Genomic DNA, 57,671 nt, shown 5'->3' on the forward strand with positions numbered 1-57,671 from the left:
ACAAAGGCAAGCGCATGGCTTGCCTTTGTCTCGTTCACTTCCCGAATTGACTCAATCGGCTCGAAGCGCAAATTGGCATACTGCTTCGTGCGCCCTCGCCCTTTCGAAAAAGGGTTTTTCTACAGCTTCAACGCTTGAGTTCACCCAGGCCGGAGGCATGGGTGTGCAACGACGTGTTAAAAGTCTTCATACCGCCTCCGGATTGAAGACAACAAAATGAGGCGAACCTTCAAACTCCTTTACTCTGTCTGATAGGTGCTCGTGCTCCCAATCCTTGCCTCGGGTTTCTATTCCGTCTGCACAAGCATTCAAGAAGGCAGCAATTTTTCTAAGTTCGGCCGGACTTGCCTGAAGCGTGATTTCATCCAGTGCAGCTGGTCGAATCTCAGCTCCATCTCCACCTCCGGCTTCGTAGCCAAATATCTTCATTGGTCTTGTACTTTTAACGTGTTAAATGACCGGCCGCAAAGCGGTCAGTGTCGATTGTCATGTTATGCAGCGTCTCAGCGTGCAAGGAAGGTGCTAGCTGCATCACCACGCAGACCCCATGCGCTCAATTGACCATCATCACTTCTGTACGCCAAAACGAAATCCTCCGCATCATGGTCGAAAAGAAGCACATAAGGATCGTCCTCGGCCACAACAAAGGCAGAGCGCCGGCCGACAAGGCGCTGCTCAGAAGGCACCATTTCATCCCCGGACTCATAGTGTACGGGGTACGGATCAACAAGCAGCGCTGCCATACGATCCACTTCAATCTTCACTTTTTCTTTTGTCCATGGCGTGCCAACCGTTGTGCTGGTTGGTGGCGCCTCATAGCACTGCGCGTAGCCGTGAAACTCTGCCTCGACTCTTTGCCTCAGTGCCATGGGATCGACTTTAGTTAGCTGCATAACGCTGAGCTGACCCACGCATTGCGTGGGTGTCGAGCGACGTGTTAAAAATCTGGTTAATCACTGTGATGCCCTCCACCGAAGTAGTCGATGTTCGCATTTTCGACACCGACGTTTCCATCATCATATAAAGACGTATCTTCGGAATATTTTCCGCTGTGCGGGCCATCATTCTGTCGCGCCAATCCATAGCAGAGAATTGCGCCCAGTACCGGCACCAGCCAAATCAGGATGTACTGTATCGACTTCTGCTTTTTCTCGTAAAAGCTGCTGGCATGCACCTTAAGTGTCGCGGCTATGTTCATGCCGACCAATCCGGCAATTAGACCCGCAACAAGTACATAACCAGCGTCCATGATTTTTAACGTCCAAGTTCAGCCGCCGCCGAGGAGCGTAGCGACGAGGGGACCCAAAAGCGCAGCTTTTGGGCGGTCGGCTGCAACGACCGGTTAGCCGACATTTCGTGCCATAAGGGAAAGTAGTTGAGGACCACGTGGAAGGCCTTGTACTGAAGTGGAGTAGCCGGCATTTGCGATTGACCACCCGCATTCAATAGCATCGTTAATACTCCACTTCGAGAGATGTGGCTTGACGCAATTCGGGTCTAGGGCGATGCGGCCAATTAGCTCCAACTGCATCGTCTTTGCGTCGGACCGTTTTGGGACACATCTTGCCGCGCCGTCGGTTTGAAGGTGAAAGATTAGATTCGCGTGAATTGCATCGTCTATCGTCGGCTTTCTGGAAGGTTCAACGGTCAGCGAGGCCAGCGCGCACCATGGAAGCCAATCAAAGGCACGGCCGCAATCGAGGACGACAAAAGCTCCCCATCCGTTCGTCGCAAAGGGGCCGTCGCGGGGAAGGCGCCACGGACTACATGCAAAACCATTCATGGTTGGAAAGGCGAAAACCGATCCAACTTCTAGCACAAGATCGGGCGGCTTTCGGGGCATAGATCTGGGGCGGAATGGGCGCGGAGCCCGGAGCCGGGTGGCGAGTGCTTCGAGTACGACGGCGCGCTTTTTCAGAAAGCGCTCATCCGCATCTTGGTCCTTCAAGCGACTCAGGTCCGCCCCACTTTCGATGATGGATAGTGCAGTGGTAAATACGCCAGGGCATTCGATCCCTCTGCGCTCAAACTGATCGGCAAGCACGAGCCAAAATGTAGTTTCGTCCTCGCTTTCCGATGTGATTCCGTGCAGTTGCAACAGTATTTCCGTGAGGCGATCGCCGCCGGAAGGAACCTTACATACGATGGCTACAGAATTTCTAAGGTCCGCGGCGAAGTCGTCATCGTAGATTCCAGATCCCCAAGTACCCATTCTTGTTCCAATCTGAAAATAGGCAGCGAATAGTTTTGGCGGCTAACGCCTTGTTAAACGGCGCGCTTGCGCGTCAGCGTTGAATAACTCGTTATGCATCTTTGCACCACATTTTTAGCCCTTTGTACCCCACAACGATACCCAGCCCAATGAAAAACCAAACCATGGCCAGCGACGCATACTGCGGTCCGAAAATCATCATGAGTATTATGTCGATCGTTCGCTCTCTACCGCCAAGTGGCCAATTAAATCCGTCGACAAATAGGTAGATCCCGAAAGCGATCATTGAAAGGCCAAAGACAAAACACCCCTGACCGAGAATCCTGCGGCTCCCAGGTGACGGCGGTGCGTTGTAGAGCTGCTTATTCATGATGCATAACTAGATTTCAAAGGCTTGGTCTGACTGATAAAACAGGGTAGTGCCCGATAAACCATTTCGCTTGATCCTTCGCAAGCCGCATGCCCTCTAGCATACCGCACAATACTGTATCTTCATACAGTGTTAATTAACGTGAAAATCGCCCCTGATTCCGCTTCTGTCGGGCAACCACCGAAACTGCTCGACCAGCTACGACGTTGCCTTAGAGATAAGCACTATAGCCTACGGACCGAACGCGTCTACGTGTATTGGGCCAGATGGTAAATCCGCTTTCACCAGCTCCGCCATCCCGCCGATATGGGAGGACCGGAAATCCACGCCTTCCTGTCCTACTTGTCCAACGAACGAAGCGTCTCAACCTCGACTCACCATCAGGCACTGTGTGCCCTGCTGTTCCTCTACAAGCACGTGCTGAAAGTGGAGTTGCCGTGGATCGATGACTTGCCCAAGCCGTCGAAGCCGCCGCGCCAGCCCACCGTGCTGACCCGCCAGGAGATCGATCGGATTTTTGCGCAGATGGACGGTGTTTACCTGTTGATTGCCAGACTTCTGTACGGCACCGGCATGCGATTGATGGAATGTGCCCAGCTGCGGATCAAGGATATTGATTTCCAGCGAAGGGAGATCACCATCCGGCGAGGCAAAGGCGGCAAGGACCGCTTGACCATGCTGCCGTTGTCCCTGGTTCAGCCGTTGCGGGAACAGCTGGCATATGCAAAGTCGCTGTATGAGGTGGATCGCCTGAACCGCCGCAACGGTGTCATGCTGCCGGATGCGTTGGAGCGAAAATATCCGTCTGCCGGCACGCAATGGAGCTGGTATTGGGCATTTCCTTCGGATCATGAATCGACCGATCCCCGCACCGGTATCGTTCGTCGGCACCATTTGTACGAGCAAACCATCCAGCGGGCAGTCAAACGTGCGGTATTGGCGGCGAAGCTGACCAAGCGTGCATCCAGCCATACCTTTCGGCATAGCTTTGCGACTCATTTGATTGAGGCCGGCTACGACATCCGGACAGTTCAGGAGCTACTTGGCCATGCGGATGTGTCGACCACCATCGTGTATGCGCATGTTTTGAACAAGGGTGGCCGGGGTGTTTCCTCACCCATCGATCTGCCAAGTTCGTGCTGAACGGCCGCTATGGAGCAAGAACACCATGCCTCGTATGACGGCTCCTGGCCGATTTCTGTCCGTCATTATTTTCTTGTGACAGCCGGCTTCGCCCCCTTAGCGGACCGTCCCCAGCTTGATGCACTTGCTTAAAGTGACGGAGACGTTGATGACAAGTTACTGTAATGGCTGCAGACGAAGAACCGGACTGGATGACCACAAGCGACTGTTACATGCGTCCTTGGACTGTCTGCATTTTGCGAGACACGCCGAGTGTCTTCCATGCTTTTGTTAAAAGCAGTTTCTGCTCTATGGAAGGGAAATCATGACGGTCCACAAAAGGCACAAAAAGTATTGCATCTTTCCGTGTCTTCCGTGCTTTCCGTGGACATCCATAGCGTTCCGCCGCGCCGCTTAAATTCATCTGCATGAACTACTATCGTCCACGAAAAACACGAAAAAATGCAAAGCAAGATTTCTTCGTGTCTTTCATGGATCGAGTAGTGACTACACGCCATCACCCTGGCAAACCGGCGGCGCTCCTAGACTGCGATTACGCCGCAGCCCCCACCACCGCCGGCTGCCGCCTGAGCTTGCGATACAGGCGCGGCCCGAACACCATCGCCACTGCCGACAACCACAGTCCGATCGAGATCGGGCTTTGCCACAGGATCGAGACCTCGCCATTCGTGATGGACAGCGCGCGGCGCAGGTTCTGCTCCATGATGTCGCCAAGCACGAATCCGAGGATCAGCGGCGCCATCGGCACCTGGCATTTGCGCAGCAGATAGCCGAGGATGCCGAAGGCCGCCATCAGCACCAGGTCGAAGGTGGTCGCGTGCACGCCGTACACGCCGACCGCGCTCACCGCCATGATGCCCGGCACCAGGGCCCAGTTGGGCACCTTCAGCATGCGCGTGAAGATGCCCGCCAGCGGAATGTTCATGATCAGCAAGATGACGTTCCCGACGAACATCGATGCGATCAGGCCCCACACCAGCTTCGGCTCCTGCTGGAACAGCGCGGGGCCGGGCGTAATGTTGTACAGGGTGAGCGCGCCCATCATCACCGCGGTCGTGCCCGAACCGGGAATGCCGAGCGTGAGCATCGGTACGAAGGAGCCGTTGGCGGCCGAATTGTTCGCCGCCTCGGGCGCCGCGACACCGCGGATGTCGCCGGTGCCGAAGGTGCCTTCCTTGTCGGTCAGGCGCTTTTCCATCGAGTAGGTAATCGCGCTGGCCACGGTGGCGCCAGCGCCGGGCAGCACGCCGACCACGAAGCCCACTACGGAGGACCGCAGGGTTCCCCACCAAGTGTAGGCCATCTCCTGCAGGTTGAACATGTTGCGCCCTGTGTCGGGGATGGTGGCCGGTCCGTGGAAGGCGTGCTCCAGCATCAGCAGGATTTCACTGACCGAGAACAGGCCGATCACCACCACGATGAACTGGATGCCGTCGCCCAGGTGCACCGAGTCGAAGGTGAAGCGATACACGCCCGAGTTGGCATCCACGCCGATGGTCGACAGCGACAGGCCGATGATGGTGGCCAGCACGGCCTTCACCGGCTGGTCCGCGATCAGTCCCGCGATGCAGGCAAAGGAGAAGATCATCAGTCCGAAGTATTCCGCCGGGCCGAAAGCCAGTGCCCACTGCGCCAGCAGCGGCGCCGCGATCGCAATGCCGATGGTCGCCACGATCGAGCCGACGAAGGAGCTCCAGGCCGAGATCGACAGCGCCACGCCGCCCAATCCCTTCTTGGCCATCGGATAACCGTCGAGCGCGGTCATGATCGCGCCGGCGTCGCCGGGGACGTTGATCAGGATGGACGAGATGCGCCCGCCGTATTCGCAGCCGATGTAGACGGCGGCAAGCAGGATCAGCGATGCTTCCGGCGGCAGCTTCAGCGCGAAGGCCAGCGGCATCAGGATGGCGACGCCGTTGATCGGCCCGAGGCCGGGCAGCAGGCCGACCACGGTGCCCAGGAATGCGCCGAGGGTCGCCAGCAGCAGGTTCATCGGCTGCATCGCGACGCCGAAGCCGGTGGCCAGGTGTGACAAAGTTTCCATATTCCCCTCAACCAATCCAGTGAAGAATGCCCAGCGGCAGCACGACGTCGAGCAAGCGATCGAACAGCACGTACAGCAGGATGCCCAGACCGATGCCGCCCAGCGCGCACTGTCGCCAGCTGCCGCCGAACACGCGTCCGACCGGCAGTGCCATCAGCGCGGTCGCGATCACGAAACCCAGCGTCTGGAACAGTGCGACGTAGGCGAGGACGGCGCCGGCGCAGATCGCAATGTGCAGCAATTGCGCGCCGCGCGGCCAGTCGACCGGCAGCCCCGGTCGTAGCGCGAGCCAGCCGCCGCAGACGGCCATGGCGAAAGCAAGCAGCAGAGGAAAGGCGCGCGGGCCGACCGGTTCATACTCCACCGGTGCGACATAGCCCCAGGCGCCCACCGCCATGCTGCCGGCCACCAGGATGGCCAGCAAGCCGAGGATGCGGTCGCTCATCATTTCGCTCCGACCAGCCCGAACTCTTCCGCCAGCTTGCGGTATTGCTGCACGTAGCGCTTGATGTAGGTGTCGAGCATAGGGCCGGTCATCGAGAACGGATACATGCCGCGTTCTTCACGCACCTTGGCGAACTCCGGCGTGCGCATCATCTTGTTGAAAGCTTCGGTCCATGCATTGAAATCCGCATCGCTGACCTTCGGCCCCATGTAGAAGCCGCGAACGATCGGCCATTCCACGTCATAGCCCTGCTCCTTGGCGGTCGGCACCTCGGCCAGCTCGCCCGGCAGGCGCTTGTCGGCGAACACCGCGAGCAAACGCACGTTGGCGCCGGCCTTCATCTGCGAAGAAAGTTCGGACGCGTCGCCGGAATACACCTGCACATGTCCGCCCTGCAGTGCGGACATCGCTTCGCCGCCGCCTTCAAAGGCAACGAAGCGCATCGTCTTGTGGCTGACGCCGGCGATCTTGGCCGTCAGGGCGGCTTTCATCCAGTCCTGGCTGCCCACCGTGCCGCCTGCGCCGAACACGATCTTGCTCGGGTCGGCCTTGAGCGCCGCGGCCAGATCCTTCAGCGACTTGTAGGGCGAATCCTTGCGCACCGCGACCACGCCGTAATCGGCGCCGACGATCGACAGCCAGCGCACGTCGTTCTCGGTGTACTTGCCGAACTTGCCCTGCGCGATATTGAGCAGTGAACCGCCGGAGTAGGCCACGATGGTATTCGGCTCCGCCGAACGCTGGCCGACAATCGCGTTGTAGGCCACGGCGCCGATGCCGCCCGGCATGTAGGTGATGCGCATCGGGTCCTTGATCAGGTGCGCGTCGAACAGGCCGCTCTGCGCGAGACGGCAGGTCAGGTCGAAGCCGCCGCCGGGTTTGGCGCCGGCGATGCATTCGGTCTTGTCGAACGGGCCGGCCACGGCCGCTCCAACGCAGAGGCTCAGCGCAAGTGCGCAATACAGTTTTTTCATTTTGTCTTCTCCTTTGTCATCTTCCCGGATACGCAGACCGCTCCGGGTGTATGTGGACTTTAGCAATCTGAAGCTGTCAACAGGCTGTCAGAAAGAAGCATTTATTTCAAATTGCAGGACATGCAAGAACCGGGACACTGAATATGCCGAGACCCTATCTCAACTCCAGCAGATAACCGATGCCTCGCAGCGTCACCACATGCACGCTGCTGCCGATCAGCCGCTTGCGTACGCGATGAATCAGCACCTCCACTGCCTCCGGCAGCACATCCACCTCGTCGGCGAACACGCGGTCGTGGATTTCCTGTTTCGACAGCGGCTCGCCGGGATTCTGGATGAGCGCGCGCAGCAAGGTGTATTCGCGCTTCGAGAGACTCAGCACATTGCCGCTCAACAGGAACTGCCGCGTCTTCGTATCGAACACCAGCGGACCGCACGCCATGCGCGGATGTTCGGAGCCGCGCGAACGCCGGATCAGCGCCATCAGCCGCGCTTCCAGTTCATCGATGGAAAAAGGCTTGGCGACAAAATCATCCGCGCCTTCACGCAAGGTGCTGACACGCTCCATCAGCGAATCGCGCGCCGTCAGGATCAATACCGGAATCCGCGCATCGGCCTCGCGCAGGCGGCACAGCACCGCATGCCCATCCCTGCCCGGCAAGCCGAGATCCAGGATCAGTGCATCGTACTTCTCCTGCCGGATGCGATGCTCCACCAGGCGGCCGTCATCCACCCAGTCGACGACATAGCCGTTCTGCTGGAGTGCGAGGCACAGCCAGTTCGCCAGTTCCTGCTCGTCTTCCGCCAGAAGTAGTCGCATAGCGTCTCGCAAATTCGTGCATGGCCTGCGCAGGCGCAAACACCGGCCCGCGCAGTTGCTTCTCAACAGCCTGTCAGAACTTGTGCCGTATCCCCGCGTAGAAGGTCGATACATCTGCCGAACCGGCAGGCTTCAGATTCAGGCGGCCATACGAGGTGTACAGATTGGTACGCTTGGACAGCGAATGCAGATAACCGATCGCCCACTGATCGCGGTCCACGCCACCGACTGCGCCGCTGCGCTGATCATGACGAATCCAGGAAGCGAGCACGGTGCCGACGCTGCCCGCAGGCGCGCTCACGCCCAGCATGACATCGCGGCTGCGGCTTTTCGATGCGGCGCCGGTGGTATCGTCGCCATTCGTCGCGAAGGCCGCATGCAGCTTGACCACGCGGAAGTCGTACATGCCCGCCAGCAGCGCCGTGTTGGTGCTGCCGGTGTCCGTCGCATTGTTGGCGTCGTGGTAAGCGAACTGCACATTCAGCGGTCCGTTGGCGTAACCGACCGATGCGCCGAGATGGCGACTGGCGGAAGTGTTGCCCGCGACTTCGCCGAAACCATAGGCCAGTTGCCCGGAGAAGCCGTTCAGCTGCGGCGTGAGGTATTTCACCGTATTGTTCATGCGCACGCCATAGGTGCTGAACACGTTATTGATCGCGCCGGAAAGGCCGGTGCCGAAGGGATCGATATCGTCGAGCACCTGGAAGATCGGCGTGAACTGGCGCCCGAGACGCACCGTGCCGTAGCCGCCATTCAACGCGACCCACGCCTGCCGGCCGAACAGCAGGCCGCCGCTCATCGCGCCGGTATCGACGGCATAACCGTTTTCCAGATTGAAGCTGGCCGACATGCCGCCACCGAGATCCTCCGTGCCCTTGAAGCCGAGCCGGCTGCCCGACTGCACGCCGCTGTCCATGCCCCAGGTCGCCGAGCCGTTGCTGACATCGGTGCGGCTGATGCCGACGTCGACCACGCCATAGATCGCCACATTCGTTTGCGCTGCGGCCGTGCCTGCCAATGCGCCCAGGATCGCCAGCGCTATCAGTGATTTTTTCATTGTTTCCTCTCCTTTGTTTGGATATGCATATTTGGTGGCGCCCGGCCTTGTTCGTCATGAACAGCGTCCCACTGCCGCGGCAATGTCATTGAATGACGCGGCAAGAGTAGCTTTGCGAACCTGTCAGTTTGCTTTCGGGAATTGAAAGCTTGTGGTCGTTTGGATACAGAGCGATATCGCGTCAATGGACGCTCATATCGACAGCCAATTGAAAGGATTGAAATGAGACACTAGCAAGGGAGTTGCGCCATGTCGTGCGCGACTACCGCCTCGATGTCTCCAGAGGATGTTCTTCTCCCGCGATCGTCTCGGTCGCGGGAGTTCTTTATGTTGCGCGATGAAGTGCCGATGGGTGCGATCCGTACAAGCGAATTAAATCTGAACCCATGCACCTTTATACAAGATCGGCCCGCTCGGCCCGTTCGGGTTGGGCGAGCCGCCTTTCGGTTCGAGACTGATTGCCAGTAGCGGTGCGGATTGCGGCGTGATGTTTTCCGGCAGCCGCAATATGACCGTGCCGCTGCCGGCCACCAGACCCAGCGAACGCGGCGCGCCCTGGGATGGCACGGCCCACAGTTCGAGGCTCTTGTCCGCTGCCACGTTCTGTTGCGCGACCACGTGGACGGTCAGCGTGCGTTGCCTGGCGTCGCCGGTGACGACCACCACCGGTTGCGCGCTGTCGCCGCTCAGCATGGCGAGATAGACGGGCGATGGTGCAATCTCCGGCTGGCGCAGCATCAGGACCGCAATCAGCAAGGTCGCCAATGCCGTCGCGCCGATACCGAGCCCGCGCCAGAAGGCGAGATCATTGAAGACGCGCTGCCGGAACGGCGGCCGCGCGCGCGCCGGTGCAGCCGTCAGCCGCAAGGACTGCTCGATCGATTGCCATACCCGCGCCGGCGGCTGTACGTTCGGCGCGAATTCCGCCATTGGACTCAGGCGATTCTGCCACTGCCTTACCGTGTGCAGCAGCGTCGCATCGACCGCCAGCCACTGCTCGAAACGCCGGCGCGCGCCTCCCTTGAGCGTGCCGAGTACGTATTCGGAGGTCAATTGCTCCCGCAATCGTTCATTGCGTTGCAAGTGCCGGTGGTTCATGCGTTCTCCCATTTCGACAGACAGGTCCGCAGACGTTCAAGGCCGCGGCGTATCCATGTTTTAATCGTCCCGATCGGCAACTTCAATTGCTCTGCCACTTCGCTGTGCGACAGATCGTGGTAGAACGCCAATGCGATTGCCTGACGGTGCAGGCCCTCCAGCCGCTTCATGCATTCCGCCAGCGCGGCGGCGTCGCTCGTCAGCTGCAATGCCGCCAGCGGCGTCGGCGCCGGGCTTTCCAATGCATCCACGACTTCCTGACTGAAGGTCTCGTCATCGATCTCGACGCAGTCATCGACACGGCGCAGCGCGTCGAATGCCTTGTTGCGCACGATGGTCGTCATCCACGTCATCGGCGCGGCCAGCGCCGGCTGATAGTTCGCCGCGTTGTGCCAGATGCTGACAAAACTTTCCTGCAGTACCTCCTCTGCCCACTCGCCCTTCATCAATATACGCAAGGCAAAGCCAAACAGTTTCGGCGACGTTGCTTCATAGAGCGCGCGAAACGCGGCAGCATCCTGCCGCGCAACGGCGGCAAGCCATTCTCTGAATTGTTGTTGCTGGGGATCGGTCGCCGGCATGGTCGGGAGTCTCGGTGTGGCGGCCACATGCGGCCGGCATTTCTCGTTACGGAAAATTATAGATGCAATCTCAAGCCGAAAAGTTGACCGAAGACTGGCCGCACATGGATTCGCTTGCTGTTCGGTATTTATGCGGCGATCAAAAATTTTTTGAATCCGTTCGCTCGGCAGATGCGTATCAAGCAAGGAAGGCCGTCGCGCCTCGATCAACCCTTTTAGGAGAGAGCCATGTTCACTTGCAAGAGAAAGATTTCGATCGCTATCAGCCTGATGCTGGGAACGGCTGCCGGCATCACGCTGCCCCCCGCTTCCGCCTCCAGCCATCGTGAAGCGCCATTCCTGACCCGCATGCCGGCGGTCGACAGCACGGACTTTTACATGTTCCGCAGCTATGAGACAGGTCGATCCAATTACGTGACGCTGATTGCCAACTATATTCCATTGGAGGAACAGGGCGCCGCTCCGCACTACTACGCGATGGATCCGAACGCCTTGTACGAGATCCACATCGACAACAACGGCGATGCAAAGGAAGACCTCACCTTCCAGTTCCGCTTCAATGACATCAATAACGACAACAAACTGACGATCGCTGGCAAGCAGGTTTCCATTCCGCTCGTCATCAACGGCTCGACCGATATCAACAGTCCCGGCTCGTCCGCATTGAACCGCCGCGAAACCTATTCAGTCTCGCTGGTTCGCGGCGATCGTCGTACCGGCACCCGGCAGGCGGTGGCCAATGCCGACGGCGGCAGCGCGACGTTTGAAAAGCCGATCGACAATATCGGCAACAAATCGATTACCGACTATGCAGCCTACGCCGCAAAGCATGTCTACAACATCAACATACCCGGCTGTAACGCGCCCGGACGCATGTTTGTCGGACAGCGCAAAGACCCGTTTGTGGTGAATCTGGGCGAGATCTTCGACCTCATCAACATCAAGGCGCCGGCCACTGCATTTGATCCGAACGCGGAAAAGGCTGCGCAGGATGTACTGGCCAACAAGAACGTCACTGCGATCGAGCTGGAGGTGCCGATCAGTTGCCTGACCAACGGCAGCGAGCCGGTGATCGGCGCCTGGACGACCGCCAGCGTGCGCCAGGGCCGCCTGATCAACCCGAATCCGGGAAGCGGCGGCGCGTCGAAAGAAGGCGGAGCATGGACCCAGGTATCGCGCCTTGGCAATCCACTGGTCAACGAGGTGGTGATCGGCCTGAAGGACAAGGATCACTTCAACAGCAGCAAACCGGTGAACGACGCACAATTTCTCGATTATGTGACCAACCCGACCCTGCCCGCGCTGGTGGAGGTGCTGTTCGGCAGTGCAGGCGTGAAGGCGCCGTCCAACTTCCCGCGCAATGATCTGGTGACTGCCTTCCTGACGGGTGTCGACGGCGTGAACAAGCCTGCGAAGGTGACGCCATCCGAAATGCTGCGGCTCAATACCAGCACACCGGTGAGCGGCACCCAAAACCGCCTTGGCGTCATCGCTGGCGATGCAGCCGGCTTTCCGAATGGCCGGCGTCCCGGCGACGACATCGTTGATGTCGCATTGCGCGTCATGATGGGCCGCCTGTGCACATTGAATATCGGCTGCAAACCGTCCGATGCGCCTTCCGGCAACATCGACTTTACCGATGGCGCCTATCTCGACAGCACCTATTTCGACATGGGCTTCCCCTACTTGAAGACACCGTTGACCAACTCGCTGACACACTAAGCGCAAGGCATTGAACAAGGAGAGCATCATGAAAAATCTCGCGATTCTGCTGGCCGCCTGCGCGGCGTTGACAGCATGCGGCGGCAGCAGCGCCGATGGCGGTGGCAGCGCCAGCGATGTTGGCGCAATGGCAGAGCCGGCAACCGCTGGCGCGACCGCAGCCGACAACTTCACCAGCCATGTAGCCAGCGTCGTGGGCAGTTCCAGCGACACTGCCGAGCCGGAAGCAGTTGACACCGCCTCGGCCGACATGCCGGAAGACACCGAGCCGACGCCGGTGAGCTGACAACGGCAACGCGGCGCATCTCTTGCACCACATGCGTCGGAGATGCGCCGCCGATTTCTTCCATCCTTGTTTGCAGGTGCCGCACATGGTTTGCCACTTCATCCGACAGTCAGGGTTGCTGTTTTGCGCCCTGCTTCTCACCCTGCTTCTCACCCTGATTGCCGCCGCAGCAGCGCAGGCCGCCCCTTTCATTCCTCGCGACGGTAATCAAGTGCTGGAACGCCTGCCGCAGCGGAACGATCCCTTGCAACGCGAACTGCGCGCCTTGCGCAAGGCCGTTGCCGCCGATCCCCGCAATCTGCCGCTCGCAGCGCAGCTCGCGCACCGTTATATCGAGGCAGGCCGCAAAGAAGGCGACCCGCGTTATCTCGGTTATGCGCAAGCCGTGCTGACGCCCTGGTGGAACCAGCCGCAGCCGCCTGTCGAGGTGCAATTGCTGCGCGCGACGCTGCTGCAAAGCACGCATCACTTCGACGCCGCGCTCGTCGATTTGCACGCAGTACTGCAGGCTGATCACAGCAACGCGCAGGCATGGCTGACCCAGGCCACGATCTTGCAGGTGCAAGGGAAATTTGATTTGGCGAAGGCCAGTTGCGCCAGGCTGTATGCACTGGCACCGGAGCTGATTACCGTGACCTGCATCGCCAACCTTGCGAGCCTGACTGGACAAGCCGACAAGGGATACGCGCTGCTGCAATCCACGCTGGACCGCAATCCCGGCGCGGCCGCCAGCATCCGGAACTGGGCACGCACCTTGCTCGCGGAAATCGCCGAACGACGCGGCAATCTCGCCGCAGCCGAGCAGGCCTTTCGCGAAATGAACCGCAATGGCGACGCCGATGCCTACCTGCTTGGCGCCTATGCCGACTTCCTGCTCGACCAGCAGCGCCCGCGTGAAGTTCTGCCATTACTGAAAAATCATCTGCGCGTCGACGCGCTTCTTCTGCGCTACGCCGAAGCATTGAAGCAGATCGATTCGCCGGATGCTGCTGCACACATTGCGCTGCTGAGCGAACGCTTTAAGGCCGCCAGACTGCGCGGCGACACCGTGCATCAACGCGAGCAGGCCCGCTTCGAACTGCATCTGCTGAATGATCCGAAGTCCGCGTTGCACACCGCGCGGCGTAACTGGGAGGCGCAGAAAGAGCCGGCCGATGTGCGCATCCTGCTCGCGGCGGCAATTGCCGCACACGACCGCCAGACCGTGCACGAGGCGCACGCATGGCTCGCGAAGACCGGTTTGCAAGACCGCAAATTGACATCGATGTTGCAGCAGGCGGGAGTTCAACCATGAACATCAGGCGTATTCTTCTACTCGCGGCATTGACCTGTCTGCCCTTGCTTTCCCATGCCCACAAGCCGAGCGACAGCTACCTGTCCCTGAACGTGGCGGATCGGCATGTCGAAGGCCAATGGGCAATCGCGCTGCGCGATCTCGACTTCGCAATCGGACTCGACCAGGATGGCGACAGTGCCATCACGTGGAACGAAGTTCTGGCAAAACAAAATGACATCGAACGCACTGCGCTGTCCCGACTTGTGCTCTCACAGCGCGGCGCAACTTGCCAGCTCGGTCCGACCACGCTCCTGGCCGACAATTACAGCGACGGCGCGTACGCGGTATTGCGCTTTGTCGGCAACTGCGACGGCGCAATCGACACGCTGGACATCCGTTACACGCTGCTGTTTGACATCGATCCGCAGCACAAGGGCTTGCTGAAGATCGACCATGCGGGTCGGCTGCTGACTGGCATCTTCAGCGCAGAGCGGCCATCGCAATCCTTTTCGCTGAACGCGGGAAACCGCTTGAACACCGTTGTGGACTACACGAAGAACGGCGTATGGCACATCTGGATCGGCTTCGACCACATTCTCTTCCTGCTATCGCTCCTGCTACCCGCCGTGCTGCTGTGCCAGAACAGGCAATGGCAACCCTCTCCCGACTTCAAGTCTTCGCTCGTCGACGTATTGAAAATCGTCACCGCATTCACCGTGGCCCATTCGATGACCTTGACACTGGCCGCGCTGCAGATCGTCAGCCTGCCATCGCGCCTGGTCGAATCAGCAATCGCTGCATCCGTGGCGCTGGCCGCCGTCAATAACGTGATTCCCTTGTTCCGTGGCCGCCGCTGGCTGGCCGCACTGATTTTCGGCCTGGTCCACGGATTCGGGTTTGCCAGCGTGCTGACGGACCTCGGCTTGCCGCGATCATCGCTCCTGCTGGCATTGGTTTCCTTCAACGTCGGCGTCGAACTCGGCCAGCTCGGCATCGTCCTGCTTTTCCTGCCACTCGCCCATCTTCTGAGAACGACCCTGTTCTACCGGCGCGTGCTGCTACCCGGCGGATCTGTGGCAATCTCCGTGATCGGCACGGTGTGGCTGCTGGAACGCGCACTGGATTGGAAGCTCATGACAGTCTAGGATGGTTTGGCCGAAAACGCCGTGCCGGTTTCAAAGAAATTGCCGCCAGCGATATAGTGAATGCTGCGCGGACAACCGTCCTCGAAGGACCAATGCCCGTCCCTGAATGCACGTGCATCGGCCCACGCCGCCACCACCTCGGCAAGGAACAGATCATGGCGAAGCTGAATGGGCGGCTCGGGAATCACACGGCACTCCAGCCAGCCAAGACAGCCCTCCAGCAAGGGCGCCGCGATCTTTTCCGCGGCAAAGGTCGCCAGCCCGTACGACTGAAACTTGTCGACGTCCCGCCCCGACACCGACCCCACAGCCAGTGTTGCCTCGACCATCTCCTTCGATGGAATATTCAACGCGAACTCACCGGAAGCATCGACCAGCTCGCGCGTGCGCGTCGCGCGATCAATCACTACCGCAATCTTCGGCGGCGAAAAATCGAGTGGCATCGACCATGCCGCCGCCATCACGTTGCGCGCACTTCCGTGCGCACTGCTGACCAGCACGGTAGGTCCGTGATTGAGCAAACGATAGGCCTTGGGGAGTTCGACGGGAAGACGTGTGGACATAGGAAAACCGATTTCTGTTGATGAACTGATATGAAGTATGCAGCCATTGGTGGCAGCGTGGAGAACAGGACCTCCTCAACCCGCCACATCGCGGAACCCACGCAACACATGCGCGACGTTCAAGCCGATCTCCTCCACCGCATAGCCGCCCTCCATCACGAACAGCGTCGGCAGCCCCAGGCGGGCAAGCTGCGCGCCCAGGCGCAGGTACTCCGGCGCATCGAGGCGGAATTTCGAAATCGGATCGCCAACAAAGGTATCGACTCCCAATGAGATCACCAGCGCATCCGGCACGTAATCGCGGATGCGCCTGCAAGCCGCATCGAGCGCCGCGAACCACTGTTCATTACTGCTGCCCGCCGCCAGCGGGTAATTCCGATTGAATCCAAGCCCCTCGCCCGCACCCGTCTCGTCCGCATGACCGAGGTAAAACGGATACTCCGTCTTCGGATCGCCGTGAATCGACTGGAACAGCACATCGGCTCGATCGTAGAAGATCGCCTGCGTGCCATTGCCGTGGTGATAATCCACATCCAGAATCACCACGCGCGCCGCGCCGCCATCGAGAAACGCCTGCGCCGCCACCGCCGCATTATTGATGAAGCAATAGCCGCCGAGGAAATCAGGACCCGCATGATGACCGGGCGGGCGCGACAAGGCGAATGCAGAACGCGCACCTTGCGCAATGCGCCGCTGTGCCGTCAACGCGACCTCCGCCCCCAGACGCGCCGCACGCCAGGTGCCGGCAGTGAGCGGCGTTCCGCTATCGTAGGAATACAGCCCCAGTTGCGCGATGAAATTATCCGGCTCGACATCATGCCGAAAGCCGCGAATCGGCCACACGGCGGGAATCGCATCGCGCGTATTGCCGAGTGCGGTCCAACTATCCCAGGCACGCTCGAGAAAGCGCAAGTAACGCGGTGCGTGCACGCGTTCGATGGGCGCGAGGGGAAAGCTGTCGGGCGCGGAGACCTGCCCGATGTTTTGCTCGGTAACCGCTTTGAAGACGTAATCCGCCCGTTCGGGCTTTTCAAAGCAGGGGACGAGTTCGCCGCGGTAGAACTCGAATTGGCCGTGGTGCAGGTGATGGTCGGGGGTGTAGATGATGTGCATGTGATTGAATCGGAAATTAAGACTTTAGATTTGTACCAAGAATGTCGGCCCTGAATGGATATGGATATGCTTATACTTGAACATCGAGTTTTCTATTGGACACCAAATGGCCGAAAAATCTAATAACTGGTCTCGTGAACAGCTTCTCGTCGCGTTCAATTTATATTGCCGCATGCCTTTTGGGAAGCTGCATGCAAGGAATCCGGAAATCATGCGTTTTGCGGAATTGATAGGACGAACTCCCTCCGCACTTGCGATGAAACTGACAAATATCGCAAGCCTTGACCCCGTAATTACTTCGACTGGCCGCAGCGGATTATCAGGCTCATCTAAAGCCGATAAAGCAATGTGGGACGAAATGCAACAAGACTGGGCACGCTTCGCCCTAGAAAGCCAAGCGATCGTTGACGGCCTAACTGGAACGCCTCAATTGACGGCCGAACAGTCAGTGGCGGAATACAGCCCAGAGACGACTGACACCATCAACTACAGCGCTGAAAACAAATCGGCATTGGTTCAAGTTCGTGTTGGTCAAAGCTTCTTTAGACAATCCGTATTGAGCGCTTATCAGGGACGATGCTGCATTACTGGCCTTAGCGATTCTCGATTGCTTGTAGCAAGCCACATAATTCCTTGGAGCGCAGATAATCATAATCGATTAAATCCGCGTAACGGATTGTGCTTATCAGCACTGCACGATAAGGCATTCGACCAAGGACTGATTACGCTAACAGACGACTTTAAAATAAAAACTTCTCATGAATTGAATGCACTGGAGAGAAGTCATTTTGCCGATGATTGGCTTCTTGGTTTGGAAGGTCGGCCAATCGAATTGCCAGAAAAATTTCAGCCCTTGAGAGAGTTCATCGACTGGCACAGGAGGCATGTATTTTTAGATTGATGAACTCTATTGATGCTGCTAACAGAAGTAATCCACACCCTGAAGAGGCCGCGCCATCGACTCCATCGTGATTTTCTGTATCACTCACCACCTTAACAAAGAATTCGTAAATAACCTGTAGAACAAACAATGAAACATTCTGTTTTTGAATATCTCTATCGCGATGGTGGGAATTTCAAGGCTGGCGGCGAATTGCTATTAGAAGGTGCCTTAACTGATGATGAAATTGCTCGCATCCGAATGCATCTTGAAAGTGGAGAGTTTTTCATTGCTGAACAAATCAGCGTTCCTACACTATACGAACGCCTCTGGCAGGAATGCGAATGCGGACCTTCTTCAGAAATGGATCATGTTTGGCACGAGTTCGACACGATCCGTGCGGCGGATGGCGACGATTTGTCGCGACTAAAAGTTTGGGGGAAAGCGACATCGTTGCTTGCGGCGATTGAAAACGTCAATTACTGGAACCCTCAACTATCACGGAATTGGGATCTATAACACCAGTCCTGTCTATGTGCGTTGATTGGCGAGCGCATAACCTGATCGATCACGCGCTTGTTGGTGACGCGAGTGTGCTCGCTGAAGTCGGTCTTCGTCGGCGGCGGCTTTTTCGGGCCGCGTTTGCTGCGCCGGAAATATGCGATGTCGGCATGGCGCGCCATTTCGCACAACCATGCCATGGATCAATGTCGCTTCATTGCCAATAGCCGTTTCTTCAGATTCCGAACTTCGAGCAACATAGCCGTTGCAGCGGCTTCTTCCAAGCACCAGCCGTTGAGTATTCCCTCCGCTTCCTCAAGCATCCGCAGTTGGTCCGCAGGTGCGAAAGCCACGCCGCTGCCTCGGGCGCTTTCGATTGCGAATGATGCCCAGGCAAGCGTGTCATGCACGGCCTTGGCGCAGTACAGGCCAATGGCGAGCTCTTCCGGATTAGCGACGAGATCGGGGCGACGCGCGCCATAGTAACCACCGTTCAGCGCTTCCATGGCCAATAGCATACGCAGCTCGCAAGCTGCGACCGCATCACGCTCGGCGACATTCTGGCAAACTGCCAGTCGTGCATCCATCATAGCCGGTTCTTCCGTGGCAAAGCTCGATTCGATCCAACGCTCGATCTGCTCGTACATGCCATCGCCATGCAGCTTTCGGTCGTTCGCGACTGCCGCGATCGCTCGTTGCCGAGATTCAGGTGTGCGGAGCGCGAGATAGCGACCGATCAGTGAGTCCCAGCGCAGGGTCATCTTTCGTGTTTCGCTTGCAAGCTCACCGCCCTCATATAGCAGCAGATTCGGATCGCCGAAAAGCGCGAATACGCCCCAGCACGCCGGCGGGAATTTCAGCAGATTCGTACGCGCGACGGCTAACGCATGCCCTACCGGCAGGGTTGTAGCGGCCGCGTAAAAAAAAGAAGCCATGGTACGAGCGACAAGATCGGGCACCGACTGCAAACAGCCGATGACAGCCGGTGCTCCCTTCTCGATCAATCGATTCGCGATGCCTTGCGCATTCCCGACGGCCGTCATGCGCGCGCGGCCGACTTCGCAAGTACTGAGATAAACAAAAGGCGTGCCCGCCCCGGAAAGTTGCGAAAAATCGTATGGTTGCAATAAATCGGTCGCCGACAGGAACAAGAATTCGCCGAGAGGGCCGGCGAAACCATGCCCGCAGTAATGCAAGGTTCGCAATCCTCGATCCAGCGCGGCGCGCACCGTATCGACATGCGGCGCGCGATCGATCGTCGTATCGAGACCTAACTCCGACAATTGACGGCAAACGTCATCCGCCTCGACATCGGCCGTGAGCAAATCCTTGCTGTCCTGGGCACGAACGACGAGTGCGCGCCTCTCCAGGCGCGATGGCATGCGCCCCGGCGACAAAAGTTCAAACAAGGTGCGAAACGAGCCCAATCTCGCAATGGAATGCGTCGTAGCGATCCAGCGATCGTTCGCACGCAACAGCTCCAGCGGAAATGCGCTCAAATCGCCGAACGCACTCGGCAGATATAGCAGACTACGAGCGCTGCAGATGGCCGCACGAATCGTGTCCGGAAAGGTGTTCCATAAAGCTGCGGCAGCCGTTTCTATGGGGGCAAAGAACGCATTCGTCACCGGTTCGCGCGCTGCGATTCGCCTGATGTCATCGTTCTGCTGTTGCATCAATGCGATCATGGCATTGACGCAGTCCTTGCTCGCGCGCTCCAGCGCGATGCGTTCTTCCAGCGGCTTGGAGCCGCCGCGAAGCGCGAACATCGTCAGGACGCCGGCGCCGCGTTCGATCACGAGCACGACAGTATCCGGAACACGTTCCAGGTAGGCGGCCAGCACGCGCAAAGGACTGGAAGCAATGTGCTCGAACGATGGATGCGCCAGCTCGGGGGAAAGCTCAAGGTCGGCATAAACAATGTCATCCCGCATCGCGGCCACGACGCGCAGATAATTTTCGGCGCGCATCAACTTCGGCTGGCTGCCATGAACCAGGACTTTGAGGTAGAGCGCGTATTGCGGTTGCAGCGCGGCGCGTTGCGATGTCGGATTCCGCGCTTCACGCGCAGCGCGCTCGCCATCGATCACGAGTTGCCGAACCTCGTCTTCAAGACGCATCGTCGTCCAGCGCCTTCGTTTGCACGAACAGCCTGGCGTGCTTTACGCGCTGTGCCGCGTCATCTCGGCCGATGGAGTTGAAACCCTGTTCGCACAGCGCATAGATGTCGAGCGCTTCCTGATACCGTTTAAGGCGCAATAGCGAATTGGCCTGATTGAACTTTGCACGTAACAATCTTTCGATATCGCTATCGTCTTCGACCTTGTTTTCATAGATCGCCGCGGCCTCCGCGAAACTGTCGGCCGACTTTTGGAAGGCATCCGCCGCAATTTCTATTTCGCCCTGCGCCAGCAACAGAAGATACAAGGCTCTGCGCGTCGCGGGTGACATGTTCCGCTCGTTCAACCCGCCTTTCGCCGAAGTCTTCGGCGGCGAAGTGAAATCAAGTGCGATCCAGTCCATTTCTTCACGCAATATCCGGCGCGCATCCTCGATTCGGCCGGCCTTTGCCAGCAAACAAAGCATGTCATTCGCGGTTTGCGCTCGCCCGATTACTGCGCGTTCGACAAGCCACTGCCGAATTACAGGCGTCGCCTGCGCTCCCTTGCGAATCGCCGCTTCACTCGCCGGCGGTTCGAGCTTGGCCGCTGCAAATAAGGGCAGAAGATGCGAGGCGAACTCGGCTGCTGCCTGTTTCTTGCCGCCAGCGCAGGCCTCGGCCGCCTGGGCGCAAGCGTCACGCCAAATGGCGGCTGCACTGTTAAGAATTTTCAGAGCATCCTGCAGGCGGTCGCTCGTGTACAGCTCATGGCCAGCCTCGCCGAGCAGTTCGGCTTTGAACACATCATTGTCGATAGACAGATGCGATGCATGATTCAACCAATCGGTAGCGGATGACTGCTGGCCAACGCGCCGCAGCTGCATGGCGCCCAACAATAGTTCCCAAGCCGCGACCTCGCTGGACCTCGCGCCATGCTCGATTTGATCGGGATCGACGAAAACCAGGCTTGCCGCGTTTTCCGGCGGATAGTCGAAAATCCGATTGTAGACGCCTGTCTGAATCATCGTCATCCTCCCGCATCACGCCGTGCGGGCACCGGTACGCGGCATGCATGCGGATGCCCATACACCTTGAAGGCCAGCCACGAAGCATCACCGAATTTTTTTGCCGCCGCCCGCGCCGCGCTCGCCGCTTCGGTAAGCGTTTTTCCATCCAATAGCGCGTTATAGAAAGCGGTCGAGAATGCCGCCGCCGGTTTGTCGCGCACGGCCCAGGATGAACCGACGAACGCCCCCGCGCCCTTGCGCAAAAATACATTCGGCCAGCCGCCCCAGGCCGTGAGCACCGCACCAATGTGCCCCGTTTCGCAAGCATTCAAAAACACCAGCGGGCGGCGTTTCTTGAGTCGCGCCTCGGTTTCCACCGTCATCGTATCGATATCGATCAAACGAGCTTTGGTCTCGCCAGGCAGCTGTTCTTCGCCGATGATCAGACACGATCGCTCGATCGATTCATGCGGCGATACGGCATGACATGAGATATGCAGGACATCGAAATCGCCTTCGGCCAGTGCGTCATAAAATCCGTCGCGCGTTGCCGGAATGGCGCGCGGGGTAATGCCATGGCCGCGCAAGGATTCCGGCGACATCTCGGTGAAATAGGCCAGTTCCGATCCCACGTTCCTCAATAATCCAGTAGGAAAAATCGATCCGAGATAAGACCAGCGTTCCATCGACAGCGCCCTCGGCGGCGCTTCGCCGGCGAACGTGCGCACCAGCCCGTACTCGCACAAGAAGCAATCATCGATTTCATCCGATTCGGGATCGCGCAGCCGCACCAGCTCCCAGGGAATATAGGGCTCCCACGACACAACTTGAATGAGCGTGATGCGTTTACGGAGGCGCCACAACACCTTGGCGACATCCGGTTCGAACAATTCCCGGCACAAGCTGGCGCCGAGCGCCCTGACTTCTCGCTGCAGTTCGCCGAGCGCTTCCCGCAGTGGCGCCCCAGTGCTGGGTAGATCCCTCGTCACGATGTCATAAATACGACCGACGAACGCCAATTCGGTGGCAGCCAATCCACCACCTCGATCAAGCAGCGGATTCGACCGCAAACGATTGACGACCAGGCCTAATTTTTCCGAATGAAGCAAATATTCATAGAACACCTTGTCGCCATCGCGTACCTGCTGAACGGTCAACAGCAGCATCTCATCGTCGGCGATATCGCGCGGCGCGGCGGCGATGGCGCTCTTTGTCTTCTCCCCGCTTGCGCCTTCGCGCACTACCTCCATCGCCAACCCGATGTTGCCCAGGTCGCTGCCACCCTGCCGGAAGATCACCGCCAGCCGCGACACGCCAGGACGCATTCCCTTCACCGTAAAAAAGCCGGTGCGCGGCTCTCCCGGCTTTGGCGAATCCACTCTATATTCACGGTTACGCACGATATCGATCGCGTCGTTCTCAACCGAAATGGCGACCATGATCGGAACATCCGGCTTGGCGGTCACGGCGTGGGATTCGGCCAGCGGTGCCGCCTCCGCGGAAAGATCAATCTGAAAAAGGACTTTTGCCGTCGCCTCCACAGCAATCTCGGACGGCGCTTCGGCGGAAAGCGTCACCTCGATCTCGGCAGCCGGTGGAGCTTCCGGTCGTGCGGAAACGTCGACACCGCGCAATGGTCCGAGGTCATAGTCAATTCCGAGCTCATAGTTAAAATAGGTGGTGCTGGGACGTGGAGCCATCTCGGCTGGTTCGCCGATCGCGGCAACCTGGCCCAAGCTGTCGAAGCCAACGATGCGCTCGGATGCGGGTCCAGCGTTTCTCGACGGCGGCGTGATCACCCGGCCGCCGCGTGCCGTGCCGCTCACCTTCCACTCATGCATGTCCATCGCTTGCGCTATCGGCCATCCGAGGCGATCCGGAAGTTGGTCCGCCAGTATCTGGAGCTCGATGCTTCGAAATGCGTAGTAATACACTTCGGCGCTCTCTGGCAGGGAACGCACGATGACCACCCATTCGGCGTCTTCGCCAAACGCCCGCCGCAGGACACTCTCCAAGCTGCGATTCGCCGCGACTGCGAGCACGATGCCGCTACGGTCCCAATGGATTGGCCGTGCGACGTGTTGATCCGCATCGTTGCCGGCGCAACCCTCGGCCGATGCCGGCACATCTTCGGTACTCATGGCTTTACATACTCTGGTCGGTGACGACCAAAGAATCCTCCGCGGTTTCGACGTCGGCGCCTTCCACCGTGACCCGATATGCTCCGGCAACCAGGGGCATGAAATCGACGCCGAACCAATCGCCTTCAGCAGGCGTCATTTCGGCAGAGGCCACAGGCAGCTTCTCGCCGCTGCGCCAGAGCGTCGCTTGCAGCCGTGCATCGCTAGTACTCGGACGCGCCCGCACTGACACCGGCTCATCCGAGATGTAGACATCCTCAACCTCCAGCGCAACCTGGGTTTTGGGTCGTCTGAATTCACCAAGGTCGATCTCGAAGCCGGAAAGCACCCCGGTGAGATGCATGATCACCGGATCGGCATTTTGCAAGGAACCGTGCCGCGTGCCGGCATACATGGCACTGGAAGGGTCGGCGCTCAACTCGATCGGAATCGCCGACACTTGCGGTACTGTGCCATCGCCGCCCAGAACCTCGCCCTTGTAGGTTTGCAGCATCTCGACCCGGCCACCAACGAGCCGAGCGGACAAGTTGGTATCCTGCGCAACACCGACCACAGGATAAATGCGATAACGGGATGCCTGGTACTGCGGCAGCTTCTGATTCGACGCCACTGCGGCCTCGATTTCTCGATGGAAGGCAAGGGCGGCGGCAGCCTTGGCCGGGTCGACATTCGGAATGCCAGTCGTCTCGCCCACACGTACGAGTTTTCCATTTCCCGCGTCGTACGATTCGAATACCGGCAACAACTGGTACAAGGCAGTCAATTGTCGCGCCAGTGCAGTCAAGTCCAACGGTCCTTTCTTCAAGCCGTTGGACAGCCCGTCCAACGCATTGAGCGAACCGCGATAAGGCGTACCAAAGGTCACCAGCGCCTTGGTGTCTTTCCAGCCTTCGAGACATTCAAGAAAATAGCGGCTGACGAGCCCGCCCATCGAGTGACCGATCAGGATCAGCTTCGCATTCGCATTGCCGCTCTTTTGCCGCCACGCAGATAACCAACTATGCGTCGCCTTGGCAAGCTTGCGCGCGGCGACACGATTGTCGCGCCGCCAGTCGTAGGGAAACGGGAAAAAATTTTCGCCGTCGGTCACGTCGAAAGCCGACTTGATCGCGTCGGCAATCTTGGCATAACCATCGATTTTCCAAATGCCCGGCAAAAGATGCAGATCCGGCATCAAGGCGTCGGCGGCGATGCCGTCGCCCAGGTCGTCCACCGCAGGATCATCGTGCGGGAGAGCCATCGCGTTGATCATGCTCTCGGCATGGGTAAAGAGTGCCTTGGCGATGGTGCTGGCGGAATAACCCCACACCACTTCGCCGTTCTTCTTTAATACGCTGCCAGTAATACCAGGGAGCAAGACGATGAGGTCCGGCATTTTGTATCGATGCATCGCAATCTCCTCTGTCGGCATCAGGCTCAACCGCATGCCCGTTTGACTATCCGACAAATGCTTCGCTCCCCTAAGAACATCACGGTAAATGCTTTAAGCCGCGATATCTTTGACCTAGATCAGCCGCGTACAAAGCCAAGGTGGCAGTTGCTGGAGCGGGCCAGCGATGTCTTTGCGACGATGGCATCAGGCGAAGCTGCTGGGAATCTCGCGTCCCGACCGTGTATTACCTTCCCAAGGCGGAAATGGAAGCTGGTCTGGCGGTGATGCGCAACATCCACGAATTGCATCTGAAACGGCCATCTGCTGGTGCACGGATGTTGCGCGACATGTTGCGGCGGGACGCCTTTCAGGTCGACCGCAAGCACGCGGCTATGCTGATGGCAAGGGCCGGTATCCAGGCGCTTTATCGCAAGCCCAACAGGAGCAAACGCCAGGCCGCACATACAGCGTATCCATACCTGTTGCGCAACCTGAGAATCGACCGGCCGAATCAAGTCCAGGCAACGGATGTGACAGATGCGCCAATGAACCGCAGCTTCGTCTGCAAGGGCTGCTGGCGCGACAACGTGTTCGTTGAATGGCTATGGAAATCTGTGAAATAGGAGGCAATCTATTCGCCCACTTTCGAAACCGTTACCCAAGCCCGGCAGTCGCTGGTCAGGTATTTCGATTTATATAACCGGGAGCATCCTCTTTCCAGTCTTGACGCCAAGACGCCCGATGAGGCCCACTTCAAGTCGCTGTCTCAACGACAGGCAGCTTAATTCGCAGAGATCATTGGCTTAAGCTTCACTCTTTCACAAATACGACAGCAAAAAGGGCTAACCAGATTGGTTAGCCCTCGCTCTTTTCTCGCTCTTTTCTCGCTTTTTACCAGACCTATGTAGGCCAGTCGCGTTAACTATGACCGCCTGGTCGCACGATTGTGGCGCCAATCGCAATTACGCTGGCGCCTTACGGCTACGAGTCAACTTACACGTCAATATTCCCCGCCTGCAGCGCATTCAATTCAATAAACGCCCTGCGCGGTTCCACGTCATCGCCCATCAGCGTCGTGAAAATCTGATCCGCCGCAATCGCGTCCTCGATCTGCACCTTCAGCAGACGGCGCACCGTCGGGTCCATCGTGGTTTCCCACAACTGCTCGGGATTCATTTCACCCAGACCTTTGTAGCGCTGCTTGGACACGCCGCGCTCGGCTTCATCGCGCAGCCAGTCCATCGCTTCGTGGAAGTCCTTGATGGCGATTTCCTTGGCCTTGTCGCCCTGACCGCGGCGAACCATCGCGCCCGGGCCGATCAGGCCCTTGAAGGTGGCGGCGGCGGCTGACAGCACGAGGTAATCCGGGCCGTGCACGAAGTCGGCGTCGATGGTGCTGATCTTCATGTTGCCGAAGTGGCGGCGCTCGATGCGCAGCATGTGCTTGGCGGACAGTTCGTCGGATTTGACGACAACGGCGACGCTCGGGTCGTTGATGGCCGCAGTCAGCGCTTGCGCAGACGCTTCCGCGCTGGCGGCATCGTCGAGCTTGAGCGTGACGCCGGTCATGATGGCCGACAGCGCAGCTTCGTCGACCGCGCGCGACAGGCGCATGATGATGGCGTTGGCGGTGTTGTACTGGCGGACCAGTTCGGACAGCGCTTCGCCGACGATCGGTTGCGCGCCTTCGGTCGGGATGAGGGCGGCGTCGTGCAGCGCGATCTGCATCATGTACTGCGCTTCTTCGACATCGTCCTTCAGATAGCGCTCGTCCTTGCCGTGCTTGACCTTGTACAGCGGCGGCTGCGCGATGTAGACGTGGCCGCGTTCGACCAGCGCCGGCATCTGGCGATACAGCAGCGTCAGGAGCAGGGTGCGGATGTGCGCGCCGTCGACGTCGGCATCGGTCATGATGATGAGACGGTGGTAGCGCAGCTTGTCGATGTTGAATTCGTCCGGGCCGATCGAGGTGCCGAGCGTGGCGATCAGGGTGGTGATCTGTTCCGAGGACAGCATCTTCTCGAAGCGTGCCTTCTCGACGTTGAGCACCTTGCCGCGCAAGGGCAGGATCGCCTGGAACTTGCGGTCGCGGCCCTGCTTGGCGGAGCCGCCTGCGGAGTCACCCTCGACGATGTACAGTTCGCACAGCGCCGGGTCTTTTTCCTGGCAGTCAGCCAGCTTGGCGGACAGGCCGAGACCGTCCATCACGCCCTTGCGGCGCGTCAGTTCGCGCGCCTTGCGGGCGGCTTCACGAGCGCGCGCGGCTTCGACGATCTTGCCGCAGATGATCTTGGCGTCGTTCGGCTTTTCCATCAGGAAGTCGGTCAGCGTCTTGGCGACGATTTCCTCGACCGGACCGCGCACTTCGGAGGAGACGAGCTTGTCCTTGGTCTGCGAGCTGAACTTCGGCTCGGGCACCTTGACCGACAACACGCAGGTCAGGCCTTCGCGCATGTCGTCGCCGGCCACCTCGACTTTCGCTTTCTTCGCGAAATCGTTTTCTTCGATGTACTTGTTGATCACACGCGTCATCGCGGCGCGCAGGCCGGTGAGGTGGGTGCCGCCGTCGCGTTGCGGGATGTTGTTGGTGAAGCAGAGTACCTGTTCGTTGTAGGCGTCGTTCCATTGCATGGAGACGTCCACCGTGATCATCGTGCCCTGGTCGGAGAGTTTCTCGCCGGTCGCCTGGAAGATGGTCGGGTGCAGCACGGACTTGCTCTTGTTGATGTATTCGACGAAGCCGCGGGTGCCGCCTTCGAATGCGAAATCCTCTTCCTTCCCGGTGCGCTGGTCGGTGAGCTTGATGTGCACGCCGTTGTTGAGGAAGGAGAGTTCGCGGATGCGCTTGGCGAGGATGTCGTAGTGGAACTCGATGTGGTTGAAGATCTCTTCATCGGCCCAGAAATGCACTTCGGTGCCACGCTTGTCGGTTTCGCCGATGACCTTGATCGGCGAGGTGGGAATGCCGTCGACGGTTTCCAGCTCGCGGTTCTGCACGATGCCCTTGGCAAACTCCATGGAGTGCACCTTGCCATCGCGCCGAATGGTCAGACGCAGCAGCTTGGACAGCGCGTTGACGCAGGAGACGCCCACGCCGTGCAGGCCGCCCGAGACCTTGTACGAGTTCTGGTCGAACTTGCCGCCGGCATGCAGTTCGGTCATGACGATTTCCGCGGCGCTGCGCTTGGGATCGTGCTTGTCGTCCCACTTGATGCCGGTCGGGATGCCGCGGCCGTTGTCGGTGATCGAGATCGAGTTGTCCGAGTGGATCGTGACGTGAATCTCGGTACAGTGGCCGGCGAGCGATTCGTCGATCGAGTTGTCGAGCACTTCGAATACCAGGTGGTGCAAGCCCGTGCCGTCAGACGTGTCGCCGATGTACATGCCAGGGCGTTTGCGGACGGCTTCCAGACCTTCGAGGATCTGGATCGAGGACGCGCCATACTGGCTGGCTTGCGGTTGCGGGGTGTTTTCTTGAGGAATCGCGGACATGGCTGCCTTCTGATGAATCGAGTTACGTCTAAAAGAACGGTTTGGCGGTCGGTTTCCTTCCACCTGCAGGGGTGGAAGAGAGAGGTTTGCCAAAAAATTTAAACTTCCAAAAATGCAGCAAAGGGGCTCGCCATATTCACAGCGGCCCCCTTGCGAATTACGTTATCAAACAAATCAAATACGCATCGGCATCACGACATACTTGAAGTCTGCGTTTTCCGGTACGGTGATCAGCGCCGATGAATTGGCGTCGCCAAGGGCGATGTTGATATTGTCGCCCTTGAGGTTGTTCAGCACATCCAGCAGGTAGGTGACATTGAAACCGATATCGATGCTGTCGCCGCCGTAATCGATTTCGAGTTCTTCCACCGCTTCTTCCTGATCGGCGTTGGTGGAGCTGATCTTCAGGCTGCCCGGACTGATGATGCAGCGCACGCCCTTGAATTTGTCGCTGGTCATGATGGCCGCGCGCTGCAGCGAGTGCAGCAGCGTCTGGCGGTCGATCGTGAAGTTGTTCTTGTAGCCCTTCGGGATCACACGCGTGAAATCGGGGAACTTGCCTTCGACCAGCTTGGAAATCAGTTCGATGTCCGCGAAGCTCAGCTTCACCTGGTTGGTCGCGATCTCGAGGTCGACCGGGTTGTCCAGGTCTTCCAGCAGGCGCTGCAATTCCAGGATGGTCTTGCGCGGGATGATGACTTCGTGGCGCTGGAAATTCTGGTCGGTCTCGACCTGGCAGAACGCGAGGCGGTGACCGTCGGTCGCGACAGCGATCACGTTCTTGCCGTCGACCACCAGCAGCATGCCGTTCAGGTAGTAGCGGATGTCCTGCTGCGCCATCGCGAAGTGGACCATGTTGAACAGGTGCTTCAGCGTCTTTTGCGGCAGTGTGACTTTCGCATTGAACTGTTCGGCCTGCGCGACGGTCGGAAATTCCTCGGCGGCCAGGGTCTGCAAGCCGAAGCGCGATTTGCCGGACTGGACCGTCATGCGCTTGTTGGCGAGCGACAGGGACACCTCTCCGTCGGGCAGCGCGCGCAGGATGTCGAGCAGCTTGCGCGCCGCCACCGTGGTGGCAGCCACTTCGCCGCCGCTGCCGACATCGGCGTGCGTGGTGATCTGCACTTCAATGTCGGTGGACAGGAAAGACACTTTTTCGCCGTCCTTGCGAATGAGGATATTGGCCAGAATCGGCAACGTGTGCCGACGCTCGACAATACCACTCACGATCTGCAGCGGTCGGAGAAGCGTGTCTCGTTGGGTTTTGACCAATTGCATGCTTTTGTCCTTGTAGTAATTAGGTTGAGACAGTGCTTGAGTTCAGGCGAAACGGCAGGTCTGGAAAGAACCGACACTGACCAGGAAAAACAAACGCGGAACAACCTCTATTTTGACAGAAAAGGGGGGCTTCCAAGAAATCAAAGTGTGGGGTTTTTGCCTTCTTGACAAGCCTTTTGTCCGGAGATCAGCTCCTTTCGCCTTGCGGGCGAAAGGATTGGTTTCTCTGCGGAAATGCCTTCTTATTAGGCACGCAGTCTTGTCGGGTTATCCACAAGGGCATGAGCAGCTGTGCTTAACCCTTGAGTGTCTGCTCGAGCACATGCAATTCGTGATTCACTTCCGGGTTCTTGGAACGATCGGTGGCGATCTTGCGTACCGCATGCAAGACCGTGGTGTGATCACGTCCGCCGAACAATTCGCCGATTTCCGGCAAACTTTTCTGCGTCAATTCCTTGGCGAGATACATCGCGATCTGGCGCGGACGGGCAATATTGGCCGGGCGCTTTTTCGAGTACATGTCGGCAACCTTGATATTGAAAAAGTCGGCAACCGTCTTCTGGATGTTCTCTACCGATATCTGTCTATTTTGGACCGACAGCAGATCTTTCAATGCTTCCTTGACAACATCGATCGTAATATCTTTGCCATGGAAGCGGGAATACGCCAGGATTTTGCGCAGCGCACCTTCAAGTTCACGAACGTTCGATCGTAAATGCTTGGCAACAAAAAATGCCACATCGTCGGACAGCACAGCGCCTTCCTGTGCCGCTTTTTTCAGCAGAATCGCAACCCGCATTTCCAGTTCCGGCGGTTCGACCGCGACCGTCAGGCCGGAGTCGAAACGGGAAATCAGGCGATCGTCCATGCCGCTGATTTCCTTCGGATAGGTGTCACTGGTGATGATGATTTGTTTCTTTGCAGCAATCAGAGCCTCGAACGCATAGAAGAATTCTTCCTGCGTGCGGCTCTTGCCGGCAAAGAACTGAATATCGTCGATCAGCAACATGTCCAACGAATGGTAATAGCGCTTGAAGTCGTCGAAACCCTTGCGTTGGTAAGCGGTCACTACGTCGCGAACATACTGTTCTGCGTGGATGTAGCGAATACGGACGTTCGGATTATCGACCAGCAACTGGTTGCCGATGGCGTGGATCAGGTGGGTCTTGCCGAGCCCCACGCCGCCGTACAGGAACAGCGGATTATAGGAAACGCCGGGGTTGTTGGCGACCTGGATCGCGGCGGCACGAGCCAACTGGTTGGCCTTGCCGGTGACGAAACTGTCGAAAGTGAGCGCGTCGTTGATCTTGCTTTGGTCGCGCTTTTTTGTTTCCTCGATGGCAATGTCGACGCGCTCGATCGGGTCGGGAAGATCCATCATGTCCGGACCGTCCGCCATCGCCATGGCGGCCGCCGCAGGAACCGGCGCCGGCTTCCTGGCGACATTGAGACGGGGGTCGAGCACGAACAGCACCTCGACCGGTGCCTCCCAGTACTGGGAGGCAAGCGTGGTAATGCGGTTGGCGAACTGGGTTTTCACCCAATCGAGCTTGAAGCGGTTCGGCGCGGCGATGCGCAGGCGGCCGTCTTCAAAATCGAGTGGTGTCAATGGTTTAATCCATGCACTAAATTGTTGAGGCGTAAGCTCCTGCTCCAGCAGTGTGGAGCACGTCTGCCAAAAATTTTCCATGAATTTTTTCTAATGTCGGAGGGGGGCGTGGAAAATGACCAGCTGCCTTGCGTCTGGCCTTCCGGCAATCTGTCCGGTCCGGAATTTGTCGGACTGTTCAGCGGAGTGCAGGGGCGTATGGCAAGGTCAGGCGGTCCACGCGGGAGGGCTATTCTATACCCGGCATGGGGAGTTATCCACAGGCTGCGTCATTTTTCCGACATAAAAAAGTCCTTGCAATTGTGGATAATTTGGGCATGCCGAGGCGCCTGGTTTTGCTTATTACCAAGCGAAATGAAGTACTCCGCTGCGCCCGACGGGAGCGCCGTTTTCGGACGCCGGAGACCCGGGTGGCGCGGCCCTTGCCGCTTTGCCACTGCCTAAGTGATTGACAGAAAAGTGGAAATTGGGGTTTAATTGCGGGTTCACTGCCTGTTGCGTCTTGTGTCCGATCACAAGACAAGAATGGGCTGCGTGATGATCCCACCCATTTTTGCTGACTAGCGAGACCAATAATGAAACGTACTTACCAACCTTCCGTCGTCCGCCGCAAGCGCACCCATGGCTTCCGCGTCCGCATGGCAACCCGCGGTGGCCGCGCTGTGCTCAATGCACGCCGCGCCAAAGGCCGCAAGCGCCTGGCTGTCTAAGCCAAGCGCTGCACCGCACGCTGCTGGCGTGGGCGACGCTCGTTCCCAAGACTACGCACGCGATCGGCGAATCGTTAAAACGGATGAGTTTTCATCCGTTTTTCGTTTGCGGCCCGTCTATCGCACCGCGCATTTCGTACTCTATGCGCGCAGCAATCAATTGAATCAAGCCCGGCTGGGCATCGTTGCCGCCAAACGCTTCGCGCCGCGCGCGGTCACACGCAATACGATCAAGCGCATTGCGCGTGAATTGTTCCGCCAATCCGCCCTGCCGGCGATCGATTGCATCGTCCGCCTGTCTAAACCCGTGAATTCCAAGGCCGAGCCTGCAACGACCGCCAAGCTCAAGTCCGTGTTGCGCGGCGAGCTGGCGGCGCTGCTGGGTTCGCAACGCGCCGCGCCCACTTCCACGGAGGCCCGCTGATGAAAACGCTTTTGCTGCTACTATTGCGCGCGTACCAGCTGGGCATCAGCCCTTTTCTCGGCCGAAACTGCCGTTTTTATCCAAGCTGCTCGAACTACGCCCTGGAAGCCGTGCGCGAACATGGTGCGGCAAGAGGCAGCCTGCTGGCAGCAAAGCGCCTGTGCAAGTGCCATCCGTGGCATCCGGGAGGGCTGGATCCGGTACCGAAGAAAACCAGCGACAAACCGGCGGCAGACGCCTGCGCCTGCCATCACCACTGAATTCCTGATTACTGAATAAAACGCTTATGGATATCCAACGTACCGTCCTGTGGGTTGTCTTCTCGTTGTCCCTATTGCTGTTGTGGGACAACTGGATGCGCTACAACGGGAAGCAGTCGATGTTCTTCCCGACCGCGACGCAATCGGCCAAGCCGGCTGCCGGCAGCGCGCCGGCCAACAAGGCCGACGTGCCGCAGGCAAGCAGCACTGCCGCGGCACCTGCCGTGGTGCCGGGCGGCGCCGCGCAAGTGAAGAGCGAAACCGTCACCATCACCACCGACGTGTTCAAGGCCGATATCGACACCCTGGGCGGCGAGATCAAGCGTCTGGAACTGTTGCAGCACAAGGATCCGGTCGACCCGACCAAGCACATGGTCCTGTTCGAGTCCGACCCCAATCACACCTACCTCGGTCAAACCGGCCTGATTGGCGGACCTTATCCGAACCACAAGTCGCTCTTCGTCGCCAAGCCGGGCCCGCGCACGCTCGACGGCAACAACGAACTGCAACTGGTGCTGGAATCCGAACAGAACGGCGTCAAGCTGGTGAAAACCTTCACCTTCAAGCGCGGCGATTACGAAATCGGCCTCAAGCATGACGTGATCAACAACAGCGGCGCGCCGATCAACCCGTCGCTGTACGTGCAACTGGTCCGCGACGGCAACAAGCCGGAAGGCACGTCGAAGTTCTACAGCACCTTCACCGGTCCTGCCGTCTACACCGACGCGGATAAATTCCAGAAGATGACCTTCGAGGATATCGAAAAGGGCAAGGCCAAGCACGCGACCAAGGCCGACGACGGCTGGATCGCGCTGGTGCAGCACTATTTCGTATCGGCCTTCCTGCCGCCGCAAAAGCAGCCGCGCGAGATCTACACGAAGAAGGTTGACACCAATCTGTACGCGGTCGGCACCATCCTGCCCCTGGGCACCATCGCACCGGGCGCGAGCGCCACGCTGCAGACGCCGCTGTATTCCGGCCCGCAGGTATCGACCACGCTGGAAAAACTGGCACCCGGACTGGAACTGGTGAAAGACTATGGCTGGCTGACCATCGTCGCCAAGCCGATCTTCTGGCTCATGACCCAGATTCACAAGGTGCTGGGCAACTGGGGCTGGACCATCATCGTGCTGACCATCATGATCAAGCTGGCCTTCTTCCCGCTGTCGGCGGCGAGCTATCGCAGCATGGCGAAGATGAAGACGGTCACGCCGAAGATGCAGAACATCCGCGAGCGTTACAAGAGCGATCCGGCCAAGATGAACCAGGCCATGATGGAGCTGTACCGCACCGAGAAAATCAATCCGCTCGGCGGCTGCCTGCCGATCGTGGTGCAGATCCCGGTGTTCATCGCGCTGTACTGGGTGCTGCTGGCATCGGTGGAAATGCGCAATGCGCCGTGGCTGGGCTGGATCCACGACCTCGCGTCGCCCGATCCGTTCTACATCCTGCCGGTCGTGATGGCTGTTTCGATGTTCATCCAGACCAAGCTGAACCCGACCCCGCCGGATCCGGTGCAGGCCAAGGTCATGATGTTCATGCCGATCGTGTTCTCGGTGATGTTCTTCTTCTTCCCGGCCGGCCTAGTGCTGTACTGGGTCGTGAACAACGTCCTGTCGATCGCACAACAGTGGGTGATCACGAAGAAGATCGAAAGCGGCAAGCCGGCCTGACACCTGGTTTCTGCAAACAGGAAGCCCGTGCGATGCGCGGGCTTTTTGTTTTTTGTCCACGAAAAACACGGAAAGCACGGAAAAAACCACACCAGAAAATTTTTACCGATTCAAACCTGTGTCAACGGATAGATGCCATTGAACGCACCTCTTCATTTCCGTGTCTTTCGTGGGGCACGCCGAGTGCTTTCCGTGGACGCCCGCTTTTCTGTTGCCTGACGACATCTCCAACCCTACAATCATTTTCATGAACTACGATTCTTATCCGATTGCTGCCATCGCCACCGCGCCCGGACGGGGTGGAATCGGCGTCGTGCGCGTGTCCGGCAAAAACATCGCTCCGATAATGCAGGCGGTCTGCGGCACTGCCCAATTGCAGCCGCGTTATGCGACCTACCTGCCGTTCAAGAATGAAGACGGCAGCACCATCGACCAGGGCATCGCGATCTATTTCAAGGCGCCGCATTCTTACACTGGCGAAGACGTGCTTGAATTGCAGGGCCATGGCGGGCCGGTGGTGATGCAGATGCTGCTGGCGCGTTGCCTGCAAGCCGGCCAGGAGATCGGGCTGCGCGTGGCGCAGCCGGGCGAATTCACGCAGCGCGCTTTCATGAACGACAAGCTGGATCTGGCGCAGGCGGAAGCGGTCGCCGACCTGATCGAGGCCACCACCGAAGCGGCGGCCAAATCGGCGTCGGCCTCGCTCAGCGGCGCATTTTCCAAAACGATTCATGAACTGGTCGACAAGGTGATCCACCTGCGCATGCTGGTGGAAGCCACGCTCGACTTTCCGGAAGAAGAAATCGATTTCCTCGAAAAATCGGACGCGCGCGGCCAATTGGAACGCATCCGCGCCAAGCTCAACGAGGTGTTCGAGCAGGCGGCGCAAGGCGCCCTGCTGCGCGAAGGCTTGAACGTGGTGCTGGCGGGTCAGCCGAATGTGGGCAAGTCGTCCCTGCTGAATGCGCTGGCCGGCTCCGACGTCGCGATCGTGACGCCGATCGCGGGCACCACGCGCGACAAGGTGACCGAAACGATACAGATGGAAGGCATTCCTCTGCACATCATCGATACGGCAGGCATCCGCGATTCCGGCGATGAAGTGGAACGCATCGGCATCGAGCGCACCTGGAATGAAGTGAGCAAGGCCGACGTGATCGTGCATCTGCTGGATGCGAGCCGCGGACCGACACGCGGCGACGAGGACATCATCGCGCGCTTTCCGCCCGCGGTACCGGTGCTGCGCGTATGGAACAAGATCGACTTGTCCGGGCACAAACCGGCGGTCGACCGCATGCCGGACGCAACGCACATCTATCTGTCGGCGACGGAGCGGCGCGGCATCGATTTGCTGCGCACCGAATTGCTGCGCGTGGCGGGCTGGCAGCAGACCGGCGAGTCACGCTTTCTAGCGCGCGAGCGTCATCTGCTGGCGTTGAAGGCGGCGCGCGAGCATCTCGATCTTGCTGCAGAACATGCATCGAAGGACAGCCAGGCGCTCGATCTTTTCGCAGAGGAATTACGCATCGCGCAGGAACGTCTGAACAGCATCACCGGCGAATTCACATCGGATGACTTGCTGGGCGCAATCTTCAGCCGCTTCTGCATCGGGAAATAGTTAGTAATCCGAAGAACTCCAATCGGTTCCAAGATTTAACGGCCGGGAGCAGGCAGAGGCCAATGACGGCGCGGCTCGCTGCCGTGATCGTTCTTATCGAGACGTCTGCGAGCGGATGACATCAGGGCCGGTGCCGACGAGTACCACAGAAGGCCGAATAGATCTGTGCAATCGGCACTTATGCCTTTAGCCTGTTCCGCTGCCTTCCGTTCCCTGGTTATCGATAGTTGACTTAGCCAGGATAAGGGTCTGGGTACCAGGCAAACCAAAGGTAACGTCATGCGTGAATTGGTTCATGTGATTGACAAGACCATATGCTGTCGGCTTACAGGTTGGCGCCGTTCGTTTTGCGGTGTGTGTAGGGGGCGGGAGGTCGACAAGGGCAAGACAACAGGCGCTCGGAACAAGGCAAGGGCCACTGCGCGCGTCACTGAATCATTTTCTGCTTGTATGCAAATACAATTAAGCAACGATTCAAACAGGCGACGACCTGTGAGAGCTCTCGCTTATTGCTGTCCACCGATATCCAGTCCGGCAACTATCGGCGCTGGTCGCGTCCTGCAGCCTCCCGGCCTTGGACATGTGCCGTTGTCTCCAAGACGCGCAGTCTCTGGCCGAACACGGGAAGCTCGTGTTTAGAGCCGCCAGGTTGCAATGATGAGGGCGGCATAGACGATTACTCCCATGACGAATGCGGCCGACCTAAAATCCTTTGGGCTTGGTAATTCATGGCGCACAACGTTGATGACCGTGCCGCCGGCAATCAAGGCAAGCATCCCGTACAGCACCCCTTCCGGCAGCGCGAAGCCTGCTGCCAGTGCACAACCAATGACCGGCATTGCAGCCAATGCGGCACGCCAGCGCCAATGATATGCGTCGGAGCACAGGTGCAGCAAGAAGAGGTCGTTAAAGAGCAGGTGGAGACCCAGCGCCGTGACGTAAAAGCCCAGGTTCAGCGGACCTCCGTGGGCTTCTTCCACCACTCCGGCACCCGCAAGGAAATTATAAACAAGGAACAATACGGCGAAGCCCAGGCAATCGTCTTGCAGGCTGGGGCTTTTCGCCAGATGCACTTGCAGCAGATAGATTGTTGATAATGCGCCCAACAGCAAGATGAAGAGGGTCTCCAGCGGTTCGGGCCCGAGCGGCAATAAGGCGTGAATCTTGGGGGCGCCGTATTTGGTGAGCTCGAACAGCAGATACAGCAACACGTACGCAAGCCCGGTTCCGCCAATGAAGCTGTCCAACGATGCAAGATGTCGTTGCGGCAGGCGAGTAATCGCCGGCGCAAGAGCATAGACGCCTGCGAGCACCAGGCTGCCGGCCAGTGCCGCCACTGTTTCGCCCATCATGCCTCCGTCTTTTCGAGGCGACGAAAGCGCCAGCGCACGACCTTATAGATTTCTGCCGCGACCAGCAGGCTCAGGCCCTCGGCAGCCGCCATGGCGAACTCCCAAGCTGCGATCGGTACGGTGCCGAGCAATAGCTGGAGAGGCTCCCAATATACAGCGAGCAATTGGATGAAAAATGCAATTAGCGCTGCGCCGAAAAGCCATCGATTGGGCGGCAGCTGATAGATGGGCCGCTCCGCTGAGCGAAAGGCGAACGCGCTGAAGGCCTGAAACGTGGCATTGACCGTGAAAGCCTCCGTTCGCGCATGCTCGATCGGCGTCCCCATCGACAGTTCCCAGGCGAATATGGCCAGGGTGCCAGCGGCCATGCCAAGGCCCATGCACATCACCCGCACGAAAGCCGCACGGGTGATCAGGGGATCGCCCGGCGGGCGTGGCGGACGGGTCATCAGGTCGGGATCCCCCTGTTCAAGGGCCAAGGGCTTGTCGAACACACCTGTTGCCACCAGGTTGATCCACAACAGCATCACGGCGGTGAGCGGCAGCGGCAAACCGAGAACGAGCGAGCCTGCGACCATCGCAATGTTGCCGACGCAGGTCGCCGTCAAGTACTCCGCCACCTTGCGCAGGTTGTCGGAGATCGCACGCCCTTCTTCCACGGCGGCGACGATGGTGGCGAAGTTATCGTCGGCAAGTACCATGTCTGCTGCGCCTTTTGCGACCTCGGTGCCGGTGATGCCCATGGCGATGCCGATGTCCGCTTGGGACAGGGCCGGTGCGTCGTTGACGCCGTCGCCGGTCATCGCAACAATTGCGCCTTTGCGTTGAAGCGCTTTTACGATGCGCATCTTGTGGGAGGGGTTGACGCGGGCATAGACGGCTGCCCGCTGCACGACATTCTCAAGCTCGTCATCCGTCATCTTCTCCAAGTCAGCCGCTTCCATCACAGTCTGGCGCTCCCGCAGGATGCCCAACTGGCGCGCAATGGCCGCTGCCGTTGCGCGGTGATCGCCCGTTATCATGGCGACTCGAATGCCGGCGGTCTGACATGCCCGGACCGCGGGAATGGCTTCCGGACGCGGTGGATCGATCATTCCAACCAGCCCGACAAGCACCAGTCTTCCGTGCACATAGTCGGCCGACAGCACTCCGGGATGGTCCACAGCGCGAACTACGCCAAGCGCAAGCGTGCGCAGCGCCTGTTCAGCCATGCCATGCCCGGCGTTGAGCAGGCTGGCGCGCGCCGCCTCATCGAATTCCAAAATCGTGCCGTCGATCGCCTGATAATGGCTGGCCATCGGCAGGAGTCGTTCCAGCGCTCCCTTCGTGAACGCTACAAGTTCGCCGTCGGGAGCGCGGTTGAGGGTTGCCATCCATTTGCGTTCCGAGCTGAAGGGAATTTCATCAATGCGGTCCCACTCTTCATGGAATTGCAACTTCTCCGAAAGCACCCGCAACGCGCCTTCAGTCGGATCACCCAGAACGCGCCACTCGCCGTCGACCTGCTCCAAAATCGAGTCGTTGCACAGCCGGGCGCAGGCGGCAAGCCAGCGCAACCCGCGCGCTTGCTCGGCAGTCACAGGGATGCCGTTGGCCAGCACGCGGCCACTCGGCTCGTAGCCTGCGCCTTCTACGGCAAGGATCTGGCTGCCCATGCTGATCTGCTCGACGGTCATCGCATTGCGCGTCAGCGTGCCGGTCTTGTCCGAGCAGATGATGGTGGCGCTGCCAAGGCCCTCGACGGCCGGCAGCCGGCGTATCATCGCCTTCCGCCTGGCCATGCGTGTGACGCCGATGGCAAACAGCACCGACACGACGATCGGCAAACCCTCCGGAATTGCCGCCACCGCCAGGCTGATCGCCACATAGAACATCTCGGCAAAGGGATGGCCGAGCGCCACGCCCAGCGCCAGCACCGTGCCGATGATCATCACAACGATGATGCCAAGCCGGCGGCCGAAATCGGCCAGCTTGCGCTGCACCGGGGTCTCCGTGCTCGCCTCGGCCACATCGGAGGTGATCTTGCCCACCTCGGTGTCCATGCCGGTCGCTACCACGACGGCCCGTCCCCGACCGGATACCACGGCTGTGCTCATGAACGCCATGTTGACCTGATCGCCCAGCGGCAGATGCCCTTCCCCCTCGATTGCCTTGCTGTCCTTGGGCACAGGCAGCGACTCACCCGTCAATTCCGCCTCGGCGATCGCCAGTTCGCTTGCGTGAATGATCCTCGCATCGGCTGCGACGCGGTCGCCAGACTCAAGGAGCAGGATATCGCCCGCAACGACTTCGCTCGCTGGAATCTCTTCCACCCGGCCGGCTCGCATGACCCGGGCTCGCGAGCTTGTCAGCCGCTGTAACGCAGCGATCGCCCCCGCGGCGCGTTGTTCGAGCACATAACCGAGCGTGGCGTTGATGAACACGATAGCCAGAATCACGTATACATCGAGACCTTTTTCCATGAAAAAGGCGATCACTGCCGCAGCCAGCAGGATGAGAATCAGGGGACTTTTGAATTGCTCCAGGAAAATCGCCAGCCGGGAGCGACCGCGCTTGACGGCCAGCTGATTCGGGCCATGTGTCGCAAGACGTCGTCTGGATTCCTTGAAATCGAGCCCGCTCTCGGTAGTATCGAGTGACGAGAGTACAGCATCAGGGGGCAAGGTAAACCAGGGAGTGTTAGTAGATGCGCTGTGGTGCGGCGTGCGGTGTTGCGATGGCATGCTTCACTCCTTCTGGCTTTCAATCCGGCGCAGGTTCCGTGAGAATCGCTTCGACCGGCGCCGGAGCGGATCGCCCGTCTTTACTTTAATCTTGGCATCATTTATTCGGTGACCGCATCAACGTTACAGTCTATCCAGACGACGGCACAAATGGCCCTGCCTTATACCTGTCTCTGACTTTCCGCAAATTTGCGTAGCTTGTTTTGTACTTTTCTTTCGATAACAAGAAAAGTTTCCCCTGTCGATCAAACTAGGGGTCACTTCCTAGGGTCTGTCTGGCAGGGCAAAACTGAAGCAGATGAGTCGATAGGCGGTGGGTCGAACTGATTTATCCGGGAAACAATGACGTCAGCAGAAACGCCTATTCCGGGAAACTTGCGACGAGGGCATGCGTAGTTTGATCATCGACGGATGCTTCACGGCGTACCGTGAAGGCTGAAGACTGGGGCGCTTTGGCGCGACGTATCCCTGCGCGTATTTATTGTTTGCACTTTGAAATGATGCAGAAAATTGTCCGGCCCCTTTCTTTGGTCCGCACTTCGGTACACAAAATACTTTTAGATTGACCAAAGCACAGCCCCAATCCCGAGTTACCGGCGATTCTCAACATTCTGCATTGAAAGTAAATTCCGGGGCAGCGAGTGCATTGATTTTAGTCAAAGGAAGAATTTCCTTATAGATCATGCACATAAAGAACCTTGTTCTGCGTTATCCACAGAAATATCCACGCAAAATGTGGGCAAGTCATCGGACTCATCATCGACACGGGAATGTTCGCGTGTCGATGATGAAGCCGGCGCTCATGTGATGTCGCGGACTGTCGTCAGGCTTCGACCCCGGCGAGCAGGCGATGTGCGAGCGCCTTGGCCTGCTCCAGCGCTTGCTCCGGACTGTCCGAAACGGCTTCGACGGTGTGCTGCGTGTCGTCGCTGCCTGCGCCGCGCTCGCGGCTGAGCATGACCACGCCGCGGAACTTGCCGTCGTCCTGCTCCTGAATATCCGCCTGCGCTATCCAATCCGCCTTGGTGTATTTGATGACTGTCATCACTGCCTCCTTCACGCATGAGCGTAGGACTGTGCAAGGCAGGAGATGTTCAGACCGCGCGCTTTCCAACGCAAGGCATGCCTTGATTTTGATCAGACTGAAAATTTCCTTGCGGATCATGGAGATAGGCATGCTTGTCCTGGCTTATCCACAGAATTAGCCACAGGAAATGTGAGTAAGTGAAATACCCCTGACGACCGCTGCGATCTCTCGCATTAAAGTCAGTTGGAACAGCCAGGCTGGACACGGTGTAGAACGCTCTTTCTGATCGTGCGTATTGCGGCGGTAAAGTTGTTCTTTTTCGCAGCCTGGACGTCACTGCTGAATGGCTGCAACCACCGGCTGGAAAACGGTGACGACCGGACGCTCGTTATTATGAAGGTGGGGGATGCCTGAGAACGGCCGATTGTGTTGAAAAACTTCGGAGAAATATTGGTCGGCTATCGGTAGGAGCGAACTAAGTCGCCGAAGGACAGAAAAAGCGCTGCCTTTTAATGGACTGATTTATTCAACAACTCGCAGTGCTGCAGTCGATTCGACTTCGATATTTGCTGCAGGATTTTTCAACAGAATCGGCCAAAAGCGGGCATACAACTACATTAAAAAGCGACTACTCGGTCGCTTTTTCGTTGCGGGACGCGCGCTTGACGGATAATAGCGGCCACATCATTTTGAGCACCATTTTTGGAAATCTCGCATGGAAATCAAGGTCAATTTTCTCGATAAGCTTCGTCTCGAAGCCAAGTTTGATGATTTCACGGTGGTGGCCGACCAGCCTATCCGCTATAAGGGCGATGGCTCGGCGCCCGGGCCTTTCGATTACTTTCTGGCCTCATCGGCCTTGTGTGCAGCCTACTTTGTCAAATTGTATTGCGTGACTCGCAACATCCCAACCGAAAATATCCGCCTGTCGCAGAATAATATTGTCGATCCGGAAAACCGTTACCAGCAGATTTTCAAGATTCAGGTCGAGTTGCCGGCGGATATCTCTGACAAGGACCGTCAAGGTATCCTGCGCTCCATCGATCGTTGTACGGTGAAAAAAGTGGTGCAAACCGGACCCGAGTTTGTGATCGAAGAGGTAGAGAACCTGGATGCCGATGCGCAGGCCTTGCTGACCTTGAAGCCGGCTGCCGACGCCAGCACCTATATTGCGGGCAAGGATCTGCCACTGGAGCAAACCATCGCCAATATGTCGGGCGTTTTGGCGGGCCTGGGCATCAAGATTGAAATCGCGTCGTGGCGCAATATCGTTCCCAATGTGTGGTCGCTGCATATCCGCGATGCGCACTCGCCGATGTGTTTTACCAACGGCAAGGGAGCGACCAAGGAAAGCGCGTTGGCGTCGGCGTTGGGAGAGTATATCGAGCGACTCAATAACAACCATTTCTACGCCGGTTCATTTTGGGGTGAAGACATCGCCAATGCGGCGTTTGTCCATTACCCGAATGAGCGCTGGTTCAAGCCGGGTCGCAAAGATGCGCTGCCGGCTGAAATTCTCGATGAATACTGCTTGAGCATTTACGATCCCGATGGCGAGCTACGTGCCTCGCACCTGGTCGACACCAACTCCGGCAATGTGGGGCGCGGCATCTGTTCGCTGCCCTTTGTGCGGCGGTCGGACGGTGAAGTGGTGTATTTCCCGTCCAATCTGGTCGAAAACCTCTACGCCAGCAACGGCATGAGTGCCGGTAATACACTGGCCGAAGCGCAAGTGCAGTGCCTGTCCGAGATTTTCGAACGCGCGGTAAAGCGTGAGATCCTGGAAGGCGAAATGGCACTGCCGGATGTGCCGCACGACGTGCTGGCGAAATACCCTCGCATTCTGGCCGGCATACAGGGGTTGGAAGAGCAAGGCTTTCCGGTGCTGGTGAAGGATGCGTCGCTGGGTGGAACCTATCCGGTGATGTGCGTCACCTTGATGAACCCGCGAACTGGCGGCGTCTTTGCCTCGTTCGGCGCGCACCCAAGCTTCGAGGTTGCGCTGGAACGGAGTCTGACGGAATTGCTGCAGGGTCGCAGTTTCGAAGGCCTGAACGATCTGCCTCAGCCCACCTTTGAAAGCAACGCGGTGACTGAGCCAAACAACTTTGTTGAACACTTCATTGATTCCAGCGGTGTCGTGTCGTGGCGCTTTTTCAGTGCCAAAGCGAATTTCGATTTTGTCGAGTGGGATTTTTCCGGCCAGGGCCAAAACGACAAAATGAGTTCCAATGCCGATGAAGCCGCGACCTTGCTCGGCATTCTTGAAGACATGGGCAAAGAAGTGTACATGGCGGTGCATGACCAGCTGGGCGCCATTGCTTGCCGGATTCTGGTGCCAGGCTATTCGGAAATTTATCCTGTAGAAGATCTGATCTGGGACAACACTAACAAGGCGCTGTTGTTCCGCGAAGATATCCTGAACCTGCATCGCCTGGACGACGCCAGCCTGGAAGCACTGCTGGAGCGTTTGAATAACAATGAGCTCGATGAATACTCCGATATCGCCACCTTGATCGGCATCGAATTTGACGAGAATACGGAATGGGGGCAGCTGACCGTTCTCGAGTTGAAGCTGCTCATTCATCTCGCCTTGCAGCAACTCGAGGAGGCACACGACCTGGTGGGCGCCTTCTTGCAGTACAACGACAACACGGTCGAGCGCGGATTGTTTTATCAAGCCTTGAACGTGGTGCTGGAGGTGCTGCTCGATGACGAGCTGGAACTGGACGATTACGTCGTCAACTTCCGCCGCATGTTTGGCAATGCACGGATGGACGCGGTGCTAGGCTCAGTGGACGGCAGCGTGCGCTTCCATGGCCTGACGCCAACCAGCATGAAACTGGAGGGGCTCGACAGGCACCGCCGCCTGATCGACAGCTATAAAAAACTGCATATGGCGCGGGCCAACGTAGCCGCTATAGGCAGTTAGAAAAATCAGATGCTAAGCGGCGTTCCGTCCGACTGACTTTAATACTAGCTATGTGAATTCGACCTGTTCGATGGTGCGCAGCAGCGTGGTCGGATTGAAGGGCTTGACGATGTAGCCGGCGGCACCGTGTTGTACCGCTTCCATGACCGATGCGCGGTCGCTGTTGCCGGTGACCATCAGCACCTCGGTGCCGGGCAATTGTTCGCGGATGCGCTTGAGCACGTCGAGGCCGCTGCAGTCCGGCATCGTGATATCGAGGCAAATCAGTTTCGGCCTGAGTTTTGCCGCCAGCTCCAGCCCGAGCTGTCCGCTGCCCGCGACGCCGACCACATCGTATTTATGTTCCATCAGAATGTGGCGCAGCATCGCGCGGCTGACGTCGTTGTCGTCAATAACGAGGACCGACACCTGGGATGGGTTCATGTCATGCAACCGATTGCTGCGCGAATTCGACGTGGTCGTCGCTGTACTGTCGCGCGATTTCAAGGAACTGGTGTTCGATCTCGATGAAGGCGTCGAACACATCCGGGTCGAAATGGCTGGCGCGCCCCTTGCGGATGATGGCCACCGATTCCTCGTGACTGAACGGTGGCTTGTACACGCGGCGCGAAATCAGCGCGTCGTAGACATCGGCCAATGCCATCAGGCGCGCGGCCACTGGAATCGCGTCGCCCTTCAGGCCTTGCGGGTAGCCACTGCCGTCCCATTTCTCGTGATGCGAATAGGCGATGTCGCGCGCGAAGGCGAGAAAGCCGTTGCTGCCGCCGAGATGCTTTTCCACCGCGATGATGGCGTCGCGTCCGTACACGGCATGCAGCTTCATAGTCTCGAATTCATCCGGATCGAGCTTGCCCGGCTTGAGCAGGATGCGGTCGGGCACGCCAACCTTGCCGATATCGTGCAGCGGCGCCGACTTGAACAGCAGGTCGATGTTTTCCTCGGTCAGCACGGCTGAAAAACGCGGATGGTCGCGCAGCTTGCGTGCCAGCGCGGCGACATAGGCCTGCGTGCGGCGGATGTGATTGCCGGTTTCATTGTCGCGCGTTTCCGCCAGCGAGGCCATCGCGAGAATGGTGGCTTCCTGCATCTGCATGACCTGACGCGTGCGCTCGGCGACCAGGTGTTCGAGATGGGTATTCTGGTCCTTGAGGAACTGGCGCGCCTTCTTCAGGCTGAGCTGCGTCGCGACGCGCGCCAGCACGATGGGCGGGCTGATCGGCTTGGGAATGTAGTCCACCGCGCCCAGGCTCAAGCCCATTTCCTCGTCTTCCTGCTGGGTCTTGGCGGTGAGGAACATGACCGGGATATCGGCGGTTTCGGGTGCGGCCTTCAGGCGGCGGCAGGTTTCATAGCCGTCCAGCTCCGGCATCATCACGTCGAGCAGGATCAGGTCGGGGTAGGGCGGCGCGGAGGCGATCTGCAGCGCCTTGAGGCCGTTGGTGGCGATCTTCAGCTTGTACTTGTCCTTCAGCAGCGCCGACAGCAACGAGATATTGTCCGGCGTGTCGTCCACGATCAGGATGGTTTGCTTGCGCAGACTGTCGAACGGAATACCCATCTGGACGCTCCTCTGCTAATCGATTGTGTATCCGGTTTGCTCCACGCCCGCCTGCAAGGCCGCCAGCGCAGCGTCAAAGTCGTAGTGGCGGGTGGCCCGCTCGATGCGCCGCCAGCTGTCTTCATCCAGCGCCGCGGCCATCAGGTGCGAGGAGTGCGCCAGCAGGTCGCTTGCCTCGGCATCCGATTCTTTCAGCAGCTGCGCGAAGCGCGAGATCATCGCTTGCACTTCATCCCTGTCGACCGGGAAATTGCCGGCGTGCGGCGCGGCGCTCGGGGAGGGCAGCACCTTGTCGATCTCCGCCAGCAAGGCGCGCATGGTGTGGTCGAGTTCATCCAGCGAGGGCCGCAGCGCCTCGATGCCGGCGCCGCGGTGAATCTCCGCTTCCAGTTTGCCGCACTGCTGCCGGACGGTGGTTGCGCCCAGTAAGGCGGCCACGCCCTTGAGCGTGTGCGCGAGCCGTTCCGCGAGCATGCGGTCGTGATCCAGCGCCTGACGGATTCGTTCGGCGGTATCGCTCTGGTCTTCGCTGAAGCGCGCCAGCATCTGCAGATAGAAAGCGCGATTGCCGAGCGTGCGCGAGAGCCCGTCCCTGACGTCGATACCCTCGATCACGAGCTCGGACTCGTCGTCGGGCCGGCTGTCATCCAGCGCAACAACTTCCTCATGCGCGACATGCTGCGGACACCAGCGCGCGATCGCCCGGTACAGTTCGGCCGGACTGATCGGCTTGGCGAGATGATCGTTCATGCCGGAGGCAAAGCAGCGCTCGCGCTCTTCCACCATCGCATGGGCGGTCATCGCGATGATGGGCAATACATCGAAACGCGGGTCGCTGCGAATGCAGCGCGTGGCTTCATGGCCGTCCATCTCCGGCATCTGCACGTCCATGAACACCAGGCCGTAGTAGTCGGGTCCGGCGGCGTCGAGTTTGTCCAGTGCGATGCGGCCGTTGGCGGCGATGTCGATCCGGATGCCGACCGCGTTCATCAATTCGGCGGCGATCTGCTGGTTGATTTCATTGTCTTCGACCAGCAGGATGTTCAGGTCGCGGAAGCGCGGCGCATGCTCGTTGGCACCGGCCATCTCGCTGCGCGCTTGCGGCGCGAACAGTTCGACCAAAGTATCGACCAGTGTCGATACATTGACCGGCTTGACCAGGAAGCTGTCGGCCTGCGCATGCTCGATGCGGTAACGCGATTCCTCGCGGCCATGCGAACTGAGCAACACCATGCGCGGCGGCGCGGTCAGCGTGTCGTCGCCTTTCACCGCGCCGATCAGGTCGACGCCATCCATGCCGGGCATGTACAGGTCAGTAAACACCACGCTGTAGGGCTGCGTACCGTCGGCCGCGTGGATCATGTCGAGCGCCTGGCCGGCGCTGGCGGCCAGCTCGACCTGCACCGGCAATATCGCCAGGCTGTCGGCGAGCACCTGGCGTGCGACGGGATTGTCGTCGACCACCAGCACGCGCATGCCGTCGATGATGGCGGGCACCGCGCGACGCCGTTCCAGCGATTCGGCCAGGCCGAACCAGGCGGTGAAGCGGGCGGTGGTGCCCACGCCGGCTTCGCTCTCCAGCCAGATGGTGCCGCCCATCAGTTCCACCAGCCGCTTGGCGATCGACAGGCCGAGGCCGGTACCGCCGTACTTGCGGGTGGTCGATTCGTCGGCCTGGCTGAAGGCGCGGAACAGCTTGGCGGTCTGCTCCTGCGACATGCCGATGCCGGTGTCGCGCACCAGGAATTGCAGCTGGATCTTGTCGGCGCTGGCATCGAGCCGGCGGCAGGAGACGAATACCTCGCCGCGTTCGGTGAACTTGATGGCGTTGTTGATCAGGTTGATCAGGATCTGCCCCAGGCGCAGCGGGTCGCCCACCAGCCCGCGCGGCACATCGAGCGGAAACTGGAACACATATTCGAGCCGCTTCTCGTGGGCCTTGGCGCCGGTCACGGTGGCGACGTTGTTGAGCACATCGTCCAGGTTGAAACTGACGCGCTCCATGTCGAGTTTGCCGGCTTCGATCTTGGAGAAGTCGAGAATGTCGTTGATGATGCCGAGCAGCGAAATGCCGGCGCTGCGGATCTTCTCCACATAGTCGCGCTGCTTGGGATCGAGTTCGGTGCGCAGCGCCAGGTGCGTCATGCCGATGATGGCGTTCATCGGCGTGCGGATCTCGTGGCTCATGTTGGCGAGGAACATCGACTTGGCGCGCGTGGTTTCCTCCGCGTGGCGGCGCGCCAGCTCGGCTTCCTTCAGTTCGGCCTGGATGCGCAGGCGCTCCAGGCGGATGCGCTCGGCCATGCTCTGCTTGAGGCTGTCTTCCAGCGCCTTGCGCTCGGTGATGTCGGTCATGAAGGACAGCGTCGCGGGCTTGCCTTCCCATTCGATCATGACCGCGGACAACTGCACCCAGGCGATCGCGCCGGTCTGGTTGTTGACGACGCGGAACTGGTAGTACTGCTCGACCTGTTCGCCGCGCAGGCGGCGCATGTGGTGATCGATCACCAGCGGCCGGTCGTCGGGATGGATGGCGGAGACGAAGGGCAGCGCAAACAGTTCTTCCCGCTCATAGCCGGTGAGCTGGAACAGGCGCGGATTGCCGAACACGATGCGGCCGTCCTGTACAACGAGAATGCATTCGGTGACGTTGTTGACCACCTGGCGGTAATGCTCTTCGGACTTGTTCAGGTCTTCTTCGAGCTGACGGCGCTTGGTGATGTCCATCGCCACCCAAACCGTGCCGCGCGAGAGGTCCTTGGGATTGACGGCCCGTCCCGACATGTAGGCCCAGAACAGGCTGCCGTCCGCGCGTCGCATCTGCAATTCGGTCTCGAACGCCGCACCCTTGCTGACCGCCTTGGCCACGGCGGCGCCGGTCTTCAGGTATTCCTCGCGCGACGGGTAGAAGGGTTCGAGCGACATGCCGAAGGGGTCGCCGCGCTCGACGCGGAAGATCTCGAACATCGCGCTGTTGGCCCAGTTCACGCGGCCGGCGGGATTGAGGAAGATCATGCCGACGATGGAGTTTTCGAGGATGGTTTCGCGCTCGTCCAGCGTCTGCTTGAGCCGATCCTCCAGCGCCTTGCGCTCGGTGATGTCGGTGATGAAGGTCAGCGCGGCCGGCCTGCCTTCCCATGTGATGGTGACAACCGCGACCTGCACCCACGTGTCCTGGCCGGTACGCCGGTTTCGCATGCGGAATATTGTGTTCTGTTCGACTTCCTCGCCGCGCATGCGGCGTGCGTAGCGATCGGCGATCCTGGGGCGGTCCTCGGGATGAATGCCGTCGGCGAAGGGTTGGCCGATCAGCTCCTCGCGCGACGCGCCGACCAGTTCCGCGATGCGTGCGTTGGCGAAAGCGGTCACGCCGTCCTGCAACACCAGGATGCCTTCGGTCGCATTGTCGACCACTTGCCGGTGATGCTCTTCGGAGACGATGAGTGCTTCCTGCTGGCGGCGGCGCTCGCTCTGATCGGACAGGAAAGCGAGAATGGCGGGCTGCCCCTCCCAGTCGATGCGCACGCCGCTCGACTCGATCCACACCGTCTGGCCATCCTTGCGCAGCAGGCGGAACTGCGAATAGCGCGCGCTGGTTGGTGTGCCTGCCATGCGGTTGTCGTAACCATTGACCACTTGCGACAAATCGTCCGGATGGACCAGCGCGGTGAAGGGAAGGCGTGACAATTCGTCAAGCGTGTAGCCGGACAGCTCGATGGTGCGCGGATTGCCATAGACCACGCGGCCTTCCTGCGCCACCACGATGCCCTCGCTGACGTTTTCGACGACGTCGCGGTACAGATCCTTGGAGCGGCGCAGCGCGGCTTCCTGCGCGACCTTGCGCTGCTCGATGTCGGTGAAGGTGACGACCACGCGATGTGCGCCGTTGTGGAGCGTCAGGCATTTGAAGCTGACCAGCGCGGTCAGCAGCGATCCGTCCTTGCGGCGGATGCGCCATTCGTCCGAGAGCTTGGGAGACTCCTTGAACAAGCCTGCCAGGAAACGCTCACCATAGGCCGCGACTTCCGGCGGCGCCGCCTTGGTCCAGGAATGGCCGAGGATCTCGTCCTCGCCATAGCCGAGCATGGCGCAGAAGGCATGATTGACGCGCAGGAAGCGACCGTCTTCGTCGAGAAAACAGATGCCCGTCCCGGTCGAATCGAACGCCGCGCTCAGCAGTTCATAGTCGTCGCGCGCCGGTGATGTTGTTGTATTTGTCATCGTGCCGCCCGCTTGTGATGTCTTGCCGCCCCCAACGATGCCGTTGGAAAAGCGAAAAGGGGCAGCCCCGCAGCCCGATTTCCTGTCGGCAACAAGTGCAAGATAGCAGATTCGTGCCGGACTGGCACGTCAGGCAGCGACTATTGTGTTGTAAATGACCACGAACGCGTGAGGCCCGCCCCGTTGACGCTGCCGGCAAACTGCACGTCGTAGACCGTGCCCGGCTTGAGCACGCTCAGCGGAATGATGGCGACCGCCGATTCCGGGGTCTGCGGGTCGCTGTCATGCTTGAGCAGCTGTACCGGCATCGCGCCTTCGCCACGCGGCTGGATGGTGAAGCTTTGCACGGTCAGCGTGGTGCCGAGGAAGGCGTGGATGCTGACCGGGTAGCCGACTTCATTCCTGTTCGGTACCGGATCGGGAACTTCATTGTCGCTGAAGAAGTTGGTCGGGACGCGCTGCTGTCCGGGGTAGGGATAGGCGAAGACCTTGCCCTGGTCTTGCGCCGGCGTGTCCAGGCCGATTGCGGCAAAGTCGGTGGTGAAATAGGTCAGTCCGCCGGGTACGGTGGCGGCGCCCGCGCCGCCTTCCTTGAATATCGGCTCGAAAATGACGAAGCGGTGGTAGATGGCCGCGATCAGGTCTTCCGCCGCATTGAAGCCGGAATGATCGGATGTGGCGGAAATGACCTCGCCGTAGGCATAGCCGCCGGCCGGGATCGCGTAGCCCGCCGCCAGCAGCCGGTCGCCGGTCGTCCTGCCGGTAAACCCGGGCTTGCCAACGGTCTGCTCGTGCGTAATGACGTCATTGAGACGCTGGTAGTCGGAATGGCCCTGCGCCGCGAGGTCGAGCCTGCTGTTGCGCGTCACGGCCGCCACCCCGGCTTGCTGGCGCCGGAAGTTCATCCAGTTGAAGCCGTCGGTCGCGGTAACACCGGTCGCCTTCGGCGCGCCGGGATCGAGCGAAGCGACCGCCTGGACAGGGCTGGAAGTGGTGGTGCCGGACCCGCCATTGCCGCCTCCGCCGCAGGCGGCAAGAACCAGCAGCGCCAGCATTGGCAGGAATGTAGGCAGAGCAGAGCGTGGAGACGGTCCCATTCTTCTTCCTTCGATTGGGGATGAAAGTGGCATGCGCAAACGTAGCGGCAAAAGCTTCATTTGATACCGACTTTTACGTTCGGTTGCAAAGTTGCCGCAAAAAACAGGTTGATCGAAAACAAACATTTGACATTGCGCTCACACGCAAGATTCACGCTCTCCGAAAAGTGAAAGCATTTTGACAGCTTGCCGCGCGTATTTTTGTTAGGCCGGCAGGGATGCATGCGCACGCCGGCCGCCCGATGCGGCGCCGCGCAGGACAACATTTACAAGACTACAATGATGCGACGCACCAGATGCTTCCCGCTGAAGCGATGAACTCCCCCCTTATGCCATTGCCGCCCCGTTCTGCCTCTCAGACCTTGCTGCTTACCCTGCTCATCGGATTCATCTCAGCCATTCTTTGCCAATGGATCAACACGCCGCTGCCCTGGATGATCGGCCCCCTGTTCAGCACGGCGGCCGCGCGCATGGCCGGCGCCGAGCTGCGTTGCCCGGTGCAGGTGCGCGAAGCCGGCCAGTGGGCGATCGGTACCGCGCTCGGCCTGTACTTCACGCCGCCGGTGCTGCGCGTGCTGGTGTCGTACAGCGGGTTCATCCTCGTCGGCGTGCTGTTCGCCCTGCTGCTCGGACTTGTATGTGGCTGGATTCTGCACAAGATATCCGGCACCGACCGCACCACCGCCTTCTTCGCCATGGCCGTCGGCGGCGCATCGGAGATGGCGACACAGGGAGAACGGCATGGCGCCATGGTCGACCGGGTCGCAGCCGCGCACAGCCTGCGCATCATGATGGTGGTCGGCATCATCCCGTTCCTGTTCAAGTTCTCCGGCGTTCAAGGCGAGGATGTCTATGTGCCCGGGGCTCGCGTGGTGCACTACGGCGGACTGATGCTGCTGGTGCTGCTGACTGCGGCCTGCGCGCTGCTGCTCAAGCGCAGGAAGTTGCCGAATGCCTGGGTGATCGGCCCGCTGCTGGTGACGATTGCGCTCACATCCTCCAGCCTGAATCTGTCGGCGCTGCCGGAGTGGGTAGTACATTTCGGCCAGCTCTTCATCGGCATTTCGCTCGGCACGCGCTTCACGCGGGAATTCCTGCACACCGCACCGCGCTATCTCGCCAGCGTGGCCATCTGCGGCTTGCTGGCGATGGCGATCGCGGCGAGTTTTGCCTTCGGCCTGGCGGCCGTCAGCGGCATGCATCCGGCGACGGCAGTGCTGGCCACGTCACCGGGCGGCATCGCGGAAATGAGCCTGACCGCCAAGACGCTGCAGCTGGGCGTACCCATCGTTACCGCTTTCCATGTCACGCGCATGGCGGCGCTGGTGATGATGATCGGACCGCTGTTTCGCTTCGGGCAGCGCTGGGCAGGTCGCACCCGGGCATGAAAAAAGGAAGGGTGCCTCCGGCGCACCACTCCCAAGCCCATTGAGAAAATCAGTAAAGCCCGGCGCTGCCGGTATTTACGACGGTGTCAAGAGAACGACAGCCGTGGCCAGACGGCCGCACGCGAGGTGGGCATCATCGCCGATGCGCCGACCTTCAGCCGGTCCAGAGAAAACTGGCGCAGGTGCTGAAGCACGCTTTGCTGGATGCCCATCGTCGCCTGCATCACCAGCAGGTCGACTTCACGATGCGGCATGTCGGCTGCGTCCGGCACTGCCTTGTGGCGCTCGCGTGCCGCCTTTTCGGCAGCCAAGCAGCGAAACGCATCTTCCAGCGTGACATCGCTGGCCTCGCAGGCGAGCTTCCAGTGCGGCGCCTGCGTCGGGCAAAGGAGCAGCAGGCCTTCCCTGCACAACATCGCGCACACTTTCTGCAGTTCGCGCGCGGAACGCCCGGTGTGCTTTTCCAGTTGTGCCAGGCCGACCTCTCGCGGTGCGCTGGAAACGAACTCGCCGAGCACGTCGGTCACGAGGCAAAGACGCGCATAGAGCGCGCTGCTGCCGAGGAGATATTCGTCGACGGCATTCATGCTGCTTCTCCCGTTAAGGCAACCGCCTCCTCGTAGCCGATGCCGGCAATACGCTGCAGCTCCGTCAGGTTCAGCACGGTGGGCAGGGAAGGATCTTTCAGGCAGGCGAACAATTGCGCCACGTCGAGCGCCTGGATCAGCAGGCGGCCTCCGTTTGCGCGGATCACCTGCTTGACCAGCAGTCCGTCAGTGCTGCCGGCGAACGGTGTCGGCACGACTTGCGCAGGCGGGAACTCCGGCACGCCGTGCAGCTCTTCGACCAGCAGGCCGATCTGCTGCCCGTCGTGGCGCACGATGATGACCTGGCTGCTGCTGTCGAGCACGGACGGCACGCCGCGCATCAGGTGGCGCAGGTCGAAGACCCAGACGAAGCTCCCGCCTTCGCCGCTGCGCTGTTGCGACAGTACACCGACGCGCTCGGCGCGACCACCCATTGATACGGGAGAGATGTCCGAGGCGGGCAGTGCTTCAAGCACCTGCTCTGCGGGGATCGCGAACAACATGCCGTCGATGAAGAAGGTCGCATATTCCTGCCCGGGATCGGCGGTGGAGTCGGATTCGATTGTGGTATCGGCACGGCCGACGCCGCCGCGCTCCCGCACCTCGCCGAACATGTCGAAGACGACGGCAATCACGTCTTCCTTGTAGCCGTCGGAAACCTTGAATTCGCGATAGCCGCTCGATGCAGTGCATCCCATGACCGCGTAGTGACCGTCGTGCAGGACAATGCGTGATGCGCTGCTGCCGTTTTCCAGCCTGAGCAAGGAAGGGTCGATGTCGAGCAGCGTGCCAACCGGTCGCGTCGGGTCGGTGCCGGCAATCACGCGTGCGTCACGATCGATGAACAGTGCCGTCGCGCCAGCCTTGTCGCCGAGTGCGCCGTGCAGCATCGCCGCAAATTCCGGCTCCGCGTCGAACACGATGCCGATGCCGCCGACGACAACCGAAGGGCGGTCGGGATCGCGAATGGCAGCGTGATACACATAGGTGGGCCGGTTGCCGTAGAGCGGGGTCGCCTCGAATGGCGTCACATGGTAGTCCTGTTCGCTGCGCAATCCCCGCACCGCGGCCAGCGTCACCGCATCGACGGTTGAGCCGATGACGCTCATGCCATCGCCGCGCCGGCTGGTGCTGGCGATGATTTCACCCGAGGCGTCGTACACGAACAGGCGTGTGTAAACCGTGTAGAGCCGGTTGATGTAGGCGAGGATGGCGTTGATGCGTTCGATCGCTTCCGTGTTTCGTGACTTGGCAGCAAGCGCGCTGCGCAACTCCGGCGTCAGCGCCCACCAGCGACAGTCGTCGGATCGCTCGTAGAGATTGCGATCCAGCAGGTCGACAAGAAGATGCGAGACAAATTCAGCATCGCGCAGGCGCGAAGCGAGCACCGTCTCGTAGAGCTCGCGGATCGACTGCGAGAACAGCGCGTTGCTGCGGTCGCCGGTTTCGCTGATCTGGTCAAGGATGGTCTTGAGCTTCAGCAGGTCGCCGCGCTGGCCAGCGGTCATCACCTGGCCGTTCCATACCACGCGGCGGATCGTGTCGGCGGCCGTCATGATTTCGAACAGCGGCGGGCAGAACGAACGCGCGTGCGACAGCAGGCCGTCCGCCACGTGTTCGTCCAGTTCGGACAATGCCGAGCTTGCGCGCCCATGGAAGGCGACATCGATCGGAATCATCACCTGCCCCTGCCATCCCGGCGGTCCCATATAGCCTTGGTAACCCTCGGCCGGGAAGGTGCGTACGAGGTATTCACGCCCGCCATAGAGCATCAGGCGCGGACTGGCGCCGCGGTTGACGGGCACGATTTCGCCCGGCGGAATCCACAACTCGTCGGCGCTGGCGATGACGCGGTTGTCGCCGTCGAGCAGCAACATGTTGGCGCGCTCCTCGGCATCGCGATGCGAGCGGAAGATGCCTGCCATTTCTTCCTCGAAATGAAAGCACAGGCACAACACACCGACCGGTACGCCGGTTTCCGGATGCAACATGCGCCGGGAATAGATCAGCGCCTGCTTTTTTGCCGGTCGCAAGTCGCTGGCGCGGAAGGTTTCCACATAGGCGTCCGATACAAGCGACTGCGCAATCAGCGGATCGGTGCTGCCTTCGATCGGGGTGGCCTCGTCGATCTGCACCAGCACGTTGCCCTGTACGTCGAGCAGGATGATTTCGTCGTACACCGTGTACTTGTTGCGGTACGCGCGCAAGCGGTAGCGGATGGCATCCACGTCATCATGCATGCCGGCGACGAACGCGCACAGCTCGCGGTCGGTGGCGAGAAAGCCGACGTCGGCGGTGCGCTCATAGAGGTTGCGCACCACGATGTCGATCACATATTGCGCCTTGGTGCCGATTTCGACGAGCACATTGCCCACGTTCTCTCGCACCAGGCTCGTCACCAGCTCCTGCTCCAGGCGGTTGAAGCCGGCGCGCGTGGCGGCCATCGTCGGCAGGATGGTTTTCGCCTCGGCTGGGCAATTCATCTTGGCCGAGGCCTCGATCATGCGCCACATGAAGTTCAGCTCGCGCAGCGATTGCTCGCAGCGCATGACATCGCGCATGTAGGGCAGGAAGGTGTCGATGGAAATGGGCTCGTCGGATTTCATCTGGCTGTCCTCGGTCTGGGTGGGCGCGGGATGGATTCGCTTCCCGGCAAGGGAGATATCCATCTCGTTTGCGCAAACTGGTGCACCGCAGCAATATTGCAAGTTGCAGGCCAGCACGCCACCATGTGCCACAACCGACGGTAGATAACAGACTCGGCAACGGATGACGGCACAGCCTTGCGGCTTTTACCCATCAATTCAAGAAATTGCAGGATCGGAGGACGAATCACCGTGAGGCGGCATGCGTGAAAGGCGTACGACACAGCGACGGCCCACATGCACCGTTTTAGTGCTCCAGAGCAACTTCCTGGGGCGCCAGACAGAGAACCATAGAGAGGAAGCAGGACAAGCTTGCAGTGCCCCGCTTCATCAACGAACTACTCGGCCAAGACCGGCTTGCCATCTACCGGCTTGAGGATCAGCTTGACCTCCTTTCCGTCCCTGTCGGTGGTCTTCGCTTCATAGCGGCAGCCTTCCGCCTTGACGCGCTTGACGCTGTAGCCTTGTTTTTCGAGGCTGGCCTGCACCTCTTTGTCGGACTGCCATTTCGCTTTGGGCTCCGCAGTGCAATCCTTGTTCGAGGCAAGGCGGAAAGCGAGAGAGCGACGGCGGCAAGTGCGATCATGGTCTTTTCGAGTGTGGCATTCATGCTTGTTTCCTTTCGTTGAAGAGGCCGACGGGTTCCGGCACCGTGAAACGATGTAAAAGTGCACTGAAGCGAATCTCAAGTTGCTTGATCTGGTTGATAGTCGATCTGTGTGCCGTGTTGAAGACTGTTTTAAGAAAGCCTTAAGCATGGGCTGCGATAAGATCAGCTGGATCACTGGGAGGACAGAATGCGTTTATTGCTGGTGGAAGACGATGCGCTGCTCGGCAACGGCATCGAGGCCGGGCTGAAGCAGGCCGGTTTTACCGTCGACTGGGCGAAAGACGGGCGAGAGGCGCAACTGGCCTTGGACACCACGGATTACGAGCTGGTGGTGCTCGACCTCGGCCTGCCGCGCGTGAGTGGCATGGAACTCCTGCAACAGTTGCGCGGCAAGGGAAGCGATCTGGCGGTGCTGCTGCTGACTGCGCGCGACACAGTGCGCGACCGCGTCGCGGGCCTCGAAGCCGGCGCGGACGATTACCTGGTCAAGCCCTTCGACCTGGCCGAGCTGGTGGCGCGCATCCGTGCGCTACTGCGGCGCGCACATGGGCGCAGCGTTTCCGCCATCCGCTATGGCGACATGGTGCTGTCGCCGGACAGCCTCACCGTCACGCGCGGCGACGAGCAGATCGTGCTGTCCGCGCGCGAATGCGCAATCCTCACCGACCTGCTGGAGCATCGCGGCACTGCGTTGTCGCGCGCACGGCTGGAAGAGAGCCTGTACGGCTGGAACGAGGAAGTGGAAAGCAACGCGGTGGAGGTCCACATTCACAACCTGCGCAAGAAGCTCGGCAACGACCTGATCAAGACCATCCGCGGCGTCGGCTACCTGATTCGCAAGGAAGCACCATGAAGTCGGTTTCGATGCGTCGCCGCCTGCTGGTGCTCCTGCTCGGCAGTCTGCTCTTGGTGTGGGGCGGGATGATGGGCTATGGCTATGTGACGCTGAGCGACGAGGTCGACGAGTTGGCCGATACGCGCATGGAGCAGAGCGCGCGCACACTGTTGCTGCTCGATCTCAAGCGCCTGCGCGCTCTGGCCGATGGCAACAACGACGCGCACCATAACAGCCGCAAGGAACACCGCAACGACGATCATTCCGACGATGACGAGCGGGGCCCCGTCGATTTCCAGGTATGGGACAGCGATGGGACGCTGCTCTTGCACGTGCCGGGCGCGCCGGACGCCGCATTCAATCCGGACAAGGGCCACCACACGGTGATGCTGGACGGCGAACTGTGGCACACGTTTTCGCTGCGCGATGACCGGCACGGCTATCAGGTGCGTGTGTTCGAGAAGGACGACACGCGCAGCCATCTCGTCAACAAGCTCGGCCTGCGCATGGCGCAACTGCTGCTGATCGCGCTGCCGGTGCTGGCGCTTCTCATCTGGATCAGCACCGGCCGCGGCCTGACCCCGCTGACGACCATTTCGCGCGCAATTGGTTCACGCAGCGCCGACAATCTGCAGCCGCTCGATCTCGCCAGCGTGCCGGCCGAAGTGCAGCCGCTGGTCGATTCATTGAACAAATTGCTCGAAAGGTTGTCGGAATCCATCGACAGGGAGCGCTCATTCACCGCCGATGCTGCCCATGAATTGAGAACGCCGCTGGCAGC

47 protein-coding genes and 1 pseudogene (1 of these 48 running past the window's edge) are annotated in these 57,671 nt (G+C 59.5%); 17 read left to right on the plus strand and 31 right to left on the minus strand.

The genetic code is table 11. The features are described 5' to 3' along the window. Positions 1–186: 186 nt before the first annotated feature. The 5 genes from E6W33_RS24850 to E6W33_RS24870 all read right to left on the minus strand — a co-directional run bounded on the left by E6W33_RS24850 (position 187) and on the right by E6W33_RS24870 (position 2,582). On the minus strand, positions 187–429 hold the full coding sequence (locus E6W33_RS24850; RefSeq protein ID WP_136420076.1) for a hypothetical protein: 243 nt from the start codon (positions 427–429) through the stop codon (positions 187–189). A gap of 74 nt (positions 430–503) precedes the next feature. Next, a complete protein-coding gene (locus tag E6W33_RS24855) occupies positions 504–869 on the minus strand; it encodes a hypothetical protein (protein ID WP_168798755.1) in 366 nt (121 codons plus the stop codon). Positions 870–949: 80 nt separating this feature from the next. Beyond that, positions 950–1,249, minus strand: coding sequence for a hypothetical protein (locus E6W33_RS24860; RefSeq protein ID WP_136420078.1), 300 nt, complete (start codon positions 1,247–1,249; stop codon positions 950–952). A gap of 93 nt (positions 1,250–1,342) precedes the next feature. Beyond that, entirely contained in the window at positions 1,343–2,212 is an 870-nt protein-coding gene (locus E6W33_RS24865) for a hypothetical protein (protein WP_136420079.1), read from the minus strand. A gap of 91 nt (positions 2,213–2,303) precedes the next feature. Next, on the minus strand, positions 2,304–2,582 hold the full coding sequence (locus E6W33_RS24870; protein WP_136420080.1) for a hypothetical protein: 279 nt from the start codon (positions 2,580–2,582) through the stop codon (positions 2,304–2,306). 141 nt (positions 2,583–2,723) lie between these two features. Between E6W33_RS24870 and E6W33_RS24875 the strand changes: the two are divergent. Next, a pseudogene (locus E6W33_RS24875) lies at positions 2,724–3,725 on the plus strand (integron integrase). Between the two features lie 532 nt (positions 3,726–4,257). Here E6W33_RS24875 and E6W33_RS24880 read toward each other — a convergent pair. The 7 genes from E6W33_RS24880 to E6W33_RS24910 form a co-directional block, all read right to left on the minus strand. Continuing rightward, positions 4,258–5,769 carry a tripartite tricarboxylate transporter permease gene (locus E6W33_RS24880; protein ID WP_136420081.1) on the minus strand — a complete coding sequence of 504 codons (1,512 nt, stop codon included), beginning with the start codon at positions 5,767–5,769 and terminating at the stop codon, positions 4,258–4,260. Positions 5,770–5,776: 7 nt separating this feature from the next. After that, positions 5,777–6,217, minus strand: a complete 441-nt coding sequence (locus tag E6W33_RS24885) for a tripartite tricarboxylate transporter TctB family protein (RefSeq protein ID WP_348983174.1) — start codon at positions 6,215–6,217, stop codon at positions 5,777–5,779. After that, complete coding sequence (locus tag E6W33_RS24890) at positions 6,214–7,188, minus strand: tripartite tricarboxylate transporter substrate binding protein (RefSeq protein ID WP_136420082.1); 975 nt, start codon at positions 7,186–7,188, stop codon at positions 6,214–6,216. The genes E6W33_RS24885 and E6W33_RS24890 overlap by 4 nt, the downstream gene beginning before the upstream one ends. 154 nt (positions 7,189–7,342) lie before the next feature. Next, positions 7,343–8,008 (minus strand): response regulator, encoded by a 666-nt coding sequence (locus tag E6W33_RS24895; RefSeq protein WP_136420083.1) that lies wholly within the window; start codon positions 8,006–8,008, stop codon positions 7,343–7,345. 73 nt (positions 8,009–8,081) lie between these two features. Next, entirely contained in the window at positions 8,082–9,065 is a 984-nt protein-coding gene (locus E6W33_RS24900) for a porin (RefSeq protein WP_136420084.1), read from the minus strand. 372 nt (positions 9,066–9,437) lie between these two features. Next, positions 9,438–10,163, minus strand: a complete 726-nt coding sequence (locus tag E6W33_RS24905) for an anti-sigma factor (RefSeq protein ID WP_247869780.1) — start codon at positions 10,161–10,163, stop codon at positions 9,438–9,440. Continuing rightward, positions 10,160–10,744, minus strand: coding sequence for a sigma-70 family RNA polymerase sigma factor (locus tag E6W33_RS24910; protein ID WP_136420086.1), 585 nt, complete (start codon positions 10,742–10,744; stop codon positions 10,160–10,162). Before E6W33_RS24910 ends, E6W33_RS24905 begins: the two co-directional genes overlap by 4 nt. A gap of 270 nt (positions 10,745–11,014) precedes the next feature. Between E6W33_RS24910 and E6W33_RS24915 the strand changes: the two genes are divergently transcribed. From E6W33_RS24915 to E6W33_RS24930, 4 genes are all read left to right on the plus strand, one after another. Continuing rightward, a complete protein-coding gene (locus tag E6W33_RS24915) occupies positions 11,015–12,466 on the plus strand; it encodes a DUF4331 domain-containing protein (protein ID WP_247869785.1) in 1,452 nt (483 codons plus the stop codon). Positions 12,467–12,494: 28 nt separating this feature from the next. Continuing rightward, positions 12,495–12,752, plus strand: coding sequence for a hypothetical protein (locus E6W33_RS24920; RefSeq protein WP_136420088.1), 258 nt, complete (start codon positions 12,495–12,497; stop codon positions 12,750–12,752). Between the two features lie 85 nt (positions 12,753–12,837). Further along, entirely contained in the window at positions 12,838–14,046 is a 1,209-nt protein-coding gene (locus E6W33_RS24925) for a hypothetical protein (protein WP_247869781.1), read from the plus strand. Beyond that, positions 14,043–15,173 (plus strand): HupE/UreJ family protein, encoded by a 1,131-nt coding sequence (locus tag E6W33_RS24930; protein ID WP_136420089.1) that lies wholly within the window; start codon positions 14,043–14,045, stop codon positions 15,171–15,173. Before E6W33_RS24925 ends, E6W33_RS24930 begins: the two co-directional genes overlap by 4 nt. On the opposite strand, the gene E6W33_RS24935 is transcribed toward E6W33_RS24930, so the two are convergent. Together E6W33_RS24935 and E6W33_RS24940 are read right to left on the minus strand one after the other, a co-directional pair. After that, positions 15,170–15,736, minus strand: a complete 567-nt coding sequence (locus E6W33_RS24935) for a flavin reductase family protein (protein WP_136420090.1) — start codon at positions 15,734–15,736, stop codon at positions 15,170–15,172. The two genes, E6W33_RS24930 and E6W33_RS24935, sit on opposite strands and share 4 nt — an antisense overlap. A gap of 75 nt (positions 15,737–15,811) precedes the next feature. Continuing rightward, positions 15,812–16,849 (minus strand): histone deacetylase family protein, encoded by a 1,038-nt coding sequence (locus E6W33_RS24940; RefSeq protein WP_136420091.1) that lies wholly within the window; start codon positions 16,847–16,849, stop codon positions 15,812–15,814. Between the two features lie 76 nt (positions 16,850–16,925). Between E6W33_RS24940 and E6W33_RS24945 the strand changes: the two genes are divergently transcribed. Together E6W33_RS24945 and E6W33_RS24950 are read left to right on the plus strand one after the other, a co-directional pair. Next, complete coding sequence (locus tag E6W33_RS24945; protein WP_247869782.1) at positions 16,926–17,750, plus strand: HNH endonuclease; 825 nt, start codon at positions 16,926–16,928, stop codon at positions 17,748–17,750. Positions 17,751–17,879: 129 nt separating this feature from the next. After that, the gene (locus E6W33_RS24950) at positions 17,880–18,248 is read left to right on the plus strand and encodes a hypothetical protein (RefSeq protein WP_136420092.1); all 369 of its coding nucleotides are present in this window, start codon (positions 17,880–17,882) and stop codon (positions 18,246–18,248) included. Positions 18,249–18,433: 185 nt separating this feature from the next. On the opposite strand, the gene E6W33_RS24955 is transcribed toward E6W33_RS24950, so the two are convergent. The 4 genes from E6W33_RS24955 to E6W33_RS24970 are packed head-to-tail and all read right to left on the minus strand — an operon-like array spanning position 18,434 to position 24,869. Then, positions 18,434–20,350: a CHAT domain-containing protein gene (locus E6W33_RS24955; protein WP_136420093.1), complete on the minus strand. Its 1,917-nt coding sequence runs from the start codon at positions 20,348–20,350 to the stop codon at positions 18,434–18,436. Further along, positions 20,340–21,356: a hypothetical protein gene (locus E6W33_RS24960; protein WP_136420094.1), complete on the minus strand. Its 1,017-nt coding sequence runs from the start codon at positions 21,354–21,356 to the stop codon at positions 20,340–20,342. Before E6W33_RS24960 ends, E6W33_RS24955 begins: the two co-directional genes overlap by 11 nt. Positions 21,357–21,358: 2 nt before the next feature. Then, on the minus strand, positions 21,359–23,479 hold the full coding sequence (locus E6W33_RS24965; RefSeq protein ID WP_136420095.1) for a CHAT domain-containing protein: 2,121 nt from the start codon (positions 23,477–23,479) through the stop codon (positions 21,359–21,361). A 4-nt stretch (positions 23,480–23,483) separates the two neighbouring features. Beyond that, on the minus strand, positions 23,484–24,869 hold the full coding sequence (locus E6W33_RS24970) for a hypothetical protein (RefSeq protein WP_168798757.1): 1,386 nt from the start codon (positions 24,867–24,869) through the stop codon (positions 23,484–23,486). Between the two features lie 245 nt (positions 24,870–25,114). Here E6W33_RS24970 and E6W33_RS24975 point away from each other — a divergent pair, with 245 nt between their 5' ends. Further along, positions 25,115–25,474 carry an IS3 family transposase gene (locus E6W33_RS24975; RefSeq protein ID WP_168798758.1) on the plus strand — a complete coding sequence of 120 codons (360 nt, stop codon included), beginning with the start codon at positions 25,115–25,117 and terminating at the stop codon, positions 25,472–25,474. A gap of 370 nt (positions 25,475–25,844) precedes the next feature. Here E6W33_RS24975 and gyrB read toward each other — a convergent pair whose 3' ends face one another. The 3 genes from gyrB to dnaA all read right to left on the minus strand — a co-directional run bounded on the left by gyrB (position 25,845) and on the right by dnaA (position 31,311). Beyond that, on the minus strand, positions 25,845–28,343 hold the full coding sequence (gene gyrB, locus E6W33_RS24985; RefSeq protein WP_136420098.1) for a DNA topoisomerase (ATP-hydrolyzing) subunit B: 2,499 nt from the start codon (positions 28,341–28,343) through the stop codon (positions 25,845–25,847). 174 nt (positions 28,344–28,517) lie between these two features. After that, on the minus strand, positions 28,518–29,621 hold the full coding sequence (gene dnaN / locus E6W33_RS24990; RefSeq protein WP_136420099.1) for a DNA polymerase III subunit beta: 1,104 nt from the start codon (positions 29,619–29,621) through the stop codon (positions 28,518–28,520). A 295-nt stretch (positions 29,622–29,916) separates the two neighbouring features. After that, on the minus strand, positions 29,917–31,311 hold the full coding sequence (gene dnaA, locus E6W33_RS24995) for a chromosomal replication initiator protein DnaA (protein WP_136420100.1): 1,395 nt from the start codon (positions 31,309–31,311) through the stop codon (positions 29,917–29,919). Positions 31,312–31,805: 494 nt separating this feature from the next. Between dnaA and rpmH the strand changes: the two genes are divergently transcribed. The 5 genes from rpmH (at position 31,806) to mnmE (ending at position 35,915) form a co-directional block, all read left to right on the plus strand. Next, a complete protein-coding gene (gene rpmH, locus E6W33_RS25000; protein ID WP_040041456.1) occupies positions 31,806–31,940 on the plus strand; it encodes a 50S ribosomal protein L34 in 135 nt (44 codons plus the stop codon). Positions 31,941–31,968: 28 nt separating this feature from the next. After that, positions 31,969–32,364: a ribonuclease P protein component gene (rnpA, locus tag E6W33_RS25005; RefSeq protein WP_247869786.1), complete on the plus strand. Its 396-nt coding sequence runs from the start codon at positions 31,969–31,971 to the stop codon at positions 32,362–32,364. After that, positions 32,364–32,624, plus strand: coding sequence for a membrane protein insertion efficiency factor YidD (gene yidD, locus E6W33_RS25010; protein ID WP_136420101.1), 261 nt, complete (start codon positions 32,364–32,366; stop codon positions 32,622–32,624). The genes rnpA and yidD overlap by 1 nt, the downstream gene beginning before the upstream one ends. A 26-nt stretch (positions 32,625–32,650) precedes the next feature. Continuing rightward, positions 32,651–34,297 carry a membrane protein insertase YidC gene (gene yidC / locus E6W33_RS25015; RefSeq protein WP_136420102.1) on the plus strand — a complete coding sequence of 549 codons (1,647 nt, stop codon included), beginning with the start codon at positions 32,651–32,653 and terminating at the stop codon, positions 34,295–34,297. A gap of 247 nt (positions 34,298–34,544) precedes the next feature. After that, on the plus strand, positions 34,545–35,915 hold the full coding sequence (mnmE, locus tag E6W33_RS25020) for a tRNA uridine-5-carboxymethylaminomethyl(34) synthesis GTPase MnmE (RefSeq protein ID WP_136420103.1): 1,371 nt from the start codon (positions 34,545–34,547) through the stop codon (positions 35,913–35,915). Positions 35,916–36,550: 635 nt separating this feature from the next. On the opposite strand, the gene E6W33_RS25025 is transcribed toward mnmE, so the two are convergent. The 3 genes from E6W33_RS25025 to E6W33_RS25035 form a co-directional block, all read right to left on the minus strand. After that, positions 36,551–37,267: a hypothetical protein gene (locus E6W33_RS25025; RefSeq protein ID WP_136420104.1), complete on the minus strand. Its 717-nt coding sequence runs from the start codon at positions 37,265–37,267 to the stop codon at positions 36,551–36,553. After that, the gene (locus tag E6W33_RS25030; protein ID WP_136420105.1) at positions 37,264–39,990 is read right to left on the minus strand and encodes an HAD-IC family P-type ATPase; all 2,727 of its coding nucleotides are present in this window, start codon (positions 39,988–39,990) and stop codon (positions 37,264–37,266) included. Before E6W33_RS25030 ends, E6W33_RS25025 begins: the two co-directional genes overlap by 4 nt. An 823-nt stretch (positions 39,991–40,813) precedes the next feature. Continuing rightward, positions 40,814–41,035 carry a hypothetical protein gene (locus E6W33_RS25035; protein ID WP_136420106.1) on the minus strand — a complete coding sequence of 74 codons (222 nt, stop codon included), beginning with the start codon at positions 41,033–41,035 and terminating at the stop codon, positions 40,814–40,816. A 697-nt stretch (positions 41,036–41,732) separates the two neighbouring features. On the opposite strand from E6W33_RS25035, the gene E6W33_RS25040 reads away from it, so the two are divergent. Continuing rightward, complete coding sequence (locus E6W33_RS25040; protein ID WP_136420107.1) at positions 41,733–43,949, plus strand: OsmC domain/YcaO domain-containing protein; 2,217 nt, start codon at positions 41,733–41,735, stop codon at positions 43,947–43,949. 48 nt (positions 43,950–43,997) lie between these two features. On the opposite strand, the gene E6W33_RS25045 is transcribed toward E6W33_RS25040, so the two are convergent. The 4 genes from E6W33_RS25045 to E6W33_RS25060 form a co-directional block, all read right to left on the minus strand. Continuing rightward, the gene (locus E6W33_RS25045; RefSeq protein WP_168798759.1) at positions 43,998–44,372 is read right to left on the minus strand and encodes a response regulator; all 375 of its coding nucleotides are present in this window, start codon (positions 44,370–44,372) and stop codon (positions 43,998–44,000) included. Position 44,373: 1 nt separating this feature from the next. Next, positions 44,374–45,507 (minus strand): two-component system response regulator, encoded by a 1,134-nt coding sequence (locus E6W33_RS25050; protein ID WP_136420109.1) that lies wholly within the window; start codon positions 45,505–45,507, stop codon positions 44,374–44,376. A 15-nt stretch (positions 45,508–45,522) separates the two neighbouring features. Then, entirely contained in the window at positions 45,523–49,728 is a 4,206-nt protein-coding gene (locus E6W33_RS25055) for a PAS domain S-box protein (RefSeq protein ID WP_136420110.1), read from the minus strand. Between the two features lie 140 nt (positions 49,729–49,868). Continuing rightward, positions 49,869–50,825 carry a CAP domain-containing protein gene (locus E6W33_RS25060; RefSeq protein ID WP_136420111.1) on the minus strand — a complete coding sequence of 319 codons (957 nt, stop codon included), beginning with the start codon at positions 50,823–50,825 and terminating at the stop codon, positions 49,869–49,871. Between the two features lie 314 nt (positions 50,826–51,139). On the opposite strand from E6W33_RS25060, the gene E6W33_RS25065 reads away from it, so the two are divergent. Further along, positions 51,140–52,213, plus strand: coding sequence for an AbrB family transcriptional regulator (locus E6W33_RS25065; RefSeq protein WP_247869783.1), 1,074 nt, complete (start codon positions 51,140–51,142; stop codon positions 52,211–52,213). 86 nt (positions 52,214–52,299) lie between these two features. Here the strand turns inward: E6W33_RS25065 and E6W33_RS25070 are convergent, their stop codons facing one another. The 3 genes from E6W33_RS25070 to E6W33_RS27690 all read right to left on the minus strand — a co-directional run bounded on the left by E6W33_RS25070 (position 52,300) and on the right by E6W33_RS27690 (position 55,933). Continuing rightward, the gene (locus tag E6W33_RS25070) at positions 52,300–52,800 is read right to left on the minus strand and encodes a hypothetical protein (RefSeq protein ID WP_136420112.1); all 501 of its coding nucleotides are present in this window, start codon (positions 52,798–52,800) and stop codon (positions 52,300–52,302) included. Then, entirely contained in the window at positions 52,797–55,406 is a 2,610-nt protein-coding gene (locus E6W33_RS25075) for a chemotaxis protein CheW (protein ID WP_136420148.1), read from the minus strand. Before E6W33_RS25075 ends, E6W33_RS25070 begins: the two co-directional genes overlap by 4 nt. Before the next feature lie 377 nt (positions 55,407–55,783). Then, complete coding sequence (locus tag E6W33_RS27690) at positions 55,784–55,933, minus strand: PepSY domain-containing protein (protein WP_247869784.1); 150 nt, start codon at positions 55,931–55,933, stop codon at positions 55,784–55,786. Positions 55,934–56,242: 309 nt separating this feature from the next. On the opposite strand from E6W33_RS27690, the gene E6W33_RS25085 reads away from it, so the two are divergent. Together E6W33_RS25085 and E6W33_RS25090 are read left to right on the plus strand one after the other, a co-directional pair. Next, entirely contained in the window at positions 56,243–56,908 is a 666-nt protein-coding gene (locus E6W33_RS25085) for a response regulator (protein WP_136420114.1), read from the plus strand. After that, positions 56,905–57,671, plus strand: the 5' portion of a protein-coding gene (locus E6W33_RS25090; protein WP_136420115.1) for an ATP-binding protein. 601 nt of this gene lie beyond the right edge of the window; 767 of the gene's 1,368 nt are visible here — the first part of the coding sequence; its start codon is at positions 56,905–56,907; its stop codon lies off the right edge, out of view. Before E6W33_RS25085 ends, E6W33_RS25090 begins: the two co-directional genes overlap by 4 nt.

It is taken from the genome of Herbaspirillum sp. ST 5-3, from assembly GCF_004804275.1.
In the GTDB taxonomy this organism is placed as follows: Bacteria; Pseudomonadota; Gammaproteobacteria; order Burkholderiales; family Burkholderiaceae_D; genus Noviherbaspirillum.

What these genes read in the sequence shown, in the direction of transcription:
- E6W33_RS24965 (WP_136420095.1), bottom strand. Translation starts at nt 23,479, where the DNA reads ATGAGTACCGAAGATGTGCCGGCATCGGCCGAGGGTTGCGCCGGCAAC.
- E6W33_RS24950 (WP_136420092.1), top strand. Translation starts at nt 17,880, where the DNA reads ATGAAACATTCTGTTTTTGAATATCTCTATCGCGATGGTGGGAATTTC.
- mnmE (WP_136420103.1), top strand. Translation starts at nt 34,545, where the DNA reads ATGAACTACGATTCTTATCCGATTGCTGCCATCGCCACCGCGCCCGGA.
- E6W33_RS24925 (WP_247869781.1), top strand. Translation starts at nt 12,838, where the DNA reads ATGGTTTGCCACTTCATCCGACAGTCAGGGTTGCTGTTTTGCGCCCTG.
- E6W33_RS24970 (WP_168798757.1), bottom strand. Translation starts at nt 24,869, where the DNA reads ATGCATCGATACAAAATGCCGGACCTCATCGTCTTGCTCCCTGGTATT.
- E6W33_RS25070 (WP_136420112.1), bottom strand. Translation starts at nt 52,800, where the DNA reads ATGAATGCCGTCGACGAATATCTCCTCGGCAGCAGCGCGCTCTATGCG.
- E6W33_RS24915 (WP_247869785.1), top strand. Translation starts at nt 11,015, where the DNA reads ATGCTGGGAACGGCTGCCGGCATCACGCTGCCCCCCGCTTCCGCCTCC.
- E6W33_RS25055 (WP_136420110.1), bottom strand. Translation starts at nt 49,728, where the DNA reads ATGACAAATACAACAACATCACCGGCGCGCGACGACTATGAACTGCTG.
- E6W33_RS24960 (WP_136420094.1), bottom strand. Translation starts at nt 21,356, where the DNA reads ATGATTCAGACAGGCGTCTACAATCGGATTTTCGACTATCCGCCGGAA.
- E6W33_RS24855 (WP_168798755.1), bottom strand. Translation starts at nt 869, where the DNA reads ATGGCACTGAGGCAAAGAGTCGAGGCAGAGTTTCACGGCTACGCGCAG.
- E6W33_RS24975 (WP_168798758.1), top strand. Translation starts at nt 25,115, where the DNA reads ATGGAAGCTGGTCTGGCGGTGATGCGCAACATCCACGAATTGCATCTG.
- E6W33_RS24905 (WP_247869780.1), bottom strand. Translation starts at nt 10,163, where the DNA reads ATGAACCACCGGCACTTGCAACGCAATGAACGATTGCGGGAGCAATTG.
- E6W33_RS25050 (WP_136420109.1), bottom strand. Translation starts at nt 45,507, where the DNA reads ATGGGTATTCCGTTCGACAGTCTGCGCAAGCAAACCATCCTGATCGTG.
- E6W33_RS24920 (WP_136420088.1), top strand. Translation starts at nt 12,495, where the DNA reads ATGAAAAATCTCGCGATTCTGCTGGCCGCCTGCGCGGCGTTGACAGCA.
- E6W33_RS25025 (WP_136420104.1), bottom strand. Translation starts at nt 37,267, where the DNA reads ATGATGGGCGAAACAGTGGCGGCACTGGCCGGCAGCCTGGTGCTCGCA.
- E6W33_RS24850 (WP_136420076.1), bottom strand. Translation starts at nt 429, where the DNA reads ATGAAGATATTTGGCTACGAAGCCGGAGGTGGAGATGGAGCTGAGATT.
- E6W33_RS24935 (WP_136420090.1), bottom strand. Translation starts at nt 15,736, where the DNA reads ATGTCCACACGTCTTCCCGTCGAACTCCCCAAGGCCTATCGTTTGCTC.
- dnaA (WP_136420100.1), bottom strand. Translation starts at nt 31,311, where the DNA reads ATGGAAAATTTTTGGCAGACGTGCTCCACACTGCTGGAGCAGGAGCTT.
- E6W33_RS24885 (WP_348983174.1), bottom strand. Translation starts at nt 6,217, where the DNA reads ATGATGAGCGACCGCATCCTCGGCTTGCTGGCCATCCTGGTGGCCGGC.
- E6W33_RS25065 (WP_247869783.1), top strand. Translation starts at nt 51,140, where the DNA reads ATGAACTCCCCCCTTATGCCATTGCCGCCCCGTTCTGCCTCTCAGACC.
- E6W33_RS25035 (WP_136420106.1), bottom strand. Translation starts at nt 41,035, where the DNA reads ATGACAGTCATCAAATACACCAAGGCGGATTGGATAGCGCAGGCGGAT.
- E6W33_RS25075 (WP_136420148.1), bottom strand. Translation starts at nt 55,406, where the DNA reads ATGAAATCCGACGAGCCCATTTCCATCGACACCTTCCTGCCCTACATG.
- E6W33_RS24910 (WP_136420086.1), bottom strand. Translation starts at nt 10,744, where the DNA reads ATGCCGGCGACCGATCCCCAGCAACAACAATTCAGAGAATGGCTTGCC.
- E6W33_RS25040 (WP_136420107.1), top strand. Translation starts at nt 41,733, where the DNA reads ATGGAAATCAAGGTCAATTTTCTCGATAAGCTTCGTCTCGAAGCCAAG.
- yidC (WP_136420102.1), top strand. Translation starts at nt 32,651, where the DNA reads ATGGATATCCAACGTACCGTCCTGTGGGTTGTCTTCTCGTTGTCCCTA.
- dnaN (WP_136420099.1), bottom strand. Translation starts at nt 29,621, where the DNA reads ATGCAATTGGTCAAAACCCAACGAGACACGCTTCTCCGACCGCTGCAG.
- E6W33_RS24870 (WP_136420080.1), bottom strand. Translation starts at nt 2,582, where the DNA reads ATGAATAAGCAGCTCTACAACGCACCGCCGTCACCTGGGAGCCGCAGG.
- E6W33_RS25085 (WP_136420114.1), top strand. Translation starts at nt 56,243, where the DNA reads ATGCGTTTATTGCTGGTGGAAGACGATGCGCTGCTCGGCAACGGCATC.
- E6W33_RS24890 (WP_136420082.1), bottom strand. Translation starts at nt 7,188, where the DNA reads ATGAAAAAACTGTATTGCGCACTTGCGCTGAGCCTCTGCGTTGGAGCG.
- E6W33_RS24930 (WP_136420089.1), top strand. Translation starts at nt 14,043, where the DNA reads ATGAACATCAGGCGTATTCTTCTACTCGCGGCATTGACCTGTCTGCCC.
- E6W33_RS25030 (WP_136420105.1), bottom strand. Translation starts at nt 39,990, where the DNA reads ATGCCATCGCAACACCGCACGCCGCACCACAGCGCATCTACTAACACT.
- yidD (WP_136420101.1), top strand. Translation starts at nt 32,364, where the DNA reads ATGAAAACGCTTTTGCTGCTACTATTGCGCGCGTACCAGCTGGGCATC.
- E6W33_RS24900 (WP_136420084.1), bottom strand. Translation starts at nt 9,065, where the DNA reads ATGAAAAAATCACTGATAGCGCTGGCGATCCTGGGCGCATTGGCAGGC.
- rpmH (WP_040041456.1), top strand. Translation starts at nt 31,806, where the DNA reads ATGAAACGTACTTACCAACCTTCCGTCGTCCGCCGCAAGCGCACCCAT.
- E6W33_RS24860 (WP_136420078.1), bottom strand. Translation starts at nt 1,249, where the DNA reads ATGGACGCTGGTTATGTACTTGTTGCGGGTCTAATTGCCGGATTGGTC.
- E6W33_RS24895 (WP_136420083.1), bottom strand. Translation starts at nt 8,008, where the DNA reads ATGCGACTACTTCTGGCGGAAGACGAGCAGGAACTGGCGAACTGGCTG.
- E6W33_RS24880 (WP_136420081.1), bottom strand. Translation starts at nt 5,769, where the DNA reads ATGGAAACTTTGTCACACCTGGCCACCGGCTTCGGCGTCGCGATGCAG.
- E6W33_RS24865 (WP_136420079.1), bottom strand. Translation starts at nt 2,212, where the DNA reads ATGGGTACTTGGGGATCTGGAATCTACGATGACGACTTCGCCGCGGAC.
- E6W33_RS25045 (WP_168798759.1), bottom strand. Translation starts at nt 44,372, where the DNA reads ATGAACCCATCCCAGGTGTCGGTCCTCGTTATTGACGACAACGACGTC.
- gyrB (WP_136420098.1), bottom strand. Translation starts at nt 28,343, where the DNA reads ATGTCCGCGATTCCTCAAGAAAACACCCCGCAACCGCAAGCCAGCCAG.
- E6W33_RS24940 (WP_136420091.1), bottom strand. Translation starts at nt 16,849, where the DNA reads ATGCACATCATCTACACCCCCGACCATCACCTGCACCACGGCCAATTC.
- E6W33_RS24955 (WP_136420093.1), bottom strand. Translation starts at nt 20,350, where the DNA reads ATGCGTCTTGAAGACGAGGTTCGGCAACTCGTGATCGATGGCGAGCGC.
- E6W33_RS25060 (WP_136420111.1), bottom strand. Translation starts at nt 50,825, where the DNA reads ATGGGACCGTCTCCACGCTCTGCTCTGCCTACATTCCTGCCAATGCTG.